The organism is Paenibacillus ehimensis NBRC 15659, assembly GCF_004000785.1.
Taxonomy (GTDB): Bacteria; Bacillota; Bacilli; order Paenibacillales; family NBRC-103111; genus Paenibacillus_G; species Paenibacillus_G ehimensis.
In genome coordinates this window covers 1-57,671 of the sequence record NZ_BILX01000003.1, presented here as the reverse complement: position 1 = coordinate 57,671, position 57,671 = coordinate 1, and the positions used below count along the sequence as shown (strand labels likewise).

Sequence of the window (57,671 nt, the reverse complement as noted above, 5' to 3'; positions counted from 1 at the left end):
TGTATGCGGATGCGGCAGGGCGTCCATACAGACAGGCCTCGCCGGGGCCAATCTGAATCTTAGTGCTGTGCAGACACAAGGCGGCGGCCGATTATTGAGCGCTGCAGCTTGCTATGAACGATTGCGAAAGCTGGGCCTTGAATATGGGCCGAGTCATCAAGGGATACAAGAAATGTACTTGGGGCGGGAGCAAGCACTTGCCAAGCTCGCGCTGCCGTCTTGTATTTGGGAAACAGGAGAACAATATCGGCTTCATCCGAGTCTGCTGGATGCAGCGCTTCAGGCGGCCATCCTCTTTGCGGATGGAGATCGGCAATCGGGCGACGCAGCAGCGAAGCCGCCGCTTCCATTTGCGCTGGATACGTTAGAGCTGATACGTCCGTGCACGCCGCGGATGTGGGCGTATATTCGGTTCAGCAGCGGCAGCTCCAGAGGCGACAAGGTGGAGTATCTCGATATTGACATGTGCGACGAATCCGGCGCATGCTGCGTGCGGATCAACCGGTACACCTCCAGAAACCTTGAAGGAGAATTGCCGCAGCGGCCATTTGCCGACAATGCGCCGCCAGAGCTGCCCGAAGACACTGTGCTCTTGACACCGGTATGGGACTCCTTCCGGCTTACAGCCGATGTCGCACCGGCCCCCATAAATGATCGTATGATCATTATTGGCGGGAATACGCACGATTGGAATGCAATTCAAAAGCGTTATCCAGGTGCGCTGGCCATGGACGGAGCGGCAGATTACACGGAGGACGAACTGGCTCATAAGCTGGAGGCTTGCGGACCCGTCGATCATCTCCTCTGGATTGCGCCCGCTTCCCCTGGGGATACGGAAGCACGTATCTCGGGCGAAGCGATGATCATGGGGCAGCAGCGGGGAGTGATTCAACTGTTTAGACTGGTGAAGAGCTTGCTCCGGATCGGATACGGAAGCAAGCCGCTGCAATGGACTGTGCTCACGTTCCAGACACAGCCCGTCCATAAGGCCGATCGCGTCGATCCTGTTCATGCTGGCGTTCATGGCCTTGTCGGATCGCTCGCCAAGGAATATCCCGGCTGGGGCATTCGGCTTGCCGATCTGGAGGCCGGGGCCGATCGTCCGTGGGAGGAATTGTTCGCGCTTCAGGCGGACCCGGCGGGAGGCGCATTCGTTTATCGCGGCAAGCAATGGCATAAGCGGGTGCTGGTGCCGGTCGCATGCCCGGCGCCAAGCGGTTCGGCATACCGGCGCGGCGGCGCATATGTTGTCATCGGAGGCGCGGGCGGGCTGGGGACTGCATGGAGCGAATACATGATCCGCACGTATCAGGCCCGCATCTTTTGGATCGGCCGAAGGGAGAAGGATACGGATATCGAAGCAAGCTTGCAAAGGCTTGCGCGGCATGGCCCTGCGCCACAGTATATATGCGCGGATGCGGCCAATCCCGAAGACTTGCACCGCGCGTATCAAACCATTAAAGAGCGCTGTACGCGAATCCATGGTGTCATCCATGCGGCGATCGCTCTGCTGGACAGCAGCATAATGAAAATGGACGAAAGCCGATTCCGGGCCGGATTGGTTGCCAAAGCGGATGTTTGCGTCAGCATCGATCTCGTCTTTCGGCATGACGACCTTGATTTCGTATTGTTCTTCTCCTCCATGAACTCCTTCGCTACGCCCCCGGGCCAAAGCAATTATGCTGCCGGATGCGCGTTCAAGGACGCTTTTGCGCAATGGCTTGCACATGAACGCCCCTATGCGGTTAAAGTGATCAACTGGGGATACTGGGGAAGCGTTGGAGCCGTGGCTTCCGGCGATTACCGGAAGCGGATGGCGAAGATGGGAATCGGGTCCGTAGAGCAGCCGGAAGCGATGTTGGCGTTGGAATTGCTTCTTGGAGGGCCTTTGCATCAATTAGGTCTTATCAAGACGGAAGGCGAACGCGATCCATACCATATCCATCGGCGGGAATTGGTTACCGTATATCCATGACACATGGCGCGGTGAATGGTGAATTGATGGTAATGAGCAGATGGGGAGGGTGAGAACATGCGAAATGATGAGCGGCTGGCACAACAACATCGTCAGATGGTGGAACTCGATCAATTTCTCATCCGTTTGCTTCGTGTGCAGCTGCATTCCATTGGATGTAAGCCCGAAGCAGCAGATTGGTGCGTTAAGGAAAATGTTCCGGAAATAAGCGATCTGTACCGCAGGTGGCTGGAGCATACCGCATTCGTGCTGAAGGAGCAGCCTCCAATCGGCGCCGGGGACAGCGGGGAGTTGTGGAAGGAATGGGATCGCCGCATGCAGCAATGGCTTGCGGATGAGAACATGCAGGCGAAGGCGCTACTGGCCGATACGATGCTGAAAGCTTTGCCGGACATTTTGACAGGCCGCCGGTCAGCAACGGACATCATGTTCCCGAATGCCTCGATGCGATTGGTGGAAGGTGTCTACAAACAAAATCTCATCGCAGACCACTTCAATGAAGTCGTCGCGGAACAAGCGGTGAAGCATGTGCAGCAAGTTATCGGCAGCGGCCGAAGGCAGGGCTTGCGCATTTTGGAGATCGGGGCGGGCACCGGGGGCACCAGCGAGATGCTTTTATCGCGGTTCAGCCCTTACGGCGCGCATATTCAGGAATATGGCTACACGGACATTTCCAAATCCTTTCTAAGCTATGCAAAAACAAAATATAAAGATCAGTATCCGTATCTTGCCTATCACATTTTAAACATTGAAGAACCAATTGCGGAGCAGAATTTGGCTGTAGGCCAATACGATCTGGTTGTGGCGACGAACGTGCTGCATGCGACTCGCAACATTAGACAGACGCTTCGCAATGCGAAGGCGCTCCTGAAATGCAAGGGCGTTTTATTAATTAACGAAATAACCGAAAACTCCTTGTTCAACCATGTGACCTTCGGTTTGCTGAAAGGCTGGTGGCTGTACGAGGATGAGGAGGTGCGCCTGCCCGGCTGCCCGGCATTAAGCCCGGAGATGTGGAACGTGGTGCTGGAGCAGGAAGGGTTTGAATCGGTCGCTTATCCGGCGGCGGATGCCGATTTTTTGGGGCAGCAGGTTATTGCCGCCGTAAGTGACGGAATTGTGCGGCAAATGCGAAACGCTGCGCCGGGAGGCGCCGCTCGGGAAGCGGGTCTAGCGGCGATTGCGGCACCGAGCGACCAAGCGAGCCAGGCTAAACAGGCCGACCTGGCCAAGCAAGCTAACCAAGCCGCCGCCGGCGAGGAAGGCGACAGCGCCAATCGTCTGTCGCACAAACAGTTAAGGCAAAAAGGCAGGGCGTATTTCAAAAAGCTGATCGGGGAAATTTTGGAGGTCGAGGCGGACAGCATGGATGCCGGCGAAGCCTTGGAGATGTACGGCATGGACTCGATTTTAATTATTCAGCTAACCGATCGTTTAAACAAAGTGATGAATGAGCATGTAAGCAGTACGATTTTCTTTGAATATTCGACGATTGACGCTTTGGTGGACTATTTTATGCAAACTCGGCAGCAAGCGCTGGCCGCAATGGTCGGAGCGGAGGAAGCAGAGGCTGCTCCACCGCAGGATGCTGGCGATATCGACCAGCGCTCTGATGCGTCGATGATGAAGCGGCCGGTCGCTGTGACGGTCCGGCCGGCGGCATCCGCTTCCGGAAGCAAAGATATAGCGGTCATCGGTCTTGCGGGGCGATATCCCCAAGCCGATCATATGGGCGAATTTTGGGAAAATTTGAAACGAGGCAAACATTGCATCACGGAAATTCCCGAAGCCCGCTGGAACTGGAGGGAGCACTATCATCCCGAAAAAGGCCGGAAAGGCTCGACCTACAGCAAGTGGGGCGGATTCGTCCGGGGGATCGATACCTTCGATCCTTTGTTTTTTCACATTTCCCCTAAAGAAGCCGAGCAGATGGACCCGCAGGAGCGGCAGTTTTTGCAAATCGTCTATTCGAGCATAGAAGATGCGGGCTATATCCCGGAGGCTTTGAGCCGTTCGCGCAAAGTCGGCGTGTTCGTCGGCATCATGAACGGCAATTATCCGACGGGGGCTTCTTATTGGTCTGTGGCAAACAGGGTGTCCTACTGTTTAAATTTTACAGGCCCGAGCCTTGCGGTCGATACGGCTTGCTCCTCATCGCTTACGGCGGTCCATCTGGCGCTGGAGAGCCTGTACAGCGGCACCAGCGACTGCGCTATCGCCGGGGGAGTGAATTTCATCGTGGACCCGGTGCATTATGTGCGATTGTCGGAAAAGACGATGCTGTCGGGAGGCGATCAGTGCCGGGCGTTCGGCGATTGGGCGGACGGCTTTGTCGGTGGCGAGGGCATAGGGGCCGTCGTATTAAAGCCGCTGCAGCTCGCGAAAGCGGACGGCGATCACATTTACGGTGTCCTTAAAGGCAGCGCGATTAACGCCGGAGGCAAGGTGAAAGGGTACACGGTTCCGAATCCGGCCATACAGTCGCAAGTCGTGATGGAAGCCATTCGGCGGGCAGAGGTAGATCCGCGGGCAATCAGCTATGTGGAGGCGCACGGCACGGGAACGGCATTAGGCGACCCTATAGAAATTGAAGGACTGCGGAGAGCTTTTGAACACAATACGCTGGACAAACAGTTTTGTGCGATCGGTTCGGTCAAATCCAACATCGGCCACTGCGAAAGCGCGGCAGGGATCGCGGGCCTGAGCAAAATATTGCTGCAGCTGAAACACGGCCAACTGGCGCCTTCCCTGCACGCCGAAGCGCTTAACCCGAATATTCAGTTCGGCGAGACGCCGTTTTACGTGCAGCAAGAGCTATCGGAGTGGAAACGGCCTGTCATCGAATGCGACGGGGTCTTACGGGAGGCGCCGAGAATTGCCGGTATTTCTTCCTTCGGGGCCGGAGGAGCCAACGCGCACGTTATCGTGCAAGAGTACATCCCGGATCGGGCAATGCTTCCTGCAAAGGCGGCATCGCCGCCGGGAAAACCCCATATGATCGTGCTGTCGGCGCAAAATATGGACCGCCTTCGGGCGAGAGCTTCCCAACTGCTTCATGCTGTCGCAGCGGGAATTTACGCGGACGGCCAGCTGGGCGACATCGCCTATACGCTGCAGACGGGGCGAGTGGCTATGGAAGCCCGGCTTGCTTTTATCGCGTGTTCCTTGGAAGAGTTGGTTCAACAATTAAACCGTTTTATTGCCGGGCAAGCGGAGCAGGAACAGCTGATCTTTGGGGAGGTACAGAGCCGCAAAGAAGCGGTGGCCGAGCTCGCCGCAGACGAGGCCATGCAGGAGATGGTCGCAAGCTGGATCAGGGACCAGAAATATGCGCAGCTGCTGAAGATTTGGGCCAAAGGGTTCGAGATCGATTGGGACGCCTGTTACGGCAGCGATAGGCCGAGCCGCATCAGTTTGCCTGCTTATCCGTTCGCCGAAGAACGTTATTGGTTTCCTGCCCGTCAGGACAAAAAAGACGCGGATGAAGGGCAAGCCGTGTCGCCCTCGGTTGGGGTTTTGCACCCGCTGCTGCATCGCAACACGTCGCATTTGCTGGAGCAGCGGTTCAGTTCCGAATTCAACGGCCGGGAGTTTTTCCTAAGCGATCATCGCGTCAACAACGTCCGCGTCCTGCCTGGGGCTGCTCAACTGGAAATGGCTCTAGCTGCTGTGGCGCGGGCTGCGCCGCCGGACGGCGCCAATGCCGGCGTTGCACTCACGAATGTTGTGTGGGCGCGCCCGGTAACGGTGAAGCAAGAGCCTGTTTCCGTGCATATTGGCCTGCATCTTGACCAAAACCGGGAAATTGGCTTTGAGATTTACGGCGTTCCCGAGCAAGGGGAAGAAACCGTTCTGTACAGCCAGGGGCGGGCAACGTTGACCGGAAAACCGGAAAGCAGGCGCATCGACATATCCGCTGTCAAACAGTTATGCGACAAGGGAATGCTGACGTCCGGGGAATGTTACGCAGCTTTTGCGAAGATGGGACTGTTCTATGGCGAGAGGCACAGAGGCATTGAACGCCTTTATTTGGGCCGCAATCAGGTGCTGGCCAGGCTGACGCTGCCCGCTTCCGTATCGGATACGCTGCAGGCGTATACGTTGCACCCGGTTCTCATCGATTCGGCATTCCAGGCGTCGCTTGGCTTGACTTTGGATTTGATGCAGCGGCAGCTTCTTCCGAATCGGCCGCCGCTGCCGTTTGCTTTGCAGCGGCTTGAAATGCCGGGCGGCTGTGTTCCCGCCATGTGGGCGCGCGTTCAATACAGCGTTCCCCGCGGGGCAGACGATGGCGTGATGAAGCTGGACATCGATTTGTGCGACGAGAGCGGCAACGTTTGCGTGCACATGCAAGGATTCACTACCCGGCTGTATTCAGCGGAGGGGGGAAGTTATGCGCAGGAGCAGGCATTGGCACAGGTGCGCGATTCCGCCGCGGAAGCGGCCGTTTCTTCGTCCGATCCCCCGGCGGCGCGAGTGTTGGTGCTGGCTCCGGTGTGGGAAGCTTTTCATGTCGATCACCCGCAACATCGCCAAGATCTATTATCCGTGTCAACCGCCAAACCGTTATTCATCGGCGGAAAAGAAGACTTGCTTGAAACGCTGCGTGCCGCAGTTCCGGATGCAAGCGCGGCGTATATTCCCGAAAACGCTTCGGCTGCACAAATAAAAAGGATATTGGAAGCATTCGGGGGACGTATCCGGCACATCGTTTGGGTGGCATCAACCCCTGTCCCCGCTGTTAGAGCGGGAGCGGAGCATAGTCCGGTTCGCCGTCAGGAGAGCGAGTTGATCCAAGTATTCAGACTAACGAAAAGCTTGCTCCAGCTTGGCTTCGGAAGCCGGGAGCTCGATTTGACCGCAATTACGTTCCAAGCGGAGGCCGTTTATCCGCATGACCGCGCCAATCCCGGGCAGGCCGCCGTGCACGGGTTCATGGGTTCGCTGGCCAAGGAATATCCAAATTGGAATATTCGCGTTGCCGATCTCGAAGCGGCGGAAGGATGCAAGGTGCAGGACATATTGTCGCTGCCCCCCGATCCGCTGGGCAATGCTTATGTGTACCGTGAAGAGGAATGGTACCGCCAGGAGCTCGTTCCCGTGGAATATGCGCCTTTACGGCATACCGTCTACCGGCGCAGCGGCGTTTATGTTGTCATCGGCGGCGCAGGCGGCATCGGCGAAGTATGGAGCGAGTATATGATCCGTACTTATCAAGCCCGCATCGTCTGGATCGGGAGAAAAAACAAAGATGCCGTTATTCAGGCGAAGCTGGACCGTTTGGCCGCCGCAGGTCCGCAGCCGGCATATATCCAAGCGAATGCGGCGGACCTAAGCGAGCTGCAGCGGGCCTATGAGCGGATCAGAGGACAGTATTCACGTATCGACGGCATCGTACATTCGGCGCTTGTGCTGTCCGACCGCAGCGTCGCCAATATGGAGGAAGAGGAATTCCGGGCTGCGCTTGCCGCGAAGCTGGACGTGAGCGTGAATATGGCGCATGTGTTCAGAAAGGAAGAGCCGGATTTTGTCCTTTTCTTCTCCTCCTTAAATTCATTCCTGAAGCTGCCCGGCCAAAGCAATTATGTGTCGGGCTGCACCTATGCGGACGCTTTCGCCCGCCGACTGTCGCTGGAATGGCCTTGCCCGGTCAAAGTCATGAACTGGGGGTATTGGGGCAGCGTAGGCTCTGTGGCGTCCGCGCAAATTCGTCATAGCATGGAGCAAAAAGGAATCGGTTCGATCGAGCCTGCTGAAGCCAATCAGGCGTTAGAGCAGCTGCTGGCAGGCCCGCTGGATCAAATTGTGATGATGAAGACCATAAAGCGGCCTGACTTGCCGGCGCTGAATGAGAGTAAGACGGTCACCGTGTTTCGCTGAACGACACATTTTACCCAACGGCAAAAGGAGTGACTTGGCATGGAAAACACCCGGCACCCGGATTCGGTTCATGAGCAGCTGGAGCAGTTGGACAGTGTAAACCGGCTGCTCGTGAAATTGATGTGGGCCCAGTTGCATGGGCTAGGATGCTTCGCACCGCATTTTGCGCTGAACGGCGGAACAAAAGCGTTTTATTCCAAATGGTTGCAGGAAAGTTTGAACATACTGCGCGACCATCGATATTTGCTGCCTGTGAACGATGTAAATGCCGATGCGGAGACAGCTTCTTCCTTCATCCAAGAGGCGTGGAAAGAATGGGATAGCCAGCTGCCGGAATGGCTGGCCCATCGTGATCTTAAAGCGCATGTGCGGCTGGCGGACAAAATGGTGCGCCATTTGCCGGATATTCTTGGCGGAAGCAGGCTGGCGACGGAAACGATGTTCCCCGAATCTTCCATGGAACTGGTCGAAGGCGTCTATAAGCATAACGCGATCGCGGATTATTTTAACGAGACGCTGGCGAAAGAAGCGGCGAATTACGTGCAACAACAGACGCAGAGCGCAAGAGAAATCCGGATTCTGGAAATCGGGGCCGGCACGGGCGGCACCAGCGAAGTCGTATTTCAATATTTGGAGCCTCTGCAGCAGTCCGTCCGGGAGTATTGCTATACCGACATTTCCAAGGCGTTTCTCATGCACGCGGAACAGACATACGGTTCCCGGGTCCCTTATCTAGTGTACAAAATCGCGGATTTGAGCTTTCCCTTCACAGAACAGGGACTTGAAGCAGGCGCATACGATTTGGTCATCGCCAGCAATGTGCTGCATACGACCCGGGATATCAGACATACGCTGCGCATCGTCAAAACGGTCATGAAGAAGAACGGGCTGCTGCTGTTGAACGAGATTACAGACAAAACGGTCATCAACCATTTGACTTTCGGCTTGCTGGAAGGCTGGTGGCAGTATGAAGACAAGAGGCTGCGCGTACCCGGCTCCCCGGCGCTGTCTGCGGAATCGTGGAGGAAAGCGCTGCAGCGGGAAGGGTTTCATTCCATCGCTTATCCGGCGATCGAGGCTGCCCATTACAAACAACAGATTATTGCCGCCAAAAGCGACGGGGTCGTCATTCAGTCCGTTACTTCCGGCAATAAGGCGGCGGAAGCTTCGTCTCCTATAGCGCCGCAGCGGAAATATGCGGACGTGAACAAGTCGCTTTCTTCAGCTGCCCATATGGAGGCTGAAGCGGCCTTCGATCGAACGGCGGCAGTTTATGAGGAGCAGACAAGCGGCATGGCGCCGGCTCCAATAGCGGTGACCGACCAAATGGCCGAGGAATACGTAAGATCGGCCATCCGCGAGAGCATCGCCGGCGATCTGAAAATCGACGAAGGCCGCATCCAAAATGACCGCAGCTTTTCCGAATACGGAATCGATTCGATTATCGCCGTTCACTTAGTGAATCTTATCAATAAGAAATGCGGATTGACGCTGCAAACGACAGTTGTATTCGATTATAACAATGTGGATCAACTGGTGCAGCACATTATACGGGAGCATCATTCTACGATTAAGACGCTGCTGCACAGCGTTAAAGCGGAGGTCTTCCGCACGGAGCCGGCGGTGGCGGGGCCTGGCGCAGCGCTCGAAGCAGCGTCCTCCGGGGAGAGGCATTCCGTAACCGCTGTACCTTTCGAAAGGGAGCGGAAGGCCGCGCCAGAGCGGCGCGATGCTCCCGGGAGCGCGGCAGCTTCGACACTGGGACGGCATGAAGTCGGCATGTTTCACAGAGCGGTCATCGAGGGGCCGTCAGCAGATTGCGATGTGCAGATCCGTCAAGCCGAAGCGCCAGCGCTTCGTGAAGACGAGGTGCGCATCGCCGTTCGCGCTTTTTCTTTAAATTTTGGCGATTTATTGTGCGTCAAGGGACTCTACCCAACGATGCCGCCTTATCCGTTTACACCGGGATTCGAGGCCGGGGGAATCGTCGTTGAGACGGGAACGGCCGTGACCTCCGTCCGCTGCGGCGATGAAGTCATCTTTTACGCCGGAGAGTCTATGGGCGGACATGCGTCTGCCATAACCTGTCATGAGTCTCGAGTGTTTCCGAAGCCGCGCGGACTGTCTTTCGAGGAAGCTTGTTCTTTGCCGGTGGTGGCGATGACCGCCATCGCTGCGTTCCGCAGGGCAGGAATAAACAAAGGCGAGCGCGTGCTGATTCAAACCGCTGCAGGCGGTGTCGGTCTCATTGCGGTGCAGTTGGCCAAGCATTACGGTGCGGTGATCTATGCAACGGCGGGCAAGCAGGCCAAGCTCGAGCATTTGCGGCAGATGGGGGTAGACTATGCCATCAACTACGTGGAGAGTGATTTTGAACAGGAAATCAAGCGGCTGACGAAAGGAGAGGGCGTTGACGTCATTCTGAATACGCTGGCCGGAGAAGCGCTGCAAAAAGGATTGAACTGTCTGTCTCGCGGAGGCAGATATATCGAAATTGCGATGACGGCATTGAAAAACGCCAAAACGGTCGATTTATCGGGACTGAACCATAACCAGTCGTTTTACAGTATCGATTTAAGAAAGCTGGGGTTTGAAAATCCGGAACTGCTTCTGTCGTACCGGAATGAAATGCTCCGGCTCATTGAAGAAGGCGTTATACGACCGCACGTCGGGAAGGTGTTTCCGTTTGACCAACTGCACGATGCTTATCGCTTCATGGAACGCAGAGAGCATATAGGGAAAATCGCAGTGACGATTCCGGAGCCATTCCGCTTCCCGTCCGCATCGGCATCAGTGATATCAATGGCATCGGTCTCATCAGCGCCATCAGTATCGGCGGGATCAGCCACATTCGGCAGCAGCCGGCCGGCACAAATGAACACGAAGGAGCCGGTAGCCATCGTCGGGATGAGCGGCCGCTTCGCGCGCTCGGACCATGTCGATGAACTATGGGAACACCTGGAAAAAGGCGCGGATTTGATTCAGGAAGTGTCGCGGTGGGATCTTTCCAAATATTATTCTGACGGTTCCGGCTACTGCAATTACGGCAGCTTTTTGGAGGATATCAGCGCATTCGATCCGCTCTTTTTCAATATTTCGGGCCAGGAAGCGAGCTATATGGACCCGCAGCAAAGAATTTTTCTTGAGGAATCGTGGAAAGCGCTCGAAGATGCCGGGTATGCGGGAGCCGGCATGCAGGGACGGCGCTGCGGCATTTACGTAGGATGCACGGGAACGGACTATCGGCACATTCCAGGCGACAATCCGCCGCCGCAATCGTTCTGGGGCAAGGCGGGGTCGATCATCCCGGCGCGGATTGCTTATTATTTGGACCTGCACGGTCCGGCCATTGCAGTGGATACCGCCTGCTCCAGCTCGTTGGCTGCCGTTCATCTGGCTTGTCAGGCGCTGTGGTCCAACGAGATCGACATGGCACTGGCGGGCGGCGTGTTTATTCAATCTACGCCCCAGTTTTACATCGACTCGAACCGGGCGGGCATGCTGTCGCTCCGTGGCCGCTGTCATACGTTCGATGACCGCGCGGACGGGTTCGTTCCCGGCGAAGGGGCGGGGGCGATCGTATTGAAACGCCTGAAGGACGCTTTGGCCGACGGGGATCAGATCTATGGGGTGATCCGCGGCACAGGCATGAATCAGGACGGCGCGACGAACGGCATTACCGCGCCGAGCGCCAAGTCGCAAACTCGCCTGGAACAGGAAGTGTACGACACTTTCCGGATCGATCCGGCGGACATTCAACTGGTGGAAGCGCACGGCACAGGCACCAAGCTGGGCGATCCGATTGAATTTCAGGCTTTGACCAGCGCCTTCGCACGTTACACCAATAAAACGGCCTACTGCGCGATCGGCTCCATCAAAACGAATCTCGGGCATTTGGCCACGGCGGCCGGCATTGCCGGTTTGATCAAAATCTTGCTTTCGTTGAAAAACAAGCGCATTCCGGCATCGCTGCACATGCAGAACGGAAATCCCAACATTGCGTTTGAAGGAAGTCCGTTTTACGTGAACACGACAACAAAAGACTGGGAAGCGGAAGAAGGGAAGCCTCGCCTCGCTGCGATCAGCTCTTTCGGCTTTAGCGGGACCAATGTGCATATGGTCATTGAAGAAGCGCCTCAGCCGGACAGGCGCAAACGCGATCCACAACCGGGCTACCTGATCGCATTGTCTGCGCGGACGGAACACCAGCTGCGCCAGCAGGCGGTTTTGCTTGCTGAGCATTGCACCCGTCAGTCCGCGGATTGCGGAGATATGAGCTATACGCTATTAACGGGCCGGCAGCATTTAGGCCATCGCTTGGCCTGTATCGTACGCAGCCGGGAAGAGCTGGCGGCGCATTTGAACAGCTGGCTGGAGAAAGGGAAGGCGCCGCAGCTGTATACGTCTGCCGTGAACCGCAACGAGCTGCGGGAACAGGCGGCGCTGAAGCGTTATGCCGATGAATGCATCCGAAAATGCAGTCAAGCGGACAGCGCAATCGATTACCTGGAGAACTTGTCCGCTGTGGCGGAATTATTCATACAAGGCTATGAAATGCGGTTTGAAGAATTGTTCCCCGCTGGAGCGTATCGGCGAATTTCGCTGCCGACCTATCCGTTCGCAAGGGAGAGCTACTGGGTTCCCCCAAGCGGGGACAGCGGCAATGATGTGCGGGCCGAAAGGGAAGCGGACCGGACCGACCGCCTTCACCCGCTGCTGCATGTCAATATGTCGGATTTATCCGAGCAGCGTTACAGCTCGTTTTTTACCGGAGAAGAGTTTTTTCTGGCCGATCATATTGTACAAGGGCAAAAAGTGCTGCCGGGCGTAGCGCATTTGGAGTGGGCGCGGGCAGCTGTGGAACACGCGGCGGGCGGCGTGGACGAGGCTCACATGATCCAACTGAAAAATATCGTGTGGACAACTCCGCTCGCCGTAAGCGAAGCCGATGTGCCAGTTCATATCGGCGTATATCCGGCAGAAAACGGCGATTTAGCCTTTGAGATATACCGGGAAACGGATGACGCAGGGGAGCGTCTGATCTACAGCCAAGGGGTTGCGATCATAAGCGAGCGGAAAGAAGTGCCGCAGGTGGACATTCCTGCGCTGCGGGCCGAGTGCAGCCCGAGCCAAGTGACGGCGGAAGCTTTCTACGACGTCACGAGGGAGGCGGGGATTGCCATCGGCGACCGTCTGCGCGGGATCGAGACCGTATTTTTGGGAAGAGAGATCGTGCTGGCGAAGCTGTCGCTGCCTCCCTGCATCTCCATAGCGGAAGGGAAGGATGTCCTCCATCCGAGCATGATGGATTCCGCCCTGCAAGCGGCGATCGGATATTTGGTCGGTACGGCCGTTCATCAAGCGGAGGCCCGCAAGCCTGTACTGCCGTTTGCCCTGCACCATCTGCAAGCGTACCGTCCCTGCACGGCGGGGATGTGGGCAATCGCCCGGTACAGCGAGGGACGCTCGGCTGCCGATAAAGTGGATAAACTTGATATCGACTTGTGTGACGAAGACGGGAACGTTTGTGTGCGCATGACGGGCTTTACGCCGCGGACGTTGGAGCGGAGCGCTCTTCAGGACGGCGGAGAGGCCGGGCAGACGGTCGTGCTGGTGCCGGAGTGGCGCGAGAAAGAGGCGGATAAGGAAGCTGTAGAACAATGCTACGACCGGCATTTCGTGATGCTCTCCGATCCTTTCGCACATTGGGCCGACCGGATTCGCGCGGGCATCCGCGATGTCGATTGTACGGCGATGCGGGCGGATTCGCTTGATGGTGCTACGTCCGGGTCAGGACCGAATCTTATCGCCCGGCGATATCTTGGCGCTTCGGTTCAGATGCTGGAAGTCATTCAACAGGCCATCCGCAGCGGCTCGAAAGAGCGAATGCTGATCCAGGTCGTCGTCCCGAATCACGGGCAGGACCGCCTCTTGACGGGACTGTCGGGGCTGTTGCAGACAGCGAGCCAAGAACACCCATGGCTGCACGGGCAAGTCATTGAAACGGGCGTCGATGAAGAAGCTTCCGCGCTGATCGCCAAGCTGACGGAGAACAGGAACGGTGTGCTGGATCGTCTGATCCGCTATGAGAACGGGAAGCGGTATGTGCGCGCATGGAAGGAGACGGAGGCTTCCGCAGCGCCGCCAGCCGTCCCGTGGAAAGATAAAGGGAACTATTTCATTAGCGGTGGGCTCGGGGGACTTGGATTTATTTTCGCCCGGGAAATAGCGCACCAAGTGAAGGGCGCCACCATTATATTAAACGGACGCTCGCCATTGGATGCGGAGCAGCAGGCAAAACTGAGGTCGCTGGAGATCGGCGGAAACCGGATTCATTACCGCGCGGCGGACTTGTCCGATCGGCAAGCCGTTAGCTTGCTGATGCAGGAAATTCAGTCCGACTTCGGCGGTCTGAACGGAATCATTCATAGCGCAGGACTAACCAACGACCGGATGCTTCTGCAAAAGTCGGCGGAAGAAATGCAGGAAGTTTTTGCTCCTAAAGTAGACGGAACCGTACTGCTGGATGAAGCAAGCGCAGCGATGAAGCTTGATTTTTTCATGTTGTTCTCCTCGTTGGCAGGCGTGTTGGGAAATCCGGGTCAGGGCGATTATGCGGCGGCAAATGCTTTTATGGACGAGTTCGCGCGGCATCGCAATGAACAGGTGGCCGCCCGCGAGCGCAGCGGCTATACGGTGGCGCTAAATTGGCCGCTCTGGAAGGACGGCGGCATGAAGGTGAGCGGGCCGGCGGAGAAGATGATGCGAAGGCAGCTAGGCATGGTGCCGATGGAGACAGGCGAGGGGATGCGTTTATTCCGTCAGGCCATCACCAGCGGAAGCAGCCAGGCGGCCGTATTCCACGGGCAAATGGAGCGCCTGAAGTCCAAATTGATGCCCGGCGGGCCGGCTATGCCGGTTGCGATGCGAGAGAGGGCAGACGCAAACGACGGCAATCATAGCCAGCGAATTAACGCTGCCGGAACTCTTGTCCGTCCGCTGTCCGTCAAGGTGCAGGAAGCGCTAATACAGACCGTATCCCGGATGCTGAAGGTGAACAGAAGCGATCTGTATCCGGATGTCGAGTTCGGCGAATACGGCTTCGATTCCATCTCGTTTACCGAATTTGCGAACAGACTGAATGAGCAGTATAAGCTTGAGCTCACGCCTACCGTCTTCTTCGAGCATTCCACGATCCGGGCGCTTGCGGACTATTTGGCGGCTTCGCATGAACAGGAGCTAAGTCGCGTATTTACCTTTTCCGCGGCCAAGCAACATGCGCTAGTGCATGACGGGGCGGAGGAAACAACAGGGAAATCCGGTGCCGATTCCGATTCCCGATCCATCGGGCGGCGGGACGTTACGGCCGGCAGACCCCGTTTTCGCGCTGCCCACAACGATGCGGCACGCGCACAAGAGCAAGCAGCGGCCGAGCCAATTGCCGTTATCGGAATGAGCGGCAAATTTCCGATGGCGGACAATGTCAACGAGCTGTGGACGAATCTGAAGGAAGGGAAAGATTGCATTTCGGAAATTCCGTCGGACCGATGGAATTGGCGGGCGTATTTCGGAGACCCGGAGCAGGAGGCGAACAAAACCAACATTAAATGGGGCGGATTTATGGACGGGGTGGCCGACTTTGATCCGATGTTCTTCGGCATATCGCCGCGCGAAGCCGACCTGATGGACCCCCAGCAGCGTTTGCTGATGATGTATGTCTGGAAGGCGATCGAAGATGCCGGGTATTCCCCGCAAAGCTTATCCGGCAGCAGAATGGGCCTGTTCGTCGGAACGGCAAGCAGCGGTTACAACGGCCTGTTCTCGGGCGCGAACAACGTCATCGAAGGATACTCGTCCACGGGTCACGTTTCCTCGGTCGGTCCGAATCGGATGAGCTATTTTCTCAATGTGAACGGACCGAGCGAACCGGTCGAGACGGCTTGCTCCAGCTCGCTGGTAGCGCTGCACAGAGCTGTCCAAGCGATTCGCGGCGGCGACTGCGACACCGCGGTCGTCGGCGGGGTGAACACCATCCTCGATCCGAGCTATCATATTAGTTTCAACAAAGCCGGCATGCTGAGCGAGGACGGCCGCTGCAAGACGTTTTCGGATCGGGTCGACGGATATGTCCGCGGCGAAGGCGTCGGGATGATTTTCCTGAAAAAACTGCGGGATGCAGAGCGGGACGGCGATCATATTTACGGCCTTGTGCGAGGTACGGGCGAGAACCACGGCGGAAGAGCAGCCTCGCTGACAGCCCCCAATCCGAGAGCGCAGGCCGATTTGATTAAATCCGTGTATGCGAAGGCGCAGATAGATCCCGCAACCGTCACCTATATAGAGGCGCACGGCACGGGCACGCCGCTTGGCGATCCGATTGAAATTAACGGGCTGAAGACCGCCTTTGCGGAACTGAGGCAGCTGCCGGACGCTCGGCCTGGAGCTGTATGCGGGCTTGGCTCCATTAAGACGAATATCGGCCATCTGGAGCTTGCGGCGGGCATCGCCGGCGTAATTAAGGTTTTGCTGCAATTGCAGCATAAAACGCTGGTCAAGACGGTGCATTTTGACAAGTTAAACCCGTACATTCAATTAGAGGGCAGCCCTTTCTATATTGTGAACGAAAATAAGGAATGGCCCGCTTTGCGGGATTCCGGGGGCAGGGAGCTGCCGAGACGGGCCGGGATAAGCTCCTTCGGATTCGGCGGCGTGAACGCTCACGTGTTGATAGAGGAATATATTCCCGGCTCCGCCCGGGATGCCGAATGGAGAGCATCCCCGGACAGCCCCGCTCTCATCGTGCTGTCGGCGAAAACCGAGCAGCGGCTGCTGGAGCAAGCAAGACAGCTTTTGGACGATCTGCAACAACGGCAGTATCCGGATGACCAATTGGGAAGCATCGCCTATACGCTTCAAGTGGGCAGACTGGAGATGGAAGAGAGACTCGGTCTGACTGTCGCCTCTATTCACGAACTTAAAGATAAGCTTAGGGGATACATCGAACGGAAGCAGGACATGGAAGGCGTCTACAGAGGCCAAGTGAAACGCAATAAAGAAGCGCTGTCCGCTCTCGCGCAAGATGAAGACGTGCAGGAAGCGGTGCAGCGGTGGATGCGGAAGAAGAAGTTCGCCAAACTGCTCGATCTTTGGGTCAAAGGCCTGCATGTCGATTGGTCCGGATTGTACGAAGGCCGCAAGCCGCAGCGGATGAGTCTGCCGACGTATCCGTTTGCCAAGGAGCGCTACTGGGCGCCGCATGCAGGACGGTCGGCCGCTGCCGGGCCGTTGCCGCCGCAGACCGCTATTCTGCATCCGCTGCTGCATCGCAATACGTCCACACTGTCCGGACAGCGGTTTACGTCCACATTTGGCGGCGGCGAATTTTTTCTGGCCGATCATGTGATTCGGGGCCGCAAAACGCTCCCGGGGGTCGCCTATCTTGAAATGGCGCGAGCCGCCGTGGAGCAGGCCGCTGAATCGGGCATGCGGAAGCATGTAACCGTGAAGCTGCGAGACGTCGTTTGGGCAAGCCCGCTTGCCGTTCATGAGGAGCGGGGGAAGGAGAACGTGCAGGTTCATCTCGGACTGTATCCGGAAGAGAGCGGAGAGCTGCGTTATGAAATCTACGGCTTGGAAGGGCCGGAGGGCGAACACGCTGGTTTATATAACCAGGGGAACGCTGTTTTGCAAGAGCAGCGCGAAGGAGGCGCTATCGATATTACGGCCTTATTAGCGGAGTGCAGTCACACCACGCTGGGGGCGGAACAGTGCTATCGGACATTGGAAGAAGCCGGGTTGAATTACGGGCAAGGCTACCGGGGAATTGAATATCTGCATGTCGGGAACAATCAGGCGCTCGCGCAGATCGCTCTGCCGACAGCCGTCTCTTCGACTGCGAATGAGTATGTGCTTCATCCGAGCTTATTGGACTCCGCCGTGCAGTCCTGCATCGGGCTGCAGGCATTCGGGCGCGGAGCGGTCGTTCCTTTTGCGCTTGACGAGATGGAAATCTACGGTTCATGCACGCCGCGAATGTGGGCATGGGTGCGGCCGTCAAAGGTGACGATGTCCGGAAGTTCCGTAGAGAAGCTGGACATCGATCTGTGCGACGAGCAGGGCCAGCTTTGCTTGCAAATGAAAGGACTGGCCGTCCTGCGGACAGACGAGGGAAGCCATGGCGACGGGAGAAGCGCCCGTACCGTAAACCGGCAGACGGGGGGGAAGGATTCGCAGACCAAAGCGGTCGCCGGGCTTTTTTCTCCGCAGGATACAGGGGCACTGCTGCAATACCCGGTGTGGGATGCGGTCCCTTTCGAGCGAAGCGCCTTGGCTCCGGCTCCGCACGACAAGACGGTTTTCGTCGGGGGCACGGAGGAGCAGCTTCTCGCCATCCGGAAGCTCTATCCGGACGTTCAAACGATTCGGACCGACGGTCTGATCGATACGGAGAAGCTTACAACTTTGCTGGATCGATACGGCCCGATCGATCATCTGATTTGGTCGGCGCCTTCGGCATGGGATTGCGCTCTTATTGACGAACAAACGCTGGAGCAGCAGCAGTACGGACTCAACCAACTGTTCAGATTAATAAAATCGTTGACTCGTCTTGGCTATGACACAAGGGAACTGGGTATGACCGTCATCACGAACCGGACGCAGTCTATACATCGTTCCGACCCGATTCAGCCCGTACATGCAGGAATTCAAGGGCTGGTCGGCGCGCTGGCCAAAGAATTGCCGAACTGGAGCATCCGTCATGCGGATGTGGAGGGCGAAGCGGATTTACCCGTTCATGAACTGTTTGCGCTGCCTGCCGATCCTGACGGAAACACATGGGCATATCGGGGGCGGGAATGGTATCGGCAAAAACTGATTGCCGTTCAGCAAGCGGAGCTACCGGCGAAATGCTACAAAGAAGGGGGGGTATATGTTGTCGTCGGCGGCGCCGGGGGCATCGGCGAAGTATGGAGCGAATACATGCTCCGCACCTATAACGCCAGACTCATATGGATCGGCAGACGAGCTTTGGATGAGCGCATCCAGGCGAAGCTGGATAGAATGGCGATGATCGGCCTTTCTCCGCTGTACTTGTCGGCCGATGCTTCCGACTACAAAAGTTTGCAGCAAGCGTATGACGTGATCAAACGGACTTATCCGGCGATCAACGGCGTGATCCACTCGGCGGTCGGGGTGATGGACGAGAGCCTGACCCATATGACGGAAGAACGCTTTAGGGCCGGGTTATCCGCCAAAATCGACGCCAGTGTCCGCATGGCGCAAGTTTTCGCCAACGAACCGCTCGATTTTATGATGTACTTCTCATCGATGAGTTCGTTCAGCAAGCCGCATGGACAGAGCGGTTATGCGGCAGGTTGTACGTTTGTGGACGCTTTCGCCCACGAAACGGGCCGGGAACTGCCGTTCCCCGTCAAGGTGATCAACTGGGGGTATTGGGGCGATATCGGAATTGCCGGAATGGTGCCTGCCGCATTCAAACAACGGCTAATCCGGTCAGGAATCGGGTTCATTGAGCCGGACGAAGCGATGCAGGCTCTGGAAATTTTGCTTGGCAGCTCCCTAAACCGGATGGCTTTCATCCGCACAACGATGCCGAATGCAGTGGCGGGAGTTTACATGGACGACGTGCTGTGCGAGGTTCCCCGCGTTGAGGAAGTGCCTGCCGGGAACCTGCGGCGGCGGATGTCTCCACCATCGTCCTGCGTACAGCAGTTGAAGCTGGAAGGCAGCCGCTTCGCCCAGGAGCTGGACGGCATGCTTCTTGCCATCATGGGCGGACAGCTTCAAGCCAGCGGACTATTGAAAGACCGTGCAAAGCTGCTGGGGAAATACGCCCGCTGGCTGGACGAAAGCAAATCCGTACTGGCGCGGCATCGTTGGACCGATCGCCCTTCTCCATCGCTGGACGCCGTCTGGAGCGAGTGGGAGGAGCGGAAACGGGCATGGATGCAGGAGCGTAATCTGAAAGCGCAAGTGCAATTGGCGGATGCTATGCTTCGTCATTTGCCCGACATCCTGACAGGGAAAATTCCGGCGACGGACATCATGTTCCCGAACTCCTCCATGCAGCTCGTAGAGGACGTGTACAAGCATAACGCCGTGGCGGATTACTTTAACGGCATACTCGCCGACACCGCTGCCGCTTATGTGGAAGAACGGCTGCAGCGGAATCCGCACGCCCAAATTCGCATTCTTGAGGCGGGCGCCGGAACGGGGGGAACCAGCGCCATTGTTCTGGACAAGCTGAAGCCTTACGCCGGGCATATCGCGGAATATGCCTATACCGATCTGTCGAGAAGTTTTTTGCTGCACGGCGAACAAAATTACGGTGCGGAAAATCATTACTTGAAATGCCGGGTTTTCGATGTAGAGAAGTCGCCGGCCGAACAGTCGCTGGACATAGGCGGCTACGATCTGGTGATCGCTGCGAATGTGCTGCACGCGACCCGCAGCATCCGCCGGGCTTTGCGCCATGTCAAAGCGCTGCTGAAAGGGAACGGGCTGCTGCTATTAAACGAACTGACGCGCAGCTCCCTGTTCAGCCATCTTACTTTCGGCCTGCTGGAAGGCTGGTGGCGCTACGAAGATGAGCGGGTGCGCATTCCGGGTTCCCCGGTGCTTGATGTGGAACGCTGGCGGACCGTGCTGGAGCATGCCGGATTCGGGTCCTTGCTATACCCGGCCGCATCGGCCGCAAGCCTGGGGCAGCAGATCATTGCTGCGAAGAGCGACGGGATGGTCCGCCTGCCCGTTGCAGCGACCGTGTCCGGCATGCCGGACGCGGCCGATATTGAAGACGCCCCGGCCGCCGGGAATCATCGCGGGTTTTCCGGCCAGAATGGTCCGGAAGCGGAGAAGAAAAGCCTTCGCAAGAGAAGCACCCTTTATTTCAGACAATTGGTCGGAGAAGTCGTTAAAATCCCGTACGAGCAAATTGACGAGAACGAGCCGCTGGAAGCCTACGGCATCGACTCTATTCTGATCGTTCAACTGACGAACAGGCTGCGCAAGCATTTCAGCGATATCAGCAGCACTTTGTTTTTCGAATATCGGACTCTCGCGGCATTGATCGGTTATTTCATGGACCGGCGCAAAGAGGAGCTTGTTGCTCTCCTGGGTCATGGCGAGACGGAACCTGCGGCCGCGAAGCAAGCGGAACGGAAGCAGCCCGCTTCGAGCTGGCAGCGAAACGATCCGGCGCAGCGGACATGGCGGCAGCCGCTTCCGCGAACATCGCCGCAACCCTTGCCAGATGCCGGCCCGGCTTGTGCGCCGCAACCGATCGCAGTAATCGGGATGAGCGGGCGTTATCCGCAAGCGAGCAATTTGGAGCAATTTTGGAACAATTTAGTGCAAGGCAAAGACTGCATCACCGAAATTCCGGAAGAGCGGTGGCCATTGGCAGACTTCTATGTGCCGGATCGAAAAACAGCGGTTTCTCAAGGGAAGAGCTACAGCAAATGGGGCGGATTCGTCGACGGTTTCGCCAGCTTTGACCCGCTGTTCTTCAATATGTCACCGCGGGAAGCTATCGACACAGATCCGCAAGAGCGGCTTTTCCTTCAGTCCGTATGGGAAGCCCTCGAAGACGCCGGCTATTCCGCCGAACTGTTCACCCGGCAGCATAAAGGCAAAGCAGGGGTGTTCGCCGGCATTACCAAAACAGGCTTCAGCCTGTACGGCCCGGGATTATGGCAGCAAGGGAGCGAGCTGTTTCCGACGACATCTTTCGGCTCCGTGGCGAACCGGGTGTCCTATTTGCTGAATCTTCACGGCCCGAGCATGCCTGTGGACACGATGTGTTCTTCATCGCTGACGGCTATTCATGAAGCTTGCGAAAGCTTGCGCAGCGGGGCATGCGAAGCCGCAATTGCGGGCGGGGTGAATCTGTATCTGCATCCTTCCAACTATGTTGGCTTATGCGCTAAGCGCATGCTGGCATCGGACGGTAAATGCAAAAGCTTCGCCCAAGACGCGGACGGCTTTGTGCCGGGGGAAGGCGTCGGCGTTTTTATTTTGAAGCTTTTGTCGAAAGCGGTTCAAGATCGGGATCCGATTCATGCCGTTATTCGCGGAACAGGCATTAATCACGGCGGCAAAACGAACGGATACACGGTGCCCAATCCGGCGGCGCAAGCGGAGCTCATCCGCGAAACGATGGACAAGGCGGGTGTTCACGCCCGTTCCGTCAGCTATATTGAAGCTCATGGCACGGGAACGAGTCTCGGCGATCCGATCGAAATCGCCGGGCTGACGCAGGCGTTTCGCAAGGAGACGAGCGAGACCGGGTATTGCGCAATCGGCTCGGTAAAAAGCAATATCGGTCATCTGGAGTCGGCCGCAGGCATCGCCGGTCTGACCAAAGTCATTCTCCAAATGAAGCATGGAACGATCGCACCAAGCCTGCACGCGCAGGAGCTGAATAGCGAAATCCGCTTTGACCAAACGCCATTTGTTGTCCAGCAGAACGCTGCGGAATGGAAGAAGCCGGTGATCGAAATCGACGGCTTCCGGCAGGAGGTTCCCAGAATCGCCGGCATCTCTTCGTTCGGCGCCGGCGGTGCGAACGCTCACGTCATTGTCGAAGAGTACACGGCTCAGCATGAAGCAGGCAGCGGTGCCCAGCCAATCGGTCCCGGGCATCCTGCCGTCATTGTGTTGTCTGCGCGGAATGGAGACCGGCTTCTGGCGCGGGCTGAGCAGCTCCTTGCCTTCATCCGCCGCAAGGAAATAAAAGATACGCAGTTGGCCGATTTGGCCTACACTTTGCAGGTCGGCCGCGAAGTCATGGAAGACCGGCTGGCGTTTACCGCCGGCTCGGTGGAGGAGCTGGTCCGAAAGCTGGAAGCCATCGTTGCGAATGGAGCGCAAAATTTTCCTGACGACATCTACGCAGGACAGGTCAAGCGTCTGTCCGACGCGCTATCTCTCTTTGCTTCCGAAGAAAAGATGCGCGAAACGGTCTTGAGCGCGCTTGAGCGCAAAATGTACGCCGATCTGTTACAGATGTGGGTAAAAGGCGTGCCGGTCGACTGGAACAAGATGTACGGGGACATTAAGCCTCGCAGAATCCGTTTGCCTGCCTACCCTTTCGCCGGCGAAACCTATTGGCTGACGCCGGCTGACGTTAAGCAGTCCGTGCCTGCAACGGAAGCGGAGCCTTTATACGGCCCTCTACATCCGCTTCTGCACCGGAATACGGCGAATTTGGCAGAACAACGATTCACCTCGACGTTTACGGGGCAGGAGTTTTTCCTGGCGGACCATATCGTCAAAGGTCGCAAAGTGCTGCCAGGGGTTGCCTATTTGGAGATGGCCCGCGCAGCCGTAAAGCAGGCGGCGGTTGAGCAGCCCGGCGGACAGAACGTCATATCGCTTCGCAATATCGTGTGGGCAAGCCCGATCCGTGCGACGAGCGGGGAAACGACCGTTCACATCAGACTGTACGAGGACGACAGGAACGTAATCCGGTACGAGATCTATACCGGGGATACTGCGCATGATGGGAGCATGGAAACCGAGGTAATCCATGGGCAAGGAAGGGCGGTTCTTCAGGAGGAAGCTTGCGGCCCGCTCCGGATCGATCTCTCTGCCATCCGGGCGTCTTGTACGCGCGAGCTGCATTCGGAAGAGTGCTATGCAGCTTTTGCCAAAATTGGACTTGAATACGGAGCAGCCCTGCAAGGCATCGAAGTTTTATATACAGGCCAGGATCGGGTGCTCGCCAGACTGTCCCTGCCTTCCGCTGCGGCGGATTCGCCGGCTTCTTACGTGCTGCATCCCAGTTTGCTGGACGCCGCTCTGCAGTCTTCCATCGGCCTTGCGATCGGCGCCCAGTCCCGTTCGTTGCACATGGATCAACCGATGGTGCCGTACGCGCTGGAGCAAGCGGATGTGCTTCACCCGTGCGCTTCGCAGATGTGGGCGTATATCCGCTACAGCGAGAACTGCGGCCCGCAGGACCGCGTGCAGAAGCTTGATTTTGATGTGTGCGATGACGAAGGGCGTGTATGCGTACGGCTTAAAGGGTTTACTTCCAAAAGATGGACGCACGATCTCTCTGCGGTACAGGCGGCCGATGAGAATGATACGCTCCTTCTGGTTCCCGAATGGCAGGAGCAGGAGGAGGAAGTCGTTCCGCAGCTTTTGTTCAGCAGCCATATCGTCATGCTTTGCGAGCCTTGGAGCGACAGCGCCATGCACGAACGCATCTCGGCGGAGATGGACACGGCCTTGTGCCTCCGGCTGAATGCCGATAACCGCCAACGTGTTCCGGGAGACGAAAGCATAGAGCGCGGCTTTGCATCCGCCGTGTCTCAAGCTTTCGGGCATATTCAGCGCGTCTTGAAAGCCAGACCGGAAGAGCCCGTATTGATTCAGCTGCTCACCGCCGCTCAAGGGCAATACGAGCTGTATTCGGCCTTATCCGCGCTGCTGAAAACCGCCGAACTGGAAAACCCGCGGGTGATTGTGCAAATCATCGAAGCGGAGCCGGGTGAAGAAGCTTCAGCGCTGATTCGGAAACTGACGCAAAACAAATCCAGCGCCGGAGACACCTCTATCCGCTATGACCGGGGCAAAAGATATACGGAGACGTGGAAAGAACTGGGCGATGCGGGGGGAGATACCGGATCCCCGAAAACGGCTTGGAAGGATGGGGGGATTTATTTAATAACCGGCGGCATGGGCGGGCTGGGTTATGCGACGGCGCAGCACATCGCCCGCTGCGCGGACGGTCCGACCTTGATCGTTACCGGCAGATCCCCAATGGACCGAACGCGCGAGCGGCAGTTGCATCAGCTTGAGTCCATGGGCGCCAAAGTTGTTTACAGGCAGTCCGACGTATCCGATCTGGAAGCCGTATCGGATCTCATGCGCGATATTCGCCGGCAATTCGGGGGCCTGAACGGAATTATCCACAGTGCGGGCGTGATTCGCGACAGCTTCATGATCAAAAAAACGCTGCATGACATCGATCAGGTTCTGGCTCCGAAAGTAGCGGGCACCGTTTATTTGGATGAAGCGAGCCGGGAGTTTGAACTCGATTTTTTTGTGCTGTTTTCTTCATTGTCGGGAATTGTCGGCAATACCGGCCAGGCGGATTATGCTGCGGCCAACGCTTTTATGGATCGCTATGCGAAATACAGGAATGCACTAGCGGCGGCCGGCGAGCGCCATGGCCATACGTTGTCCATCAACTGGCCGCTTTGGGAAGAAGGTGGCATGCAGATGGATGAGCGGGCGCGCAACAAAATGAAGCAGCTATCCGGCATGACCCCTTTGGGCCGCGAAACCGGCATGAAGGCGCTCGATCTGGCGCTTGCTCTGAGGAAACCGCAAGTTGCGGTCATGCACGGCGATGCCGGCAAAATCAGAAGCTTCATGGGACTGACCGGGCGCGCCGGCTTGAATGCCGCGAATGCCGATACATCCGCACAGCCGGACCGGGAGGCGATCTGGCGCGAGCTTGTTGAAAAAGTCAGAAGCGGCGAATGCTCGTTGGAACAGTTTACCGACCCCGAAGAGCTGGAGAAGCTGTTGGCTACACTTATTCAATAGCGAGGTGCCACCGATGAAAGAGCAACTGTCACTTCTATACAACCAGATTAAACAAGGCCGAATCAGTCATGAAAACGCTGCGGAGCAGCTCCAGTTCCTGCTGTCCGCAGCCGAGGGCAAACGCGGCATACCCGCTGAACCGGAGCAGGGAGAAGATAAAGTTCTTCGGGAACGTGCGGTTCACTATCTCAAAAAGCTGCTTGCGGCCGTCATCATGCTGCCGGAGCGGCAAATCGAAGCGGACGCCCCGCTGGAGCAATACGGGATCGATTCCGTTATGGTCATGAAGCTGACGGATCAACTGGAGACGGTCTTCGGACCGCTGCCGAAAACGTTGTTTTTCGAATATCACAATATTCACGATTTGACCGGATATTTCTTACGTTCCTATCATAGCAAGCTGACGGAGCTGCTCGGCAAGCCCGTCGGCACGCCGGGCAATCCAGAAGCAGACAGGAACGCCGTGCAAGGTCCGAACTCCGTAAGCGGGAAGAAGGAGCGCTTCAGACAACCGGCCAAAGCCAGGCTCCTGGCAGAAACAATCCCGGCGCAATCGGCGGCTTCTACGACGGTTTCTTCGACTGTCGCGCAGCAACCGCCCGAAATTGCGATTATCGGTCTGTCCGGGCGTTATCCGGGGGCAGCCAATATCCACGAGTATTGGGACAACTTGAAAAACGGCAAAGATTGCATTACGGAAATTCCGCAGAGCCGCTGGGATGATCGGATTCATGCCGGCGAGCGGCAGGGCGGGGCAGGCTCGCCTTCCGGCAGAAGGGGCGGATTTCTGGAAGGCGTCGATCTGTTTGATCCGCTCTTTTTCCATATTTCTCCCAGGGAAGCGGAACGGATTGATCCGCAGGAGCGTCTTTTCTTGGAATGTGTGTATGAAACGCTTGAAGACGCAGGATATACGCGGGAAACGGTGGCCGGCCTACCGGGGACGGAGTCGGAGGGCAACGCAGGGGTGTTTGTCGGCGTCATGTATCAGGAATATCAGCTGTACGGCGCCGAAGCCCAACTGACGGGCAAAGAACCGTTCGCGCTGAACGGCAACCCGGCTTCTATCGCCAATCGCGTCTCCTATTTTTGCAATTTCCACGGCCCCAGCATGGTCGTAGATACGATGTGCTCCTCATCCCTCACCGCCATTCATCTGGCATGCCAAAGCTTGCAAAAAGGAGAATGTGCGGTGGCGGTCGCAGGAGGCGTCAACGTCTCGGTTCATCCGAACAAATACGTGATGCTGACGCAAGGCGGTTTCTTGTCGAGCAAAGGCAGGTGCGAGAGCTTCGGGGAAGGCGGCGACGGTTACGTGCCGGGAGAGGGAGTGGGGGCCGTTCTGCTCAAGCCTCTCGCCAAGGCAATTGCCGATGGAGACCGGATCTACGGCGTAATTAAGGGAACGGCCGTCAACCACGGCGGCAAGACGAACGGATATACCGTCCCTAACCCTAACCGGCAAGCGAGTGTCATCAGCAGGGCGATCAAAGAGGCGGGCATTCATCCGCGCAGCATCAGTTATATCGAGGCTCACGGCACCGGCACTTCGCTGGGAGACCCGATTGAAATTGCCGGCCTGACCAAAGCTTTCAGAGCGTACACGCAAGATACAGGCTTCTGCGCCATCGGCTCAGCCAAATCGAATATCGGCCACTGTGAAAGCGCTGCGGGTATTGCCGGCGTCACCAAAGTGCTTTTGCAGATGAAATACCGGCAGCTTGTTCCGTCCATCCATTCGCAGCGGACCAACGCGAACATCGACTTCGATCAAACTCCTTTTGTTGTCCAGCAGAAGCTGGGCGACTGGGAGAGACCTGCGGTCGAGATCGACGGAGTCATGATAGAAGCGCCGCGGATCGCGGGCATTTCATCTTTCGGCGCAGGCGGTTCGAACGCTCATGTCGTCATCGGGGAGTATGTGCCGGACGAGCCGGCAGCTTCTTCCGCTCCTGACCTGCCTGACCTCCCGGCAATCATCGTGCTGTCCGCGAGAAATGAGGAGCGGCTGCGCGCATTGGCAAGCCGGCTGCTCGCCGCCTTGCGGGAGCAGCGCTATGCCGACCGCCATTTGGCGGACATAGCCTATACGCTGCAGACAGGGCGGGAAGCGATGGAAGCGCGCCTCGGTATGCTGGTCGAATCCATAGCGGATTTGATGGAGAAGCTGGAACATTTTATGGAAGGCAGGACCAGCCTTGAAGGCATCTACAGCGGACAAGCGAAGAGCGGCCATGAGCCGCTGTCTCTGCTGTCGTCTGACGACGATATGCAGGGCACCATTGCGCAGTGGGCCCGAAAAGGAAAGTACGGCAAGCTGCTTGAGCTGTGGGTGAGCGGGCTGCGTTTGGACTGGACGATACTCCATCAAGAAGGCGCACGCAAACGTATGGGCCTGCCGACTTATCCTTTTGCCAGAGAGCGCTGCTGGGTGCCGGAATATGAGAAGAAAGCGGCTCTCACGCCGCATTCGAGCGCAGCGTCCGCAGTCGGCGCTTCCTATCTTCACCCGCTGCTGCATCGGAATATTTCGGATTTGACGGAGCAGAAGTATGCATCAACTTTTACGGGAAACGAGTTTTTCCTTGCGGATCATGTGGTGAAAGGTAAGAAAGTATTGCCGGCAGCCGCCCATCTTGAAATGGCGCGGGCCGCCGTGGAGAATGCGTTGGGCGGGCTGGCGCCGGAACGGTCTGTCGTCTCGCTGCAGCAGATCGCATGGACGAAGCCTATCGGCCTGGAGGACGAGCCGATAGAAGTGAGCATCGCAATCCGTCCCAGCGAAGACGATGGAGAAATCCGTTACGAGATATTTGCGCGGGATTGCAATCAACAGGCTGAGGAACCCGTTCTATCCAGCTTCGGCAGTGCAGTGATTATGGAATACGCAGATTCGCTGTCCGTCGATTTGGCGGAAGTGCGGTCCCGCTGCAGCCTGAATACCGTTTCTAAAGAAGCTTGCTATCAAGCTTATGACGAGCTGGGGCTGCATTACGGTCACTTTCATCAGGCGCTGGATACGCTGTATGTAGGGCAGGGCGAAGCGCTCGCCTGCTTGAAGCTCCATTCTGCTCTGGAGGACGATCAAGCCCGGTACGTCTTGCATCCCGCCATCATAGATGCCGCTCTCCAAGCGTCCATCGGGTTATGGATGGGAACCGGACATGAAGGCTTGCCCATGAAACAGCCTGCGTTGCCGTTTGCCCTGGAACGGCTTGACGTGTTTCGTCCCTGCGCGTCCTCCATGTGGGCGTACGTCCGGTACAGTGAAGGCAGCCGCGGCCTGGAAACGCTGCAAAAGCTGGACATCGACATTTGCGACGATAGGGGCGTCCTCTGCGCGCGCATGCAAGGGGTGAGCAGCCGGATATTGGAAGACGAACACGATGCGGCGATGAAGCTTTCTGCCGAAAATACGCTGCTGCTGGTGCCTGAATGGAAAGTGCGGGACTCTGAAACCGGCGCTCCGGCTTCCGTTTACGCCCGCCATATCGTCATGCTGTGTGAGCCTTATGCCGATCTGAAGGAGCAGCTTGCCGTCGAAATGAACGGCGGCGCGACATGCATCGCGCTGGCTTCGGAGGATGAGACTCGCCGGCAGCCGGAAAACAGCGGGATGGAGCAACGATTCCGCACGGCCGCTTTGCGGGCGTTTGGCGAAATTCGGCGGCTGATCGGCCATAACGCGGATGAAGCAGATGGCAAAATTTTCATCCAGACGGTAGTGGCGAATGAGGGGCAGCTGCATTTGTTATCGGCGCTTTCGGGGTTATTGAGAACGGCTGTTCTTGAAAATCCGAAGCTGTCCGCCCAGTTGATTGAGGTCGATCCGGGAATGAACGCCAGCCAGATTGCTGCCCTATTGAAAGAAAACGGTACGGCAGCCGAAATGCATATCCGCTATAGCGCAGGCAAACGGTATGAGAAGTCATGGAACGAACTCCCAGTGGCAGGGAAGCAGGCTGACATGCCTTGGAGAGATGGCGGCGTTTATTTGATATCGGGCGGAACGGGCGGACTCGGACTTATATTTGCCAGGGAAATCGCTGCGAAAGCGCGCAGGCCGGTGCTGATTCTAACCGGCAGATCGGAGCTAAGCGGCGATAAGCTCCAAGAGCTGAATAAATTGGAGCAAGCTGGCGCCCACATGGTGTACCGGCAGTCCGATGTAGCGGACCGGCAGGCGGTATCGGACCTTATGAAGCACATCCGACAAAAATACGGCAAGCTTAACGGCATTATTCACAGTGCGGGAATCGTAAGGGACAACTTTATCCTGAACAAACGGGAAGCCGAAGCGGAAGAAGTGATAGCGCCCAAAGTATGCGGCACCGTTCATTTGGATGAGGCGAGCCGGGATATGCAGCTCGATTTCTTCGTTCTCTTTTCTTCACTGGCTGGCATGTTCGGCAATCCGGGGCAAGCCGACTATGCGGCAGCCAATGCCTTCATGGACAGCTACGCGCAGTACCGAAGCGAGTTAGCGGCGTCCGGACGGCGCCATGGGAAAACGCTGGCGTTGAATTGGCCGCTCTGGCGGGAAGGCGGCATGCGCCTGGAAGCGAAAGCGGAACAACTGCTGCTGCACAGCGTCGGGATGAAAGCGATGACGACGGAAGCGGGCCTCGGCATGTTTTACCGGGCGTTCCATTCGGACGACTGCCAAGTGACAGTCGTTCACGGACGCACATCCCGGCTCAAGGAGGAGTTGCTGGCGAGATGGCACGTCGCCGGAACCCGGCAAGAGACAACCGCTTCCGGGCCTGCTGCGGGTGATGTAACGAAGCTGGACCTGCTGCACACTTTGACGCATATGGCCGCGGGCATCCTTCATGTAGCGCCGGAGAAATTGGACAAGGACGTTGAGCTTGCGGAATACGGATTTGACCAGACGATGCTGGCGGAACTGGCGGGCATGATGAACCGGCAATTCCGGCTGGAGCTGACCTCAGCGTTCTTCATTGAATACTGTACGCTGCATAACATTGCGAAGCTCCTGGTCAACGCTCATCCCGGGAAATTCGGGCAGCATGTTCAGGTCCAAGGCGAGGAACGTCCGCGACGGGGTGCGGAAACGTCGGAACGATCGCTGACAGAACAGACGGCAAATTATTTGAAAAAGGCACTCGCTTCCGTGCTCAAGTTGCCGTCAAATCAAATAGAATCCGATGCCCCGATGGAGACATACGGAATCGACTCGATCATGGTCATGCAGCTGACCAAGCAACTGGAATCCGGCTTCGGCACCTTATCGAAAACATTGCTGTTTGAGTATCAGACCATTGGAGCGTTAGCCCGCTATTTTGTAAAGTCTCATCGGGAACGGCTGATCGAACTGCTTGGCCTACCGTCGGGCGAAACGCATACCTCTGTCGCTTCGAACAGGAACGTCGCCACGGCCGACATCGCCAAACGCACGTCTCGCATGAAGTCAGGGCAGAGATTTGCATCCGATGCCGTCAGATCAACCGCCAAGCCGTCGACGGATATAGCCATCATCGGCCTCGCGGGCCGCTATCCGCAAGCCAATAATTTGGAACAATTTTGGAGCAATTTGACAAATGCCAAAGACTGTATAACAGAAATTCCGCAGGATCGCTGGGATTACCGTCTGTATGCAGGCGAAGCCGAAGGCCGGGCGAATAAAGGCGGCGGCAGATGGGGCGGATTTCTGGATGATGTCGATTGCTTCGACCCGCTGTTTTTCAATATATCCCCCAAAGAGGCGGAGCTGATGGACCCGCAGGAGCGGCTGTTTCTGCAAACCGTATACGAAGCTTTGGAAGATGCGGGGTATACAAAGGATACCCTGGGGGAACAGAGGAACGGCGAGTTCGGAAACCGCGTCGGCGTCTATGTCGGCGTCATGTACGAGGAATACCAGCTCTACGGCGCCCAGGCACAGGCATTGGGGCATAAGCCTATTGCGCTCAGCGGCAACCCGGCGTCCATCGCGAACCGGGTTTCTTATTTTTGCAATTTTCACGGGCCGAGCATGGCTGTCGATACGATGTGTTCTTCCTCTTTGACCGCGATCCATCTTGCCTGCCAGAGCTTACAGAATGAGGAGTGCGAAGCGGCTGTCGCCGGCGGCGTAAACGTATCGGTGCATCCGAACAAATACATTATGCTGAATCAGGGCGGCTTCCTGTCCAGCAAGGGCCGCTGCGAAAGCTTCGGCTCGGGCGGCGACGGATATGTGCCGGGCGAAGGCGTAGGAGCGGTTATTCTGAAGCCGCTATCCAAAGCCGTAGCGGACGGGGATCACATTTACGGAGTCATCAAGGGCTCCGCGATCAATCACGGCGGCAAAACTAACGGGTATACCGTTCCGAACCCGGGCGCTCAGTCCGGCGTCATCGGGAGAGCCATTGCAAAATCTGGCATCGATCCGAGAAGCATCAGCTATATGGAAGCTCACGGTACGGGGACGTCGCTTGGCGACCCGATCGAAATCGCGGGGCTGTCCACGGCGTTTGCGGCGTATACCGCAGACCGGCAGTTTTGCGCGATCGGTTCGGTCAAATCCAATATCGGACATTGCGAAAGCGCGGCCGGCATCGCCGGATTGACGAAGGTTCTTTTGCAGATGAAGCATCGGCTGCTGGTGCCGTCGATTCACGCCCATGCATTGAATCCAAACATCGATTTTGGCGCGACGCCCTTCGTTGTGCAGCGGCAGTTGCAGGAATGGAAAAGGCCGGAAATCGACCGGAACGGGAAGATGGAGGAAGCTCCGCGCCGGGCGGGCATTTCCTCCTTCGGCGCGGGTGGAGCCAACGCCCATTTGATCATTGAGGAATATATGCCTTGCGAAGTCGTGGAGCCGGCATTGTCTTCCGAACCTCGCGAGCCGGCCGTCATTGTGCTGTCCGCGAAGACGCAGGAACGCCTGCAGGAACGGGCGAAGCAACTGCTGGACGCTCTGCTGAACGGGAGCAGCGATTCATGCCGGTTAGCGGACATGGCGTTTACTTTGCAAACCGGCAGGGAAGCGATGGAGGAGCGGCTTGGCTGCCTTGTTCATTCGTCCGCAGAACTGCAGGAGAAGCTTCGGGCGTTTATTTCAGGAAATATCCAGGGCGCGGAGGGGATTTATCGGGGGCAAGTGAAGGCTCATAAAGAGACGATGACGTTATTGGCATCGGATGAAGCGTGGAACGAAGTCGTCCGCGCATGGTTTGATCAGCGGGCTTACGGCAAGCTGCTGGAGCTGTGGGTGAAAGGGCTGCAAGTGGACTGGAGTCCGCTCTACGCGGCAAGCGTTCCACGGCGCGTCAGCCTGCCTCCTTATCCGTTCGCCAAAGAGCGCTGCTGGGCGCCTCAGATCGGCCTCGGTCCGGGCGGCAGCCCGGAGGCGGACGACGATCGGTCGCAGCATGCAGCTCTTTCCCATTCGCCGTCAGCCCGTACAATGACGTTCCTACACAAGCGCTGGCAGCTATCCTCCGCGGGCAAAGCGAGAGACATCCAAGGAACGATCGCCATTGTGACGACAAAAGAAAACGGGTTGCTGGCCTCGGAGCTGGCGCGTAATTTGGCAGAGTTCGTGATTTTGGAAGAAGACGAGCTTTCGTCCAATTTGTCCGAGGGCCTGTTGTCCCGATTGATCGGGGTTATCGATTTAACGGGCTGTGCCGTGGAAGCGGGCCCGGGGGAATACGGGGAAGCAGCGGTTCACCATGGCTGGCTAATGTGGCTGCAGCGGTGGATCGAAACGAACAAACGGGACGATGCGACACTGCTGTTTGTGACGAGAGGTCTGGAAACGTTCAAGAATGCCTCCGTTCAACTTCAAGGGGCGGAGCGCGCCGGGCTGTACCGGATGCTGCAAAGCGAATACAGCCGCCTTCGTTCGAGACACATGGATGTCGAGCTCGGGACGCCTGCCGCACGGTTGGCCCGCCAAATTGCGGATGAGTTCCTGAGTGACAGCAGGGACCCGGAAGTGTGCTACCGGGACGGGCAGCGCTGGAGCTCTTATTTAAGCGAAGCGGATGAGATCCGCAGCACATCCGTGGTAGCCGGTCCGTTTCCGCGCGATCAGGCGCTTTGGATTACCGGGGGCACCCGAGGGCTTGGCTTGCTGTGCGCCCGGCATTTTGTGCAGAAGCACGGAATTACGCGCTTGGTGCTAAGCGGGCGGGAGACGCTTCCTCCTCGGGAACAATGGGGCCGGTATGCGGAACAGCGATCTGATGTGGCCGAGAAAATCAAATCCGTCATGGAGCTGGAAAGCCAAGGCGTGCAGGTACAAGTTTTGGCGGTCGATCTGACCAGCGAGAAGGACGCCCGGGAGGCGGTGGATCATATTCGCCGCACACTCGGTCCCGTCGGAGGAGTGATTCACTGCGCCGGCCTGGTCGATGTAGCAAATCCTGCATTTATCCGCAAGACCCCACAAGCTGTACAGAGAGTCATGGACCCCAAGGTGCGCGGACTTCATGTGCTTTACGATGCGCTCCTTCATGAGCCGTTGCGCTTTTTTGCGCTGTTTTCTTCCGTATCGTCCGTTATTCCGGCGCTCGCTGTCGGGCAAAGCGATTACGCTATGGCCAATGCGTACATGGATTATTTTGCGGAAGCCCGGGCAGGCGATTGTCCGATCGTCAGCATCCAGTGGCCCAGTTGGAAAGAGACCGGCTTTGGCGAGGTTGTAGGCGCTGCTTATACGCAAACAGGACTGCTCGCCCTTACCGATGCCGAAGGACTGCAGCTGTTGGACCGAATTGTGTTGGGCGGAATGGGGCCGGTTGTGCTTCCGGCTGTGCTGGACAGGGAAGCCGCTCAACCGGACAGATGGTTGAACCGGAATAGCAGCTACAGCGCTCCATCCGCCTCCCAAGAGCGGCCGACCGCTGCAAGCGTAAACCCGGCCTGGAGCCATGACCGGCTGCGCGGCCTCACATTGGCTTGGCTGCATGACTTATTGGCTCAAGAGCTGAAAATAGACGCTTCGAGGCTCGATGCGGATACGCCTTTCCAGCAATACGGGATGGATTCCATCCTGCTGGCCCAGGTCATTGTTTCGATGGATCGCCATTTGGCGGGCGTGTCCGTCGATCCGTCCATTATTCTGGAGCATCCGACCCTGCGGCAGCTGGCGAATCATTTCGTCGGCGCTTATCCGGCAGAGCTGACGGCTCTGTTTGCTTCATCGGAGCATTTCGTGGCGGCAGCCCGCAGCGAGCTTTCGGTCCTGCATCCGCAGCATGAACTGGTGCACCCGCAATCCGGAAAGTTCGCCAGCTGCTCGCCCGGAGACGCCGCTAATAAAGTCGCCGTCATCGGTATCGGCTGCCATTTCCCGGATGCCGCCAATCCGCGGCAATTTTGGTCTAACCTGAAGCAAGGGAAGGACAGTATTAAACAAATGCCGGCTTCCAGACGGAGCTTGACGGCCGGAGCAGGACGAGCCAATAACGCCGATAGATTGGGGGCGTTCCTTGACGATATCGAGCAATTCGATCCGGCCTATTTCGGTATAAGCGAGGCGCTGGCCATGCAGTTGGACCCGCTGCAGCGCCAGCTGCTTGAAGTGAGTGTAGAAGCGGCAACGGATGCCGGATATGGGAAGAAGGAGCTGTGGAACACGCAGACGGGTGTGTTTGTGGGAGCCAGAACAGGCAACTTTTCTTCCAAATTGGATACGTACGGCAAAGAAACGGTAGTCGGCATCGGACAAAACTTCATCGCGGCTCACCTGTCCCATGTTTATAACTTGAAGGGACCCAACATGGTCCTTGATACCGCATGCTCCAGCTCGCTGACAGCTATTCACCTGGCGGTTAAAAGTATCCAAAACGGCGAATGCGCTCTGGCCTTCGCCGGGGGAGTCGACATCTTGCTGGATGAGGCGCCTTTCGAGGTACTGGGCGCCGCCGGCGTATTGTCGCCGGATGGGCGCTGCAAAACGTTCAGCGCGGACGCAGACGGCATCGGACTCGGAGAAGGGTGCGGGGTCGTCCTGCTGAAGCCTCTGACCAGGGCGATTGCGGACAACGACCGCATATACGCCGTTATTGACGGCAGCGCCGTCAATAACGACGGGCATACGATGGGCATTACGACGCCGAATCCGGAAGCGCAGAAGGAGCTGCTGGAGAAAGCGATTCAAGACGCGGGTATTCATCCGGGAACCATAAGCTACATCGAGACGCACGGAACAGGGACTTTGATCGGCGATCCGCTCGAACTGAAGGCACTAACCGGCGTTTTCGCCAAATATACGGATGTCAGGCAGTTTTGCGGCGTCGGCAGCGTCAAGAGCAATATCGGGCATCTGCTTAGCGCTGCGGGAATGGCCAGCTTCATTAAAGTGCTGCTGTCGCTCGTCCATCGGGAACTGCCGCCCACACTGCACTGCGGCCGACCCAATCCGCGTTTTCGGTTCGACGATTCTCCTTTCTATATCGTGCAGACGCATCAGCCGTGGGGCGACGGGGACGGCGTTTTGCGCGCAGGAATCAGCGCTTTCGGCCTTGGAGGCAACAATGCGCATCTCATCGTCAGTAATGAGGGGATACCCGTCTCGCACATGGTTCCGCATCCATTGACATGTCCGGAAGTCCAATTCAACCGGACGAGACATTGGCCTGATCCGGCGGCGCAATGTCGGTTCCCGCACGACCGTGAGCGGTTCGAGGAATCTGAACAGGCGGAACAGGCTCGGGAATCGGCGGCCGGCTTTTTTGACTACATCAAGCTTTGAGAAAGGAGAGGGCTAGAGCATGAAGCTGCCGACAACAGACACTTTTGTACAGCGGCTACGCCACAGCGACTATTTCGTGCAACACCATCGTGTCCACGGCATCTGCACACTTCCGGGCGTCGTCCTGCTGGATATGGTGTACAGGCTCAGCGCCAGCTCGCTGCGAACGCAGGCCATCGAACTGAGAAACGTCGTCTTCAAGCAGCCTATCGTCACTTCCGAACAGTTCGACATCGATATTTATGCAGCGTTCACGCAGTTTGAAGACTACACGGAGATTACAGTCTCAAGCCGCAAAGTGCTGTCCGATAAAAACGCGGATACGGATGCAGCGGTTGTAGTTAATATGGAATGTCAGCTCTATATGCTGTACGGAACGGAAGCGGAGCGGCGGCCCGGCATTCCGGCTTTAAACCGGCAGGCGGACAAGCGGTGGGATATGGATGAGGTATACGCTTTTGCCCGTAAAGCCGACATTGAGCACTTTGCGTTTATGAAGACGCTCGGAACCGTTTACCGGCAAGGGCGGCATGAATGGATGGAGCTGCAATTAAGCAGCCTGGCGGAGCGGCATCTCGATAAATTTTATGCTCACGCTGCGCTGCTTGACGGGTCTACCTTCGCCGGAACGTCTTTCAGGATGGCTCGGAATGCGTCTCAGGAGGTGGCGGTGGATACCCCCTATATCCCGTTTACAATTGAAAGATTTGTCGTTTACGACAAGCTGCCGGCCCAAATTTACACGTATACAGAACAGACGGAAAGCGACATGTCGACCGACGCGGATATGATTTCCCGCAGTATTGCCATCTGCAATGAAGAAGGGAAAGTGCTGGCCGAATTCAGCAATTTGAAAGCGAAGCGCATCCGCCGGCCGCAGCTGATTACCGGCCTGATCGAAGCCGCGCCGCAGCCCGGTCCGAATGCAGCCAGGGCGGAGCTCCGCCAGGCGGCGAGACCGGAAAACGCCGACGACGATGATGTCGAAGCCGCGATCGCAGCGTTTCTTAAGCGGGAAATCGCTAGCGTGCTGAACACATCCGCCGAACGGATCGACCATCAAGCCGGTTTTTATGAGCTCGGACTGGATTCGATCCAGCTGTTGGAATTCGTGAAGCTGCTGGAGCGAAAAGTACGGGCGTCTCTATATCCGACGCTGCTGTTCGAGTATTCAACGGTTGAGAAGTTGACACAATATTTGCGGACGAACTGGGAGCATGCTTTTCGGGACGCCGCCGCCCCGAGTTCATCCGATCCATGTCCTGTTCGCAGCGAGGCTCCTCCTGTAAAGGGAACGGAAAATCAACCCCATGTCCCGAAGCAAGTGCGTCCGCTTATCTATGAGCCGGTATGGGTGCAGGCCGAACCGAATGAGCGATGTCTAGCGAAAGGATCGGTGAACCTTCCTCGTATCGTGGTGCTATACAACGAATCCGCGGGTTGGAAATCCCGAATCGAGCAGCTCCCGGGCGTCAGTCACGTCGTTGCGCTTCCATCCGGCATGCCGGATGCGACGGCGGAGTACCGGCAAAAATTCGCAGCCATGTTCACCCTGGTTCAACAACAGCTTCATTTGCATCACGAAGGGCTGCTGCTGCAAATCGTCGCGGACGCCGACGAGCGGGAGGGGGATGTCTTCGGGCTTGAGGGCCTGCTGAGAACTGCGGTTCTGGAATATCCCAAACTATGCGCCCAGATCATCAAATTGGACTTGTCCGGTCCGGCTGCGTGCGAGCAGGCAGCCGGGGTGATCGAGCGCGAAGCCTTGTCACGTTCAGCAGGCACGGCCAGTATTTGGTATAGAGGAGACCTATTGCAGCGCTGCGTTCGCCGGCTGAAGGAAACGGCGTTTTCAGCGTTGCCTCGCCAGACACCGTACCAGTCGCCGTATCAACCGGGCGGCGTGTACATCATTACGGGCGGAACGGGGGGGCTAGGGTATAGGCTTGCGCACCATATTGCCGGACAAACGAAGGCCAAGCTTGCCTTGATCGGCAGATCCGGCTACGATGCGGCTATCGAGCAAAAGCTTGAACGGATTCGCGAAAAAGGATCGGAAGCCGTCTATGTGCAAGCGGATATTACAAAATTTGGCGAGCTTGAGCAGGCCATAAACTTCCTCAGAGCGCAGTGGGGCCGGATTGAAGGGGTATTTCACTGTGCAGGCACCGTCAACGATCAACTGATCGCACACAAATTAGCCTCTGATTTGAACGACGTGCTGCTGCCCAAAATCCAGGGGATGTGGAATTTGGATCAGGCCCTGCAAAGCGAAGAGCTGGGCTTTTTTGTCGCTTTCTCCTCCGTATCGGCCGTGCTCGGCAATCGGGGGCAATCCGACTACGCGGGAGCAAACGCCTGCATGGACCGCATGGTGCTGCAGCGCAACGAGAATGTAAATAAGGGCCGCCGTTCGGGGCGAACTTATACGATAAACTGGCCGCTGTGGGCGGAAGGCGGCATGCGGATCGATGAAAAGCTGCGGCGGGCGATGTATGTTTCTTCGGGATTGACTCTGCTGCCCACAGAAGAAGGGATGCAGCTGCTTGATCGCATCCTGTCTCAAGATAAGCCGCAATTGACCGTACTTTACGGGGAAGACAATCTCATCCGCGAACATTTGCGGGCAAACTTGTTGCTTGAGGAACCGGATGCCAATGAAACGGGGGAGCAGGCGGTATCGGTTTCTAAGGAGTCAAGCCGAGAGAATATGCTTCATCAGGAGCCGGATGGAGAAGATATCGCCGTCATTGGCGTTGCGGGTCGCTATCCCAAAGCCGATAATCTGGACGAGTTTTATCGCAATCTGAAGGAGGGCAAAGATTGTATCGCGGGCATTCCCAAGGAAAGGTGGCAAAATCAACGCCTGCCCTATAACATCGACGATTACTACAAGTACGGCGGATTTTTGAACCGGATTGACGACTTTGATCCTTTGTTTTTTCATATTTCGCCTTATCAAGCGGAGATGATGGACCCGCAGTCGAGATTATTTTTACAGACCGCATGGGAAGCATGTGAAGACGCCGGTTTCCTCATTGACCGGAATCGCCATGACGATGCGCCGTCAGGCAGGAGGAGCGTGGGCGTATTTGCAGGGGTGTTCTGGAGCCACTACGAGCTCTTCAGCGCAGAGCTGTCGCAGCGCGGCGCGCCTGCAGCGTTCGGCGTCAATGCGGCGTCCATTCCGAATATGGTGTCTTACCATTTGAATTTTCACGGCCCGTCCATGGCAGTAGACAGCATGTGCTCGTCGTCGTTGACGGCCATTCATCTGGCTTGCGAAAGCATCAGGCGGGGGGAGTGCCGTTATGCCATTGCCGGGGGAGTCAACCTGGTGACGCATCCCCATAAATATGTGTTCCTTAAACAAGCAAAGTTCCTATCGACGGAAGGGAAGTGCCGCAGCTTCGGGAAGGGCGGCGATGGCTATGTGCCGGGCGAAGGGGTAGGAGCGGTCCTTATAACGACGGTGGCCGAAGCGGAAAAACATGGATACCCGATTTATGCCGTGATCAAAGGTTCGGCTCTGAACCATACCGGGCGAACTTCCGGAGCTACGGTTCCCGATCCTGTCACCCAGTCTGAAGTTATTGCAAGTGCATTGGCCGCAGCCCATATCGATCCCAGAACCATTGGCTATATTGAAGCGCATGGAACCGGCACGTCTTTAGGCGATCCGATTGAGCTGCAGGGGCTTGAGCGCGTTTATGGAGCGGCAGGCGCCGATAAGCAAACGTGCGCCATCGGCTCCGTCAAGTCCAGCATCGGGCATTTGGAGGCGGCGGCGGGCATAGCCGGCTTGACCAAATTGCTGCTGCAATTCAGGCACAAAGAAATATTTCCTTCCTTGCATGCGGAAGAGCTCAACCCGTTTATTCCTTTTGAGTCCACTTCCTTTTATGTAGAGCGCGGCAATAAAGCCTGGAGAAGAAAAGTTATGCTTGCAAACGGGCAAAAGTGGGAGATTCCGCTCCGCGCGGGCATCAGCTCCTTTGGCGCAAACGGCAGCAACGCCCATCTCGTCATGGAAGAATATGTTCCGCCGGCGCAGCCTGAGCCGGAATCATTATTCAGCGCGATAGCGGGGATCGTTCCATTGTCGGCTAAAAATGATGAGAGGCTTAGGCAGTATATACTCAAGCTCATGCAATATTTGTCCAATCCCCATCAGGAACTCCGGCTAGCCGATATCGCTTACACGTTCCAAACCGGGCGGAACGCCATGACCTGCAGAGCCGCTTTTATAGCTGCGGACGTTCGTGATCTGGTCGAGCAGCTCAAGCTTTATTTGGAAACCGGGCGGAAGAGGGCTTCCGGCAACGCTTCCGTCCCGTTAACGGCTATTCATTCGGGCACGGATCGGCATGATGCGGAAGCGTTGATTCGCGATCTGGCCAGCGCTGGGGATCTTGAACGTATTGCGCAATTATGGGAGGAGGGAATGTCTGTAGACTGGAACAGCTTGTATGGGGATGTCAAGCCAAAGCTGCTGCACGCCCCGACGTATCCTTTTGCCCGGAACAGCTATTGGGTCCCCGACGATCTTACACATTCCGGGGCAGGAGAATCAACACCCGGCGACAACGAGCCGGGGTCGGAACGTGCGGCTGTTTGTCAAGCTGGCGAAACCGATACTGACAGGTTGGCGGAAAAAATCCGGTCGTCCGTAACGCAGATGGCGGCCAAAATGCTGAAGGTCAAACCGTCGGAAATCGATGCGGCTGTCGAGCTGAGTGAGTACGGTTTCGATTCCATCCTGTTTACGGAACTGGCGAACCAAATGAATCGGGCATACGGGCTGGAGCTTACGCCGGCATTGTTTTTCGAGCGAACTACCGTTCTCCAGCTTGCCGAGTACCTCGTGCAAGAGTATCCAAATAAGCTGAGCGATGTATTGGCGGTTCCGGCAACAGCATTGGCAACGGCACCCGCAGCGAGGCCGCTGAACGCGTTCAACCGACCTCCTTCCGACCGGCCAAACGTTGGCTCGCATTCGGCGGCACAGGCAGCCGTTCCTCTATCCGATTACGCTCCGGCACAAAATGAACCTATCGCGATTATCGGCATGAGTGCCAGATTCCCGATGGCGGAGGATGTGGATCAGTTCTGGGATAATCTTGTCGGCGGCAAAGACTGCATGTCCGAAGTGCCCAAGGACCGTTGGGATTGGGAGGCGCATTACGGGGATCCGCATCAGGAGCGGCGGAAAACAAACGTCAAATGGGGCGGATTTATAACCGACATCGACAAGTTCGATCCGCTGTTTTTCGGCATATCGCCGCGGGAAGCCGATCTTATGGACCCGCAGCAGCGTTTGCTGATGATGTATATATGGAAAGCGATCGAGGATGCGGGTTACTCGGCTTCAAGCCTGTCCGGCACCGATATGGGGTTGTTCATTGGCACCGGCAGCAGCGGTTATAACGTACTGATGGCCCAATCTAATGAAGCGCTTGAAGCCTATTCGATTACGGCAACCGTGCCGTCGGTCGGCCCGAACCGAATGAGCCATTTCTTGAATGTGCACGGGCCCAGCGAACCGATTGAAACTTCTTGTTCAAGCTCGCTTGTCGCAATTCACCGAGCTGTCGCGGCGATCCGTTCCGGCGATTGCGATACGGCGGTGGCAGGTGGCGTGAACACCATTTTATCGCTCGAAGCGCATATCAGCTTGAATAAAGCAGGCATGCTGAGCAAGGACGGCAGATGCAAGGCATTTTCGGAACAAGCGGACGGTTACGCGCGCGGCGAAGGAGTCGGCATGATCGTCCTGAAGAAGCTTAAGGATGCCGAGCTTGCCGGGGATCATATTTACGGCATCATCCGCGGCACCGGCGTAAACCACGGAGGCAAAGCAAGCTCGCTCACCGCCCCGAATCCAAAGGCGCAGACGGCCCTGCTAAAAACCGCGTATGCCAAAGCCAATATCGATCCGGCGACGGTCAGTTTCATCGAAGCACACGGCACCGGCACGCCGCTTGGCGATCCGATCGAGATCAACGCGCTTAAATCGGCATTCCGGCAGCTTCAGCAGTTCGGTTCCCTGAACAGCGCCGCGCAGACGGGGCCTGCCTATTGCGGCATCGGCTCGGTAAAGACGAATATCGGTCATTTGGAAATGGCCGCCGGCATTGCCGGAGTTATCAAAGTACTTCTGCAGATGAAGCACAGGAAGCTCGTAAAAAGTCTGCATGCCGACAAGCTCAATCCTTATATCCAGCTCGAAGGCAGCCCGTTCTACATCGTCCGGGAAACACGTGAATGGACCGCTCTTAAAAATCGGGACGGCTACGATATGCCCAGAAGGGCGGGAGTCAGCTCCTTCGGATTTGGCGGATCCAACGCGCATGTCATATTGGAGGAATATATTCCGCGGGACGCTGCCCAACCATCGGATACGTTCGTAGTGTCGCCGCAAAACCCAGCGGTTATTGTGCTGTCGGCCAAAACGAAAGAGCGCTTGCAAGAACAGGCAAGACAATTGTTGAATGAGCTCCGCAAGCGCGATTATACGGACGAACAATTGGCCAGGATCGCCTACACGCTTCAGACAGGACGGGAAGCGATGGAGGCGCGTGCGGGCTTCATCGCCTCTTCCATCGGAGAGCTGGCCAATAAGCTGGAGATTTATTTGGAGCACGGCTCGGAAGCAGCAGAGGCGCATGAAGGCCTCGTGCAGCAAAACAAAGGAATGATAGCCCTATTTAAAGCGGATGAAGAATTGATGGAAGCGGTAGAGCAATGGATCAAACGGCGCAAGTACAATAAATTGCTGGAGCTGTGGGTGAAAGGACTCGATGTGGATTGGGAGGTGATTTACGGTGAATCAAGACCGCAGCGAATAAGTCTTCCGACTTACCCGTTCTGCAAGGAGAGCTGTTGGATCGGAAATCGGCGCCAATCCTATTCCGCCGATACCGCCAGTTTGGCGAGCGGGGAGAAGAGAGGAGCAGGACAGCCCGAAAATGAACCGGCAGTAAACGGTTCCGCTCAATCCGGGTTCGAGCCTGAGCATGCCGAGTATTCTGAGCATGAGGTGCTGCATATCATTGCCGACTTGCTGGGAGTACAACCGGATGAGCTCAAGTTGCAGGCTCCGTTATCCCAATACGGTATGAGTTCCATCTTAATGCTGCAACTGCTGCAGCGGCTGCAAACGAAGTTCGGACCGTCCGTCAATCCGTCCGATATTGCGGCGTGCGGTACGATCGGCGACATCATCGATATACTGACCGTTCCGAGCCATTGATTTCATTCCAAAAGGAGCTGACTGCATGATCATCGGTTTTATATTGCTTGCCATATGCTTGCTTCGCGTTCCCTCAGCTCTCATTTCCGCCCGCAACGAGAAGCGGATCAAGGCCAGCGGGGGGACTGAGTACGGAACAACCAACAGCAAGCTGTTAATTATTGTGCAAGGCTTCATTTATTTGAGCTGCATCGTATTTGCTTTTATAAATGACGTTCAATTTAACGTGCTGACGATCGTCGGACTGATTGTGTATGCGTTCTCCATGGCCAGCTTGGTTTACGTTATTCGCACACTTGGCCCGTTCTGGACGTTTAAGCTGTATATCGCCAAGGATCATCAGCTTGTGCAAAGCCCGCTTTTCAAACACATCCGCCATCCGAATTATTACATGAACATCATACCGGAACTGATCGCATTCGCGCTCATTTCCCAAGCATGGATCGTGTTTACGCCATTGTTTGTGCTGCATCTGCTCACGCTGTTCAACCGCATCGCACTGGAAGAGAAAGTGATGAAGGAGACATTTCGGCAGTATTAAGTTCGTGACAAAATCCCCCATGAAGAGAGGAATGAAGATGACAATGAAAACAAGAGAAAGCTTCCCCGATCTGAATCAAGTTACAGGGTTTACTACCGATGAAGAGAAATTCGAACCTTTCGGCTGGTACAAAAACATGAGGGAACATTCCCCGGTGCATTATGATGAAGGGCAGGATGTATGGAGCGTATTCAAGTATGATGATGTGAAAAGAGTCGCAGAGGATAAAGATTACTTCTCCAACGCCGTGCTCATTCCCGATATTTTGAAGGGAACCTTGATGGGGCTTGATCAGCCCAAACATACGATTACCCGCTCCTTGATCAGCAGAGCCTTTACACCGAATGCGATGACATCCTGGAGTCCGCGCATCGATTCCATCGTAGCGGAGTTAATGGCGTCTATTCGCGATCGCAGCAGGATCGATATCGTGCACGATTTTGCCGTGCCTCTACCGATGATTGTCATATCGGAACTGCTGGGCGTCCCTTCTTCGGATCGCGCGCAGTTCAAAGAATGGTGCAGTGCGCTGACGTTGGCGCCGCAGGAAAATACGCCTGAAGAGTACATGCGGGTATATGAGAAACAGGTGCAGGCCAGCGCAAAGCTCGTGTCATATTTTCAGGAAATTATTGAAGTGAAACGAAGCCAGCCTGCTGACGATATCATTTCCGACTTGATTCAGGCCGAGGAGGACGGATATAAGCTCTCCTCCGAAGAACTGCTTTCCAACTGCGTCTTTCTCCTGATCGCCGGCAATGAAACGACGACAAGCCTCATAACGAGCGCCATCTACAGCTTTCATGAGCACCGTTTGTTCGGGACATTGTACAAGCAGCCTGAATTCATTCCTTCCGGCATTGAAGAAGTGCTGCGTTACCGCTCGCCGTTTCAAAGATCCGTCCGCAAAGTCATTCAGGAAACGGAGATCGGCGGCAAAAAATTGAAGCCGGGCGACTATATCGTGTACTGGATCGGTTCCGCGAACCGGGATGAGGAGCATTTTGAACGTGCGGATGAACTTATCCTTGACAGGCGGAACAATAAGCATCTTGCCTTCGGCAAAGGCATACACGTTTGTTTAGGCTCCCAGCTCTCCCGTCTGGAGGCCAAAGCCGCACTCACTGCGCTGATTCAAGCTTACCCGGATATGGCCGTTGATCCGCTTTATCGGATCGACATGGCGTCCAGCAACGTATACGGCCTGAGAAGCTTGCCGGTGCAGCTTGGACAGCTCCATGAGTTAAAAGAGGCGAACTGAGCTCTTTCATTGAGTTAAAGGCGGGAGGCGGGGCTTGGGAAATCCCCGTCTCCCTATGCCGGTTGAAGGTTGTCCTGTTTAGGACTCTTCCATTTGCCCCGATTCCCGGCGACGCCAGCTCATGAAAAGCAAGGACAAAGCAAAGACCGTGAGGATCATCCCGAGCCATCGAAATCCCTCGAAGCTGAACTTACCTCCCATGACGATGCCTATCAACAATGAAGAGAGAATGGCCCCCAGGTTTCTCGATGTATTAAATATTCCGGATACTACACCGATTATTTCTTTTGGCGAACTTTTGAACAAGGCCGCTTGCATACCGACACTGTTCAACCCGTTGCTAATTCCGAAAGCTGCTAAAGTCAAACACACACTGATAACCGGCGAAGTTTGATTCAATGTCACGATCCACACCGACCCCAATGTCATTAACATGGCGGACAATAACAATGCCGGTCGAGGGCCTGATTTCTCGATCCATCGTCCTGCCAATGGAGAAGCAACGAGCGAGCATAAGCCTAAGCTTAACATAAGAATCCCTGTATGGAATTCGCTGACATGACGAACTGTTTGCAGGTAGGACGGAAGCCCGAAAAAGAGCGAGTAAAAAAGAACGTTAACGAGCATGAATTCGATATTGACCCAAGTCATCGCAGGATATTTGGCGAATGTGCGCAAAGGAATAAAGGGTGACGTCGTTTTTAACTCATGTCGTACGAAAGCCAAAAGCAGCATGAGGCCTATCAGCCCCACAATGACATATCTTAATGAGATATGCCCGGAAGATTTTGCTGACAGCAATCCAACGAGCAGGGCAATCAGGCCCACTGTGAAAAGCAGGATACCTGGCGCATCAATCCTATTCATCCATTTACGAAAGGACATGTTGCTTGCAACGGATGTTGGCGGCTCGTCCTTAGGAATTGTCCTCCAAGCTAATAGAAAGCTCGCTGCCACAAATGGAATATTGACGAAAAAGATAGCATGCCAATCCCGCCAGTGAATCAACACCCCGCCGATAAAGGGGCCAATGGCTGCCGCTCCGGATAGGAATATGGACAAGACAGACAGCGCAGTCGCTTGCTTCTCCGTAATCTGAATGCGCACAATGGCCATTCCAACTCCAACCATCATGCTTGTTCCGATGGATTGCACAATACGGAACACGATGAGCCACTCAAAGTTTGGTGATAGTGGAGCCAATAATGAGGCAATGAAGGCTACCAAAAGCCCGGTAAGAAATATCTTCTTGCGACCGAATAAATCACTGGCCTTTCCCATGACGGGTTGAGCGATAGCACTCGCAATGTAGAAAGAAAAAATAATCCAGGAAACCACGGTAAAGTCAAGTTGGAACACATTTTGCAACCTTGGAATAGCAACAGAAACCATCGAAGAATTTAATGGGTTCAAGAGTATCCCCAGTCCTACGGAAAGCATCAACCACCAGCTACGGGCATTCATTTTTGAGTTCCCCCCAGAGCGTTTTAATGATATCGTACTTGAAATAAGCTATTTACTCCAACGCATTTCATGTTATGATTTTATTGACTCGGAGGAATGAATGGAGAGGATGGAATGGAACTTCTTCAATTGCAATATTTTATCGCGGTAGCTCGATTGGAACATGTGACCGAAGCTGCACGAAGCCTGCACGTTACGCAATCGTCGCTGAGCAAAACGATTCAACGCCTGGAGGAGGATCTGGGGGTTCCTTTATTCGATCGAACAGGGAGGAATCTGCGATTGAATGAGTTCGGAAGCCGATTCCTTCGCCGTGCGGAAAGGGCTTTGTTTGAATTGGAACAGGGGAAGCAGGAGCTTAGCGATTTGTCCAGCCCGGAGCATGGCATAATCGAATTGGCGGTGACCAACGCAAGCACGCTGCCCAATATCCTTCGAGAGTTTCGCAAAAAGCATCCCCATATCCAATTTCATGTGCAAATGCTGACCACGCAGGAAATGGTTGCGCTTCTTCACCGTGGAGAGGTAGATTTCTGCTTGTCCTCACCTCCAATACAAGGGGATGACATTGAATGTCAAATCGTGTTCATCGACCCGATCCTTGTCGCTGTTCCAAAGGGGCATCGGCTGGCCGGCCGCAGCAGCGTATCTTTGACAGAACTTAAGGATGAATGGTTTGTCGGCGTAAAGAAAGGCTACCGCACTCGTGATTTAGTAGACTCCGTATGCAAGTCGGTTGGATTTGCGCCTAACTATGTGTATGAGGGAAATGAACCTGCCAGGCTAAGCGCTTTTGTGGAAGCCGGCATTGGTATTGGCTTCATACCAAGCACGGCAATGAATTCACGGGAACATATCCATTATCTTCAAGTAGAGGAACACGAATTGGTACGGGAGATTGCTTTATTACGGCACAAGAGTCGGTACATTTCGCGGGCTGCTCTGGAATTCCGCGAGGTCGTTGTAGAATATTTCGCGGCGATATCCAAACAGACCCTTTAACATGAGGGTAGACTTTTTTGCTTACTCTTGTCGGTTAGGCAACTACCCAATTATGCATGGACAATTACCCAAAAGGTATGCAGCCCAATATAATACCTTAAAACTAAGAGTAAGATAAGGAGTGATTGTGTTTGTATGATCGTCAATATCCACCTGAATATTATGAATGTATGACGTTCTGCCAAAGTCCGCCTAATCCAGGCACTTATCAGGAATGTCATGATGCATGCAGATTAAATTTCCCGCCAAGACCTGACTACGGGTACAATCCGTACTTAGTGCCAACAGCATACACACCTGCATCTTATGGTCTAAGTCAAGCAGCAGCGACAGCACCACTGGCTTGGGAAAATGATCCTTGTTATCAAGCATGCATAAGATCGGGAGCGACACATGAAGACTGTCTATGGTCTTGCGGATGGTAGAAGTAAACAAAATTGGAACAAACATAAAAAAATCCACCATGTATAAGGTGGTTTTTTTATCATATCAAATGTAACAAACATATAATCGTCGTCGTGCGCGCGCGGGATATTCTTATCTGTCAAATCGGATGTAACCATCTAATCGAATATTGAGCTACAACAGATTTACTAACGTCTTGATTCGGAAAAATAACTCTAAAATGTTGAAGATCTCCATAATAAACATAGTCTATATCTATATGTCTGGGGCTTCCGATGCTTAAGTAACCTCCAAGTCTTATATACCTGGCAAATATTGTAGGTTGATCACGTGAAATAGCAACTCTCGCCGTTGACCCTATTCTATGCATCTCTCCAACGCCTATTGTGACAGGTGTATCTGTCGAAAACATATTAAAAGATTCTTTTTCCATCTGGTTTTGATACAATGTTTTTGCATAAAGATGACCAGAGATTTCTAATGGTCCTCCATCCAAGTTGTGGCCATAAGAAATTCCGATGAGTGTTACTTCAAGCATCACCGCCATTTTTACATCTCCTTTCAAGTTTTTAACTAGCGAAGGCAATATCCCTCCCAAACTCTAACCTTACCCTGGCCTGCATGGGCAAAAGACCGCACCCCATAGGCACCCCTTCCGCACTTCTCCGTATCTATCCATAATTGCACTTTTTCGATTGTTCGAACCGATACGATTTTATTCCCAAGATAATCTGAATATGCACTTGCTTTAAAATAAACCCGTGCAGCTGCGCGCCGCTCGAGATACGAAGTTTGTCCGGATCCGGGGCTCGTCCCTGGTCAGGAGATGTTTCCTGGCCTTATTTGTTTTTCACGCCCCTCCGGTGACCGTTCGCGCATCTCTTTAGTGCTGGACTCCTCTTTGTTTTTTGATAAAATGGGAATAACATGAAGTCCACTATTAAGGAAGGGCGTGCCTTTCGTGAAGAAGCTACCGTCCACAGATACCGATCCGAGGTCAAAACAAAAGAACAACGCCGGGAATGATCGGAGCAAAACCATCGGGCAATCCATCGACCTTCACTCCATACAGCAAAAGGTCATGCTTTCCTCCGGTTCTTCCTTGACGCGGGATGTCGCTTACCTGCAGCGAACCTTCGGCAACCGGCACACTGCACAGCTATTGAAGGCTGCGACAGAAGGGCATCGCAACGGCGCTTCCCAGCCCCTGCACGCCCATCATGCAGACAACCCCGGTGCATCTCCTCTCAATGCAGCGCGGACGGACACCATTCAAAGACTCGTAACGTATAAAGGAGCGCTTGCCGAGCTGGACGAGGAGGACGATGATTTCAAAAACCTTCCCCCCGATCAACAAACAAAAGTCCGGAACCAGCATCAGGATCGCACCCAGACTTACGACTATCCGGATCAGGCTTCTTTTTATGCGCATGTTGGCGGAGACACCGATCCTGGCAAAGCGCCGAAAATCACGGCCATAGACCCCAAAAATCTGGAAAAAGCCAAGCGGAGGAAAAACCGGACAGCTTTCTACCGAAAGCACAAGAAAATCGGCCCCGTCACCAATAATCCCCATTTCAACAAGCCTGAAAACAAGGGAATGCTGCCTGTCTTTTATCCCATGTCCCAGAAAGGCCTGGATGAAAAATCAGTGCAATGGACCAAGAACCCGATGACCGATCAATATGAACTGTTCCGGAGCAAGGATCTCACCGCATCCCAGGAACAGGAACTGGACGAAATGTCGTTAACCGTCATTGAGGAGAAAAAAAGCGGTAAAGTTCACTGGACCGCCCACGTCGGTTCCAACCCGGTCTCCAGCTTCACCGATACCGATATCAAGAGCCGCCCTTCCGGCAAGCGTAAATCGGAATATGGAGGAGCAACACTGGAAGATTTTGCTGAAGATTCCGTCGGACCTACCAGTATGAACCTTACGGATCGGAGCAGTCACTACAAGAAAAAGAAAACCAAGAAAAAGCCTCAAGCGACCCGTGGCCATCAACAAGCCTATGAAGATACCATCACGAAACCAAGCGAGAAAACAAGATTGATCTTGGGGTCGGGCCAAAAGCAAGTTTTTAAAGCGAGCAAAAGCAAAAATATTCGCACAACCGACCAAGAACAGGAACCGCTCCCAAGCGGAACTATTCCATCCGCCATGAGTCCGGAGCAGTATGATGTAGGGCAGCATGGCAGACGCACACAATTCGAGACGCCGACCCGGAAAGAGAAAGGGGTATATTTCGAGGTCAATGAGCTTACTTCAGACTCCGGTACGACCATAGGCGGGCTGGACATTCCGGGCAAAAAATATTATGCCTCCGCTTCCAAGGACCGCAAGCCTCTAAAGGCCGCCGTATTCGATCAATACGCCCCGGTGTACAGTGAAAAAGAAGATGCCGGCGGTTGGGGTGAATATACCGACGAAAACAAAATCGATCCGGACGATTTGCCTCAGCAGCATTTTTTTGCAAGCGACGAGGAAGTGGACTTTTCCGATTCCGATACGGAACCGGCAACACCTCAATTTTTGCCGCAATTTGAGGAATCGATAGACTTTTTTTCACCCGACGAGCTCCAGCTTGGTCAGGCGTTAGGGCAGACCTGGCAAGGTCATGACGATTGGATTGTTAGCGAATATCTGGCCAATACCACAGCAGGCTTTAAATATAGGTTGACCCGAACCCGGTTCGCCTAATAGCTTGCAAAATAGCCATCGATATAGCCAAAGAAAAGAGCGAGGTTCGTGGTCAGTTGCACGAGCGCTCGCTCTTTTTGCTACGCTGTTGTAATGAATAGGATAGGGTAGGGGTTCCGAATCTCATCATTTAAAGATTCTTAAACATGCTGGTATCTTAAGTTCTAGTTTGCAAAACTTCTCCTTTGGGTAACGGGAGCTTCATCCGGTACCCTATCACAGTTGATCTTTCTGGTGCAAATGCTGCTGATAGTGTAGCAGAGGAAGATGAAAAACTGGAATTAACCGTTGATATTCTTGTCAATAATGCTGGTTTGCCGAAAGTGGCTTTACGACTCCTCCTATTCTAGAAGGCAATAGGGCGTAGGTTGTCGAATAACTCATAAACCACATTGTAAGGAGCGACAATCCAGTGACTTTGATTAAAACTTTTACTGAGGGCGACGAAATCATCGGGTTTTATTTGCTGAAGAAAGCCGATATAAAGCAAACCAATTCAACACCTCCGAAAGATTATTTTGATATTGTCTTGGCTGATACTAGCGGAGAAATCCCAGCGAAGCTCTGGGATGTTTCTCCTGTCGATAAAGAGACATACTTCCCGATGATGCTGGTAAAGGTGCAGGGACTTGTTCAAATGTATCGTGAAAAGCCTCAGATGAAGATTAACCGAATTCGGAAGGCAACTGAAGAGGATGGGTATACGCTGACGGACTTTATCAGATCAGCACCGATTCAACCGGTAGATCTGGTACATATGATCAAGCAAACTTCAGCAAGCATTCAGGACAGCGAAATTAGAGGCGTGGTGGAGTTCTGTATCTGCAAGGTAGAAGAGAGGCTTATGCATTATCCGGCTGCCAAGGGAATGCATCACGCTTACTATGCGGGGCTGGCTTATCATATTTGTCGGATGCTTGAGCTCGGTGAATTTGTGGCAAAGCAGCGTCCATTCCTTAATCTCGACCTAATCAAAGCCGGCATTATACTGCACGACATTGCGAAACCTGAGGAGATGAATGCAGAACTCGGGATTGTGACGGATTATAGCTTTAAAGGGAAGCTGCTGGGACATATTTCATTAGCGGCAAACTGGATTATTGAAGCCGCTATTGCTTTGGGAATGGATATTTCGTGTGAGAAAATCGTGCTACTCCAACACTTGGTTCAATCTCGGGGAATGGGGCAGCCCGGTGCAGCCACAAATTCCTGAGGCAGTAGCGTTGCATTATATCGATACGCTAGATGCAAAGCTTCAGGCTGTCGAGGATGCGTTAGATTCGATGCCTGATTCGGAGGAATGGACGCAGCCGCTGAAGATCATTGAGAATAAACAAATTTACCGGAGGAGAAAATAAACGATTTTAAAACTGATTCATGATCATACAGCTTCGGCATTATCGTGTCGAGGCTTTTTAGCATGTAGTCTGAGACAATTGGCATTGGCACACTTAGCTGACTGACGGTTTTCATGAGATGCTTTAAAATATTGTTGACTAGACACCGAATGGTGTCCTATAATCAAATGGACACCAAATGGAGTCCAATTGGGAATTGGGATTTTGCAATTTTTGCTGCTGCATGAATAAGTTTCACTCGAATCAACAATTATGAGGAGAAACATGGGGGACACTTGAAACGGTGAAGATATTAGGGTATCCGGTATACTTTCTGATCATTCTCGGGATTTGGAAAGTGCTTGGGCGATAGCCATCCTAATGCCGGGTTTTCCGCGGCTTAAAGAATGGGCATACGCAGGGATTTTCGTTGATATGACGGGCTCAGCTGCATCACATCTATTCGTGGGAGACTACGGGGTTTATCTGCACCCTATTTGGAGCGCTTTTGGTTTTGCAATCCTAGCTCTCGTCAAGTGGGTGCTGCGTCCGAAGAGCCGTAAACTTTAAGGAGGTGGTGAAATTAACGGCTGCCCTCGTATACTATTGATGTCTAATACAGAAAATAATATTTTGGTGGGGGTGCTATGAGCGAGAACAACCAGTTGCGGGATGTGTTTGACGCGATTGCAGATCCAACTAGGCGCCGACTGATTCGTATGTTGTCAGAGGCAGAGGAGCTGCCGCTTCATGAGTTAACGGCGCAGTTTCAAATGGGCCGTACGGCGGTATCCAAGCATTTGACAATTCTTAAAGAGGCCGGATTGGTATTTGACCGAAAAGTCGGCAGAGAAACGCGATTTAGGCTAAACGCTTCCCCACTCAAAGAAATTCAAGATTGGGTGGCTTTCTACAGCAAGTTCTGGAGTTCGAATATGTTGCGCTTAAAACAACTATTAGAGGAGGAAGAACAATGAGTTTAACATTATCCTTGGATTTTCAGTTTACGACATCGATCGAGAAGCTTTGGTCCGCCTTAACCGATTCAAGCAAGCTTGCCAAGTGGGTGGCCAACATCCACACCGGTCAGCCGATGGAGAATGATTTTAAGCCCGTCGTAGGACACCGTTTTCAGTTTCGCACTCAGCCGACCGAATATTGGAATGGGATTATTGAAGGCGAAGTGCTTATCGTAGAGGAACCAAACCGGTTGTCCTATACTTGGGCTAGCGGAGAGAAGCACACGGTCACCTGGACGCTCCAGGATTTAGGGGACGGAAAGGTTAACCTTCATCTCGAACAAACCGGAATCTCAAATGAACAAGCACTCGCAGGCGCTAAGTATGGCTGGGGTAAATGGTGCGGCGAGCTTGAGAAGGTGTTGGAACAATAACCGCATTCGGTTCCAAAACAAAGCAAACGGCTCGGTATTGGACTTAGCCGTTTGCTCTTTTGTACAAGTATGGATACGATCAAAGAGTGATCATTCTTGACTGTCAGCTGATCGAAAATTTGAAGAGGGGTGTTTCTTGATGACAAAAGGTGAAAGAAATCCTAAAATTGACCCATTTTTTAGTAAGGCTAAAAAGTGGAAGGAAGAATTCGAGATGTTGCGAACGATTGTTCTTGACTGTGAGCTAATCGAAGAATTTAAGTGGATGCATCCTTGTTACACGTTTCAGAATAAAAACATCGTTTTAATACATGGATTTAAAGAATACTGCGCGCTTCTGTTTCACAAAGGTGCCTTGTTAAAAGACCCCCATGGGATCCTCATCCAACAAACGGAGAATGTACAGGCAGCTCGCCAGATCCGGTTCACCAATGTTCAAGAAATAGATGATATGCAACTTATCTTGAAAGCTTATATTGATGAAGCCATTGAAATCGAAAAAGCCGGTTTGCAAGTGAACTATAAAAAGAATGCGGAATACATCATTCCTGAAGAATTACATAACAAATTCGTTGAAATCCCTGACTTGAAGACTGCTTTTGAAGCATTGACGCCGGGAAGGCAAAGAGCGTACATTCTTCATTTTTCTCAACCCAAACAATCCAAAACCCGTGAATCAAGGATTGAAAAATATTTGCCGCATATTCTCAATGGAAAGGGATTAAATGATTAGGATATTCGAATGAATCAAACTTTAGTCTCACATAAAAACGGAGACGTTAGTTCAATGACTTTAAACCGCATCCTAGGCCGGGTTTGCTGCATTTTTTGCGACCATACTGCCCGGATTCGGGACCTCCTCTGGCGCCGCGCAGTGGGTTGACAACTCCTGCGCTGTGTCTGTCTACACTCGCTTTGTCGGCAAGATCGCTTGGCTATCGATACGGGCACGAACATACGTTTCCAATTGATGTCATTTTGTTCGCGCGGCATATCACGATCCGGCTCGACGGCCAAGGTCATCATTTTATATCTAGTTTCTCCAATAAGAAAACATACATTAGTAATTACGGCGCAGCAATCCCCGATGATTCATTATGCAATTTCCAAATTAGCCGAGGCGGGAATCCGCGATATTTTACTCGTTACAGGAAAACACTTCGGCGGGTTGTTTATGGACTATATCGGCAACGGCCGAGAGTGGAACGTCCGTATCTCGTTTAAAGTGCAGGAAGAGCCGGGAGGCATCGCTCAAGCTCTTGCCTGGGCGGAGGTACGGAGTGCCGGTCATTGAGGAGAAGCCGGAATTGCCGGAATCGTCCTATTGCGTAACTGGCATCTACATGTACGACGCCGGGGTTTGATATCATTCGAACGGTCCAGCCTTCGGCGAGAGGCGAAATGGAAATTACGGACGTAAACAATATGTATGCGGCCCGCGGTATGCTCTCCTATGGCATTCTGAGCGGATGGTGGATCGATGCGGGAACCCACCTTTCGTTCAGGGAGGCCGCCCAAAGAATGGAAGAGGAGGTCACGCCATAAGGCTCAAGTTTCCACCGACGAGGTGTACGATACGCTTGGGCCGGAGGGGCTCTTTACGGAGACGACGCTGCTGCTTGAGCCCAGCAGTCCTTACTCGGCAAGTAAAGCGGGGGCGGATCTGCTTGCCCGCGCGTATTTCGAAACGTCCGGTTCCCCGTGATCGTTACCCGCTGCTCGAATAACTACGGACCTTTCCAGTTTCCGGAGAAGCTGATTCCGACCCTCATCCCTGGGCTCTCCGAGATTAGCCCGTATACGGCGACGGCCTGAATGTGCGCGATTGGCTGCATGTATACGACCACTGTGCCTCGGTCGAGAGGGTGATTGAGGCAGGGAGGTATACTACGGCGGGGGTAGCAACGAAAAAATGAACCTATATAAGTTGAACTAAAGATTATAACCTTACAAGAAGGCGGTCTATGACCTTCTGAGGGGATGCATTTAACCGTTTCATGAATTTTGAAACGTGCAATCGAATACGGTAAAACTTTTTGAAGTAGACATTATTGATGACATCCTGGCGAACCCACTTCCACAGGCCTTCTGTCAGATTTAGCTTAGGGCTATATTTCGGAAGGAATACTAAGTGTAGCCGTTTATGCTTGTCAAGAAACGGCTTGAGTTGGGAGGCATGATGGATGCGGCTGTTATCGAGAACCATGAAGATTTTCCCTTCGGGGTATTCCTCAAGGATATCGCCGAGAAAACGCAAGAAAGCATTCACATCACATTGTTCTTCTTCTCGATGCGTAATGTGGCCGGTCTCATAGTTGATTGCTGCAAATAACTTCGCACCTTCATGCTTGCCTGTCGTGATGATCTTTCGCTGCTGCCCTTTGCGGAACCAGTTATACTGAAGCGCTTGGTAGGCTCGTATCATGGCTTCATCTTCAAACAATAGATGATCGATTTCCCCTTCAAGAAGCTGTTTTTTGAGCGCAGGGAACGTGTTGGTGCGAAATTCTTCCTGTTCCTCGGCACTTGCATTCGCCAGTGTGTACGTCGCTTTCGTATAGCTGAATCCGAGACGTTGTAACAGCTTTGAAACGCCTTTTTGGGTATACCGTTGCTTAAATTCTCGTTCAATCCAGTCCGCAATAAGCTGCAGGGTCCAGGTGTAATGAGCTTCAAAACCAACATCAGCCGGTTGCTTTTTTTCAACGGTGTTCGCAAGTTCATCCAATTGCACATCCGTTAGCTTTACTGGTTTGCCAGGAGAATGATCAAGTTCTAGTCCTTCGAGTCCGTTTTTCCTGTAGGTAGTCCAATACCGACTAATGGTTTGATAAGCACGATTAAGGAGCGTACCTATTTCCGTGAACGTATGTCCCTCTAAATAAAGCCGAACAGCCAAATAACGTTCGTATAAGCGTTTGTTGCTTCTCTCATGGCTTCATTCAGATTCTGAATTTCATCACGTCGATTCATGATTATCGCCTCCGGGCTGGTCCTTTTCTAAACCATTACCCGATTCTCGCGGCTATGAATGTTAAAAGTTCAACTTATATAGAACTCGTTCACCGCATTTTGCAGGAGCTGGGCAAGCCGGCCTCGCTGATCGAGTTTGTCCCCGACCGGTTGGAGGATGACCGGCGTTATGCGGTCGATTCGGGTAAAATTCGCTCGCACCCCGGGTAGAATCCCGCATACCGGTTTGAACACGGCATTCTGCAAACCGCAATGGTACGTGAGCCTCGCGGCATAGTGGCAAAGTATACTGGATGGGACTTACTGTCAGACCAACCATGCTGGGGGAGGATGACATCGACGCGTTCACCCGGTTCCAGTTGGATGTAACGAGCATGCAGGCGGTGAGCGGGACGATCGCGGGGCGCGCCCCGATAGACAGGGTCCGTACACTAAGCGATACTGATTCTGCGTTATCTACAAAGGCAGGCTGTTATCTGCCTTTTTGTTGTTTTAGGAAGCAGCTGGCAGTAATAGTTGGCAATAATGTCGGCAGACCGGGCGATATGGGCTAGCAAATGCTCCGTGACCGATTGTAGCCAGGAGCGGCTTTATGGCCCAATAACCGTTTACGGTCAATGTGAAAAGCGCAAAGAACAATCTCATAGTCCTGCAGGAACTTATAAACGCGATAATCTACAAATGGAGCGTCATTCTCGGGCAATGGAATGTCCTTGTCTTGCCAATGGTGGACGTTGTTCCACCGATTCTTTTTTCGTTTCCGAGACAATCACCACGCAGCCGGGAACGGTAGATATTCTGATCAGGCAGGAGCAGATAATCGACCTCTGGCAAGATCGTTTTGCCAGCGAAACCGAATAGCTTCGGTTGTACCCGAAATTTTGAAAAGGCTCAAAGTGAACGGTGCCGGGTATGCCGCGCGCGAAAATTTCCAACATTCTCCCAAACACCATTTGGTAGAGCCCTATCGCAAATTCTCTTTTTCCGCAACGTTCGGTGATGAAGATATAGGATTGAACACGATATATCCCTCGCTTTTTTACAGTTTCCGAGTTATAGATTAAAAAAGAGGCTGTCGAGAGAAGCCCTCGACAGCCAGTTCATATTGGCGGAACTTATCTGTTCTAAATGAAGGTCCTTGCGGCCCGGGTTCGCCAATTTCGCCTTATAGCGGCCCTTGGGGTCCTTGAGGCCCTTGA

Annotated in this window: 16 protein-coding genes and 6 pseudogenes (1 of these 22 running past the window's edge); 19 read left to right on the top strand and 3 right to left on the bottom strand. The window is 54.5% G+C overall.

Going from position 1 to position 57,671, the window contains the following annotated elements:
- The 9 genes and pseudogenes from PEH01S_RS02440 to PEH01S_RS02410 form a co-directional block, all read left to right on the top strand.
- Positions 1–1,975: the end of an SDR family NAD(P)-dependent oxidoreductase gene (locus PEH01S_RS02440; RefSeq protein ID WP_127483825.1), read on the top strand. 3,203 nt of this gene lie to the left of the window's left edge; 1,975 of the gene's 5,178 nt are visible here — the last part of the coding sequence; its start codon lies off the left edge, out of view; the stop codon is at positions 1,973–1,975.
- A 57-nt stretch (positions 1,976–2,032) separates the two neighbouring features.
- Positions 2,033–7,855: a type I polyketide synthase gene (locus PEH01S_RS02435; RefSeq protein ID WP_127483824.1), complete on the top strand. Its 5,823-nt coding sequence runs from the start codon at positions 2,033–2,035 to the stop codon at positions 7,853–7,855.
- Positions 7,856–7,894: 39 nt separating this feature from the next.
- Positions 7,895–25,432: an SDR family NAD(P)-dependent oxidoreductase gene (locus tag PEH01S_RS02430; RefSeq protein ID WP_127483823.1), complete on the top strand. Its 17,538-nt coding sequence runs from the start codon at positions 7,895–7,897 to the stop codon at positions 25,430–25,432.
- Between the two features lie 13 nt (positions 25,433–25,445).
- Positions 25,446–36,143 carry an SDR family NAD(P)-dependent oxidoreductase gene (locus PEH01S_RS02425; RefSeq protein ID WP_164827642.1) on the top strand — a complete coding sequence of 3,566 codons (10,698 nt, stop codon included), beginning with the start codon at positions 25,446–25,448 and terminating at the stop codon, positions 36,141–36,143.
- Between the two features lie 19 nt (positions 36,144–36,162).
- Positions 36,163–40,428, top strand: a pseudogene (locus tag PEH01S_RS02420) (SDR family NAD(P)-dependent oxidoreductase); the annotation flags it as partial.
- A 360-nt stretch (positions 40,429–40,788) separates the two neighbouring features.
- A pseudogene (locus tag PEH01S_RS36080) lies at positions 40,789–43,098 on the top strand (beta-ketoacyl synthase N-terminal-like domain-containing protein); the annotation flags it as partial.
- An 84-nt stretch (positions 43,099–43,182) separates the two neighbouring features.
- Positions 43,183–43,395 carry an acyl carrier protein gene (locus PEH01S_RS36075; protein ID WP_407669411.1) on the top strand — a complete coding sequence of 71 codons (213 nt, stop codon included), beginning with the start codon at positions 43,183–43,185 and terminating at the stop codon, positions 43,393–43,395.
- A gap of 25 nt (positions 43,396–43,420) precedes the next feature.
- A complete protein-coding gene (locus PEH01S_RS02415; protein WP_025848255.1) occupies positions 43,421–43,936 on the top strand; it encodes an isoprenylcysteine carboxylmethyltransferase family protein in 516 nt (171 codons plus the stop codon).
- Between the two features lie 37 nt (positions 43,937–43,973).
- Entirely contained in the window at positions 43,974–45,197 is a 1,224-nt protein-coding gene (locus PEH01S_RS02410; RefSeq protein ID WP_164827640.1) for a cytochrome P450, read from the top strand.
- 78 nt (positions 45,198–45,275) lie between these two features.
- On the opposite strand, the gene PEH01S_RS02405 is transcribed toward PEH01S_RS02410, so the two are convergent.
- The gene (locus PEH01S_RS02405; RefSeq protein WP_127483819.1) at positions 45,276–46,661 is read right to left on the bottom strand and encodes an MFS transporter; all 1,386 of its coding nucleotides are present in this window, start codon (positions 46,659–46,661) and stop codon (positions 45,276–45,278) included.
- Positions 46,662–46,775: 114 nt separating this feature from the next.
- Here PEH01S_RS02405 and PEH01S_RS02400 point away from each other — a divergent pair, with 114 nt between their 5' ends.
- Positions 46,776–47,663: a LysR family transcriptional regulator gene (locus PEH01S_RS02400; RefSeq protein ID WP_025848258.1), complete on the top strand. Its 888-nt coding sequence runs from the start codon at positions 46,776–46,778 to the stop codon at positions 47,661–47,663.
- Positions 47,664–48,207: 544 nt separating this feature from the next.
- On the opposite strand, the gene PEH01S_RS02395 is transcribed toward PEH01S_RS02400, so the two are convergent.
- Complete coding sequence (locus PEH01S_RS02395) at positions 48,208–48,615, bottom strand: hypothetical protein (protein ID WP_127483818.1); 408 nt, start codon at positions 48,613–48,615, stop codon at positions 48,208–48,210.
- Positions 48,616–49,029: 414 nt separating this feature from the next.
- Between PEH01S_RS02395 and PEH01S_RS02390 the strand changes: the two genes are divergently transcribed.
- The 8 genes and pseudogenes from PEH01S_RS02390 to PEH01S_RS02355 form a co-directional block, all read left to right on the top strand.
- Positions 49,030–50,769 (top strand): hypothetical protein, encoded by a 1,740-nt coding sequence (locus PEH01S_RS02390; protein WP_127483817.1) that lies wholly within the window; start codon positions 49,030–49,032, stop codon positions 50,767–50,769.
- A gap of 412 nt (positions 50,770–51,181) precedes the next feature.
- Positions 51,182–52,127, top strand: a pseudogene (locus PEH01S_RS02385) (3'-5' exoribonuclease YhaM family protein).
- Positions 52,128–52,487: 360 nt separating this feature from the next.
- Positions 52,488–52,676, top strand: coding sequence for a DoxX family protein (locus PEH01S_RS02380; protein ID WP_246062770.1), 189 nt, complete (start codon positions 52,488–52,490; stop codon positions 52,674–52,676).
- 77 nt (positions 52,677–52,753) lie between these two features.
- A complete protein-coding gene (locus PEH01S_RS02375; RefSeq protein ID WP_025848263.1) occupies positions 52,754–53,083 on the top strand; it encodes an ArsR/SmtB family transcription factor in 330 nt (109 codons plus the stop codon).
- The gene (locus PEH01S_RS02370; protein WP_025848264.1) at positions 53,080–53,499 is read left to right on the top strand and encodes an SRPBCC family protein; all 420 of its coding nucleotides are present in this window, start codon (positions 53,080–53,082) and stop codon (positions 53,497–53,499) included. Before PEH01S_RS02375 ends, PEH01S_RS02370 begins: the two co-directional genes overlap by 4 nt.
- A gap of 139 nt (positions 53,500–53,638) precedes the next feature.
- Entirely contained in the window at positions 53,639–54,232 is a 594-nt protein-coding gene (locus tag PEH01S_RS02365; protein WP_025848266.1) for a YdeI/OmpD-associated family protein, read from the top strand.
- A gap of 237 nt (positions 54,233–54,469) precedes the next feature.
- Positions 54,470–55,044 (top strand): annotated as a pseudogene (locus tag PEH01S_RS02360) (sugar phosphate nucleotidyltransferase).
- Positions 55,045–55,048: 4 nt separating this feature from the next.
- Positions 55,049–55,420, top strand: a pseudogene (locus PEH01S_RS02355) (GDP-mannose 4,6-dehydratase); the annotation flags it as partial.
- An 18-nt stretch (positions 55,421–55,438) separates the two neighbouring features.
- Here PEH01S_RS02355 and PEH01S_RS02350 read toward each other — a convergent pair.
- Positions 55,439–56,472 (bottom strand): annotated as a pseudogene (locus tag PEH01S_RS02350) (IS630 family transposase).
- A gap of 54 nt (positions 56,473–56,526) precedes the next feature.
- Here PEH01S_RS02350 and PEH01S_RS34445 point away from each other — a divergent pair.
- Positions 56,527–56,682: a hypothetical protein gene (locus tag PEH01S_RS34445; protein ID WP_164827638.1), complete on the top strand. Its 156-nt coding sequence runs from the start codon at positions 56,527–56,529 to the stop codon at positions 56,680–56,682.
- The last annotated feature ends 989 nt before the right edge of the window (positions 56,683–57,671 follow it).

Bases quoted from the DNA above. Each gene is read 5' to 3' on its own strand.
- PEH01S_RS02430 (WP_127483823.1), top strand. From the start codon at position 7,895: ATGGAAAACACCCGGCACCCGGATTCGGTTCATGAGCAGCTGGAGCAG.
- PEH01S_RS02415 (WP_025848255.1), top strand. From the start codon at position 43,421: ATGATCATCGGTTTTATATTGCTTGCCATATGCTTGCTTCGCGTTCCC.
- PEH01S_RS02405 (WP_127483819.1), bottom strand. From the start codon at position 46,661: ATGAATGCCCGTAGCTGGTGGTTGATGCTTTCCGTAGGACTGGGGATA.
- PEH01S_RS02365 (WP_025848266.1), top strand. From the start codon at position 53,639: ATGACAAAAGGTGAAAGAAATCCTAAAATTGACCCATTTTTTAGTAAG.
- PEH01S_RS02380 (WP_246062770.1), top strand. From the start codon at position 52,488: ATGCCGGGTTTTCCGCGGCTTAAAGAATGGGCATACGCAGGGATTTTC.
- PEH01S_RS02395 (WP_127483818.1), bottom strand. From the start codon at position 48,615: ATGGCGGTGATGCTTGAAGTAACACTCATCGGAATTTCTTATGGCCAC.
- PEH01S_RS02400 (WP_025848258.1), top strand. From the start codon at position 46,776: ATGGAACTTCTTCAATTGCAATATTTTATCGCGGTAGCTCGATTGGAA.
- PEH01S_RS02435 (WP_127483824.1), top strand. From the start codon at position 2,033: ATGCGAAATGATGAGCGGCTGGCACAACAACATCGTCAGATGGTGGAA.
- PEH01S_RS02425 (WP_164827642.1), top strand. From the start codon at position 25,446: ATGAAAGAGCAACTGTCACTTCTATACAACCAGATTAAACAAGGCCGA.
- PEH01S_RS02370 (WP_025848264.1), top strand. From the start codon at position 53,080: ATGAGTTTAACATTATCCTTGGATTTTCAGTTTACGACATCGATCGAG.
- PEH01S_RS02410 (WP_164827640.1), top strand. From the start codon at position 43,974: ATGACAATGAAAACAAGAGAAAGCTTCCCCGATCTGAATCAAGTTACA.
- PEH01S_RS34445 (WP_164827638.1), top strand. From the start codon at position 56,527: ATGAATGTTAAAAGTTCAACTTATATAGAACTCGTTCACCGCATTTTG.
- PEH01S_RS02375 (WP_025848263.1), top strand. From the start codon at position 52,754: ATGAGCGAGAACAACCAGTTGCGGGATGTGTTTGACGCGATTGCAGAT.